47 protein-coding genes (1 of these 47 cut by a window edge) are annotated in these 56,986 nt (G+C 72.7%); 23 read left to right on the forward strand and 24 right to left on the reverse strand.

All coding sequences use genetic code 11. The annotated features are described in order from the left end of the window. Positions 1–15 precede the first annotated feature (15 nt). The 3 genes from ACZ6B1_RS10285 to ACZ6B1_RS10295 all read right to left on the reverse strand — a co-directional run bounded on the left by ACZ6B1_RS10285 (position 16) and on the right by ACZ6B1_RS10295 (position 3,148). The gene (locus tag ACZ6B1_RS10285) at positions 16–1,662 is read right to left on the reverse strand and encodes a phospho-sugar mutase (RefSeq protein WP_468776698.1); all 1,647 of its coding nucleotides are present in this window, start codon (positions 1,660–1,662) and stop codon (positions 16–18) included. Between the two features lie 97 nt (positions 1,663–1,759). After that, positions 1,760–2,584: a purine-nucleoside phosphorylase gene (locus ACZ6B1_RS10290; RefSeq protein ID WP_199211729.1), complete on the reverse strand. Its 825-nt coding sequence runs from the start codon at positions 2,582–2,584 to the stop codon at positions 1,760–1,762. 126 nt (positions 2,585–2,710) lie between these two features. Beyond that, positions 2,711–3,148, reverse strand: a complete 438-nt coding sequence (locus ACZ6B1_RS10295; protein ID WP_468776700.1) for a gamma-glutamylcyclotransferase family protein — start codon at positions 3,146–3,148, stop codon at positions 2,711–2,713. A gap of 95 nt (positions 3,149–3,243) precedes the next feature. Between ACZ6B1_RS10295 and ACZ6B1_RS10300 the strand changes: the two genes are divergently transcribed. Both ACZ6B1_RS10300 and ACZ6B1_RS10305 read left to right on the forward strand, forming a co-directional pair. After that, the gene (locus ACZ6B1_RS10300) at positions 3,244–4,692 is read left to right on the forward strand and encodes an NAD(P)H-quinone dehydrogenase (RefSeq protein ID WP_468776702.1); all 1,449 of its coding nucleotides are present in this window, start codon (positions 3,244–3,246) and stop codon (positions 4,690–4,692) included. A gap of 168 nt (positions 4,693–4,860) precedes the next feature. Continuing rightward, complete coding sequence (locus ACZ6B1_RS10305) at positions 4,861–5,808, forward strand: DeoR/GlpR family DNA-binding transcription regulator (protein WP_468776703.1); 948 nt, start codon at positions 4,861–4,863, stop codon at positions 5,806–5,808. Between the two features lie 251 nt (positions 5,809–6,059). Here the strand turns inward: ACZ6B1_RS10305 and ACZ6B1_RS10310 are convergent, their stop codons facing one another. Next, complete coding sequence (locus tag ACZ6B1_RS10310; protein WP_468776705.1) at positions 6,060–7,832, reverse strand: acetyl/propionyl/methylcrotonyl-CoA carboxylase subunit alpha; 1,773 nt, start codon at positions 7,830–7,832, stop codon at positions 6,060–6,062. Positions 7,833–8,213: 381 nt separating this feature from the next. Here ACZ6B1_RS10310 and ACZ6B1_RS10315 point away from each other — a divergent pair, with 381 nt between their 5' ends. Beyond that, the gene (locus ACZ6B1_RS10315) at positions 8,214–8,786 is read left to right on the forward strand and encodes a hypothetical protein (protein ID WP_468776706.1); all 573 of its coding nucleotides are present in this window, start codon (positions 8,214–8,216) and stop codon (positions 8,784–8,786) included. On the opposite strand, the gene ACZ6B1_RS10320 is transcribed toward ACZ6B1_RS10315, so the two are convergent. From ACZ6B1_RS10320 to ACZ6B1_RS10335, 4 genes are all read right to left on the reverse strand, one after another. Continuing rightward, entirely contained in the window at positions 8,758–9,375 is a 618-nt protein-coding gene (locus ACZ6B1_RS10320; protein ID WP_468776708.1) for a Maf family protein, read from the reverse strand. The two genes, ACZ6B1_RS10315 and ACZ6B1_RS10320, sit on opposite strands and share 29 nt — an antisense overlap. A gap of 40 nt (positions 9,376–9,415) precedes the next feature. Next, on the reverse strand, positions 9,416–9,544 hold the full coding sequence (gene mmpB / locus ACZ6B1_RS10325) for a morphogenic membrane protein MmpB (RefSeq protein WP_268894155.1): 129 nt from the start codon (positions 9,542–9,544) through the stop codon (positions 9,416–9,418). Positions 9,545–9,616: 72 nt separating this feature from the next. Then, a complete protein-coding gene (locus ACZ6B1_RS10330) occupies positions 9,617–9,826 on the reverse strand; it encodes an acyl-CoA carboxylase epsilon subunit (RefSeq protein WP_468776710.1) in 210 nt (69 codons plus the stop codon). A 67-nt stretch (positions 9,827–9,893) separates the two neighbouring features. Beyond that, positions 9,894–11,489: an acyl-CoA carboxylase subunit beta gene (locus ACZ6B1_RS10335; protein ID WP_468776712.1), complete on the reverse strand. Its 1,596-nt coding sequence runs from the start codon at positions 11,487–11,489 to the stop codon at positions 9,894–9,896. 111 nt (positions 11,490–11,600) lie between these two features. Between ACZ6B1_RS10335 and ACZ6B1_RS10340 the strand changes: the two genes are divergently transcribed. Together ACZ6B1_RS10340 and ACZ6B1_RS10345 are read left to right on the forward strand one after the other, a co-directional pair. Further along, the gene (locus ACZ6B1_RS10340) at positions 11,601–12,461 is read left to right on the forward strand and encodes a biotin--[acetyl-CoA-carboxylase] ligase (RefSeq protein WP_468776713.1); all 861 of its coding nucleotides are present in this window, start codon (positions 11,601–11,603) and stop codon (positions 12,459–12,461) included. A 440-nt stretch (positions 12,462–12,901) separates the two neighbouring features. Then, positions 12,902–14,020, forward strand: coding sequence for an adenylate/guanylate cyclase domain-containing protein (locus ACZ6B1_RS10345; protein ID WP_468776715.1), 1,119 nt, complete (start codon positions 12,902–12,904; stop codon positions 14,018–14,020). Here the strand turns inward: ACZ6B1_RS10345 and ACZ6B1_RS10350 are convergent. Further along, positions 14,011–14,634, reverse strand: a complete 624-nt coding sequence (locus tag ACZ6B1_RS10350) for a hypothetical protein (protein ID WP_468776717.1) — start codon at positions 14,632–14,634, stop codon at positions 14,011–14,013. The two genes, ACZ6B1_RS10345 and ACZ6B1_RS10350, sit on opposite strands and share 10 nt — an antisense overlap. Positions 14,635–14,820: 186 nt before the next feature. Between ACZ6B1_RS10350 and ACZ6B1_RS10355 the strand changes: the two genes are divergently transcribed. The 4 genes from ACZ6B1_RS10355 (at position 14,821) to ACZ6B1_RS10370 (ending at position 21,413) form a co-directional block, all read left to right on the forward strand. Continuing rightward, on the forward strand, positions 14,821–15,615 hold the full coding sequence (locus ACZ6B1_RS10355; RefSeq protein WP_468776718.1) for an enoyl-CoA hydratase/isomerase family protein: 795 nt from the start codon (positions 14,821–14,823) through the stop codon (positions 15,613–15,615). 254 nt (positions 15,616–15,869) lie between these two features. Continuing rightward, positions 15,870–17,012 (forward strand): GGDEF domain-containing protein, encoded by a 1,143-nt coding sequence (locus tag ACZ6B1_RS10360; protein ID WP_468776720.1) that lies wholly within the window; start codon positions 15,870–15,872, stop codon positions 17,010–17,012. Between the two features lie 96 nt (positions 17,013–17,108). After that, positions 17,109–18,647 carry a histidine ammonia-lyase gene (gene hutH / locus ACZ6B1_RS10365; protein WP_468777475.1) on the forward strand — a complete coding sequence of 513 codons (1,539 nt, stop codon included), beginning with the start codon at positions 17,109–17,111 and terminating at the stop codon, positions 18,645–18,647. Between the two features lie 126 nt (positions 18,648–18,773). Further along, complete coding sequence (locus ACZ6B1_RS10370) at positions 18,774–21,413, forward strand: serine/threonine-protein kinase (RefSeq protein ID WP_468776722.1); 2,640 nt, start codon at positions 18,774–18,776, stop codon at positions 21,411–21,413. Positions 21,414–21,550: 137 nt separating this feature from the next. Here the strand turns inward: ACZ6B1_RS10370 and ACZ6B1_RS10375 are convergent, their stop codons facing one another. Further along, a complete protein-coding gene (locus ACZ6B1_RS10375) occupies positions 21,551–22,321 on the reverse strand; it encodes a hypothetical protein (RefSeq protein ID WP_468776723.1) in 771 nt (256 codons plus the stop codon). 42 nt (positions 22,322–22,363) lie between these two features. Then, positions 22,364–22,681: an LAETG motif-containing sortase-dependent surface protein gene (locus tag ACZ6B1_RS10380; protein WP_468776725.1), complete on the reverse strand. Its 318-nt coding sequence runs from the start codon at positions 22,679–22,681 to the stop codon at positions 22,364–22,366. 109 nt (positions 22,682–22,790) lie between these two features. On the opposite strand from ACZ6B1_RS10380, the gene ACZ6B1_RS10385 reads away from it, so the two are divergent. The 6 genes from ACZ6B1_RS10385 (at position 22,791) to ACZ6B1_RS10410 (ending at position 31,138) form a co-directional block, all read left to right on the forward strand. Continuing rightward, the gene (locus ACZ6B1_RS10385) at positions 22,791–23,138 is read left to right on the forward strand and encodes a hypothetical protein (RefSeq protein WP_468776726.1); all 348 of its coding nucleotides are present in this window, start codon (positions 22,791–22,793) and stop codon (positions 23,136–23,138) included. Between the two features lie 219 nt (positions 23,139–23,357). Continuing rightward, positions 23,358–24,605: a L,D-transpeptidase gene (locus tag ACZ6B1_RS10390; protein ID WP_468776728.1), complete on the forward strand. Its 1,248-nt coding sequence runs from the start codon at positions 23,358–23,360 to the stop codon at positions 24,603–24,605. Between the two features lie 154 nt (positions 24,606–24,759). Next, positions 24,760–26,214 carry an ABC transporter permease gene (locus ACZ6B1_RS10395; protein ID WP_468776729.1) on the forward strand — a complete coding sequence of 485 codons (1,455 nt, stop codon included), beginning with the start codon at positions 24,760–24,762 and terminating at the stop codon, positions 26,212–26,214. A gap of 71 nt (positions 26,215–26,285) precedes the next feature. Next, complete coding sequence (locus ACZ6B1_RS10400) at positions 26,286–26,969, forward strand: ABC transporter ATP-binding protein (RefSeq protein ID WP_468776731.1); 684 nt, start codon at positions 26,286–26,288, stop codon at positions 26,967–26,969. A 244-nt stretch (positions 26,970–27,213) separates the two neighbouring features. Next, positions 27,214–30,516 carry a S8 family peptidase gene (locus ACZ6B1_RS10405; protein ID WP_468776732.1) on the forward strand — a complete coding sequence of 1,101 codons (3,303 nt, stop codon included), beginning with the start codon at positions 27,214–27,216 and terminating at the stop codon, positions 30,514–30,516. 130 nt (positions 30,517–30,646) lie between these two features. Beyond that, positions 30,647–31,138, forward strand: a complete 492-nt coding sequence (locus tag ACZ6B1_RS10410; RefSeq protein WP_468776734.1) for a hypothetical protein — start codon at positions 30,647–30,649, stop codon at positions 31,136–31,138. A gap of 29 nt (positions 31,139–31,167) precedes the next feature. Here ACZ6B1_RS10410 and ACZ6B1_RS10415 read toward each other — a convergent pair whose 3' ends face one another. Further along, the gene (locus tag ACZ6B1_RS10415; protein WP_468776736.1) at positions 31,168–32,064 is read right to left on the reverse strand and encodes a helix-turn-helix domain-containing protein; all 897 of its coding nucleotides are present in this window, start codon (positions 32,062–32,064) and stop codon (positions 31,168–31,170) included. A gap of 180 nt (positions 32,065–32,244) precedes the next feature. Between ACZ6B1_RS10415 and ACZ6B1_RS10420 the strand changes: the two genes are divergently transcribed. Next, the gene (locus ACZ6B1_RS10420; RefSeq protein ID WP_468776737.1) at positions 32,245–33,285 is read left to right on the forward strand and encodes an NAD(P)-dependent alcohol dehydrogenase; all 1,041 of its coding nucleotides are present in this window, start codon (positions 32,245–32,247) and stop codon (positions 33,283–33,285) included. Between the two features lie 119 nt (positions 33,286–33,404). Here the strand turns inward: ACZ6B1_RS10420 and ACZ6B1_RS10425 are convergent, their stop codons facing one another. From ACZ6B1_RS10425 to ACZ6B1_RS10440, 4 genes are all read right to left on the reverse strand, one after another. After that, complete coding sequence (locus ACZ6B1_RS10425) at positions 33,405–34,142, reverse strand: Type 1 glutamine amidotransferase-like domain-containing protein (RefSeq protein ID WP_468776739.1); 738 nt, start codon at positions 34,140–34,142, stop codon at positions 33,405–33,407. Between the two features lie 107 nt (positions 34,143–34,249). Further along, positions 34,250–35,359: a hypothetical protein gene (locus ACZ6B1_RS10430; protein ID WP_468776740.1), complete on the reverse strand. Its 1,110-nt coding sequence runs from the start codon at positions 35,357–35,359 to the stop codon at positions 34,250–34,252. A gap of 114 nt (positions 35,360–35,473) precedes the next feature. After that, a complete protein-coding gene (locus ACZ6B1_RS10435; protein ID WP_468776742.1) occupies positions 35,474–37,111 on the reverse strand; it encodes a M48 family metalloprotease in 1,638 nt (545 codons plus the stop codon). A 250-nt stretch (positions 37,112–37,361) separates the two neighbouring features. Next, positions 37,362–38,480 (reverse strand): hypothetical protein, encoded by a 1,119-nt coding sequence (locus tag ACZ6B1_RS10440; protein ID WP_468776743.1) that lies wholly within the window; start codon positions 38,478–38,480, stop codon positions 37,362–37,364. A 165-nt stretch (positions 38,481–38,645) separates the two neighbouring features. Here ACZ6B1_RS10440 and ACZ6B1_RS10445 point away from each other — a divergent pair, with 165 nt between their 5' ends. Next, the gene (locus ACZ6B1_RS10445) at positions 38,646–39,800 is read left to right on the forward strand and encodes a cystathionine gamma-synthase (protein WP_468776745.1); all 1,155 of its coding nucleotides are present in this window, start codon (positions 38,646–38,648) and stop codon (positions 39,798–39,800) included. A gap of 19 nt (positions 39,801–39,819) precedes the next feature. On the opposite strand, the gene ACZ6B1_RS10450 is transcribed toward ACZ6B1_RS10445, so the two are convergent. From ACZ6B1_RS10450 to ACZ6B1_RS10460, 3 genes are all read right to left on the reverse strand, one after another. Continuing rightward, entirely contained in the window at positions 39,820–40,068 is a 249-nt protein-coding gene (locus ACZ6B1_RS10450; protein ID WP_468776746.1) for a hypothetical protein, read from the reverse strand. Positions 40,069–40,093: 25 nt separating this feature from the next. Further along, positions 40,094–40,597, reverse strand: a complete 504-nt coding sequence (locus tag ACZ6B1_RS10455; protein WP_468776748.1) for a sigma factor-like helix-turn-helix DNA-binding protein — start codon at positions 40,595–40,597, stop codon at positions 40,094–40,096. A gap of 132 nt (positions 40,598–40,729) precedes the next feature. Further along, complete coding sequence (locus ACZ6B1_RS10460; RefSeq protein ID WP_468777479.1) at positions 40,730–41,236, reverse strand: MarR family winged helix-turn-helix transcriptional regulator; 507 nt, start codon at positions 41,234–41,236, stop codon at positions 40,730–40,732. Positions 41,237–41,398: 162 nt separating this feature from the next. Here ACZ6B1_RS10460 and ilvA point away from each other — a divergent pair, with 162 nt between their 5' ends. The 3 genes from ilvA to ACZ6B1_RS10475 all read left to right on the forward strand — a co-directional run bounded on the left by ilvA (position 41,399) and on the right by ACZ6B1_RS10475 (position 44,740). Continuing rightward, on the forward strand, positions 41,399–42,628 hold the full coding sequence (gene ilvA / locus ACZ6B1_RS10465) for a threonine ammonia-lyase (RefSeq protein WP_468776750.1): 1,230 nt from the start codon (positions 41,399–41,401) through the stop codon (positions 42,626–42,628). Between the two features lie 232 nt (positions 42,629–42,860). Beyond that, positions 42,861–43,892 carry an ATP-binding cassette domain-containing protein gene (locus tag ACZ6B1_RS10470; RefSeq protein ID WP_468776751.1) on the forward strand — a complete coding sequence of 344 codons (1,032 nt, stop codon included), beginning with the start codon at positions 42,861–42,863 and terminating at the stop codon, positions 43,890–43,892. Further along, a complete protein-coding gene (locus tag ACZ6B1_RS10475; protein ID WP_468776753.1) occupies positions 43,889–44,740 on the forward strand; it encodes an ABC transporter permease in 852 nt (283 codons plus the stop codon). Before ACZ6B1_RS10470 ends, ACZ6B1_RS10475 begins: the two co-directional genes overlap by 4 nt. Positions 44,741–44,821: 81 nt before the next feature. Here the strand turns inward: ACZ6B1_RS10475 and greA are convergent, their stop codons facing one another. Further along, positions 44,822–45,322, reverse strand: coding sequence for a transcription elongation factor GreA (greA, locus tag ACZ6B1_RS10480; protein ID WP_358936392.1), 501 nt, complete (start codon positions 45,320–45,322; stop codon positions 44,822–44,824). A gap of 161 nt (positions 45,323–45,483) precedes the next feature. Next, positions 45,484–45,882: a DUF4307 domain-containing protein gene (locus ACZ6B1_RS10485; protein WP_468776755.1), complete on the reverse strand. Its 399-nt coding sequence runs from the start codon at positions 45,880–45,882 to the stop codon at positions 45,484–45,486. A 101-nt stretch (positions 45,883–45,983) separates the two neighbouring features. Between ACZ6B1_RS10485 and mca the strand changes: the two genes are divergently transcribed. Next, entirely contained in the window at positions 45,984–46,865 is an 882-nt protein-coding gene (mca, locus tag ACZ6B1_RS10490; protein WP_390051098.1) for a mycothiol conjugate amidase Mca, read from the forward strand. Next, positions 46,858–47,091: a hypothetical protein gene (locus tag ACZ6B1_RS10495; RefSeq protein ID WP_468776757.1), complete on the forward strand. Its 234-nt coding sequence runs from the start codon at positions 46,858–46,860 to the stop codon at positions 47,089–47,091. The genes mca and ACZ6B1_RS10495 overlap by 8 nt, the downstream gene beginning before the upstream one ends. A 10-nt stretch (positions 47,092–47,101) precedes the next feature. Here ACZ6B1_RS10495 and ACZ6B1_RS10500 read toward each other — a convergent pair whose 3' ends face one another. Next, on the reverse strand, positions 47,102–50,305 hold the full coding sequence (locus ACZ6B1_RS10500) for a tetratricopeptide repeat protein (protein ID WP_468776758.1): 3,204 nt from the start codon (positions 50,303–50,305) through the stop codon (positions 47,102–47,104). A gap of 279 nt (positions 50,306–50,584) precedes the next feature. Between ACZ6B1_RS10500 and ACZ6B1_RS10505 the strand changes: the two genes are divergently transcribed. Then, positions 50,585–51,670: a branched-chain amino acid aminotransferase gene (locus ACZ6B1_RS10505; protein WP_468776760.1), complete on the forward strand. Its 1,086-nt coding sequence runs from the start codon at positions 50,585–50,587 to the stop codon at positions 51,668–51,670. A 96-nt stretch (positions 51,671–51,766) separates the two neighbouring features. On the opposite strand, the gene ACZ6B1_RS10510 is transcribed toward ACZ6B1_RS10505, so the two are convergent. Together ACZ6B1_RS10510 and ACZ6B1_RS10515 are read right to left on the reverse strand one after the other, a co-directional pair. Then, positions 51,767–54,034 carry a Sir2 family NAD-dependent protein deacetylase gene (locus ACZ6B1_RS10510; protein ID WP_468776761.1) on the reverse strand — a complete coding sequence of 756 codons (2,268 nt, stop codon included), beginning with the start codon at positions 54,032–54,034 and terminating at the stop codon, positions 51,767–51,769. Between the two features lie 55 nt (positions 54,035–54,089). Continuing rightward, a protein-coding gene (locus tag ACZ6B1_RS10515; RefSeq protein ID WP_468776763.1) for a non-ribosomal peptide synthetase crosses the window boundary here: on the reverse strand, positions 54,090–56,986 show its 3' portion. Its footprint extends 1,051 nt past the window's final position; the window shows 2,897 of its 3,948 coding nt (coding positions 1,052–3,948); its start codon lies beyond the right edge, outside the window; its stop codon occupies positions 54,090–54,092.

A 56,986-nucleotide genomic window follows, 5' to 3' on the forward strand; every position in this document is an offset into this window, starting at 1 on the left:
GGGAAGAAGGGCCGCTCAGAGCCCCGCGGCCGCCGAGAGGTCCCGCTTGAGGGCCGTCAGGAGCTCGGTGGCCCTGGTGCGGGCCGCCGGGAGGGCGGCGTGGTCGGGGGCCGGGACGACGACCTCCAGGTAGCACTTCAGCTTGGGCTCGGTGCCGCTGGGGCGGACGACGACCCGGGCGCCGTCGAGCGTGTAGCGCAGGCCGTCGGTGGGCGGGAGCCGGTCCGTGCCCAGGGTCAGGTCCTCGGCGCGGCTGATGGCCAGGCCCGCCAGCTCGGTCGGAGGCTGCTCGCGCAGCCGGCGCATCGCGTCCGAGATGACCGAGAGGTCCTCGACGCGGACCGAGAGCTGGTCGGTCGCGTGCAGCCCGTGTTCCACGGCCAGGTCGTCGAGCAGGTCGAGCAGGGTGCGGCCCCGCTCCTTGAGCACCGAGGCCAGCTCGGTGATCAGCAGCGCGGCGGTGATGCCGTCCTTGTCCCGCACACCCTCCGGGTCGACGCAGTAGCCGAGCGCCTCCTCGTAGCCGTAGCGCAGGCCGTCCACGCGGGCGATCCACTTGAAGCCGGTCAGGGTCTCCTCGTACGGGAGCTTCGCGCTCTCGGCGATACGGCCGAGGAGGGAGGACGAGACGATCGACTCCGCGAAGGTGCCGGTGGCCCCGCGCCCGACCAGATGGGCGGCGAGCAGCGAGCCCACCTCGTCGCCGCGCAGCATCCGCCAGTCGGCGCCGTCCCGGACGGCCACGGCGCAGCGGTCGGCGTCCGGGTCGTTGGCGATGACCAGGTCCGGGTCGGTGGCGCGGGCCCGCGCGAACGCCAGGTCCATGGCACCCGGCTCCTCCGGGTTGGGGAACGCCACCGTCGGGAAGTCCGGGTCGGGGTCGGCCTGCTCGGCGACCAGAACCGGCTCCGGGAACCCGGCGCGGGCGAACGCGGCCAGCAGGACGTCCCGGCCGACGCCGTGCATCGCCGTGTAGACCGTGCGGGCGGTGCGCGGGGAGCCGGCCGCCAGGACGGCGTCCGTACGGGCCAGATAGGCCTCCAGGACCGAGTCGTCCAGGGTCTCCCAGCCGGACTCCGGACGGGGGACGTCGTTCAGCGACGCGATCGCGTCGATCTCGGCGGCGATCTCCGCGTCGGCGGGCGGGACGATCTGGGAGCCGTCGCCGAGGTAGACCTTGTAGCCGTTGTCCCGGGGCGGGTTGTGGCTGGCGGTGACCTCCACGCCCGCGACCGCGCCCAGGTGCCGGATGGCGAACGCCAGGACCGGGGTGGGCAGGGGACGCGGCAGCACGGCGGCCCGCAGGCCGGCGCCGGTCACCACGGCGGCGGTGTCCCGGGCGAAGTCGGCGGACATGTGGCGGGCGTCGTAGCCGATGACGACCAGCCCGGCGCCGTCGTCCCCGTGGGCGGCCCCGTTCTTCCTCAGGTACGCGGCGAGGCCGGCCGCGGCACGGATGACGACCGCGCGGTTCATGCGCATCGGGCCGGCGCCCAGCTCGCCGCGCAGGCCCGCGGTGCCGAACTGGAGGGTGCCGGAGAACCGGGCGGCCAGTTCGGACACGTCACCGGCGTCGATCAGCCCGGCCAGTTCCTCGCGGGTGCGCGGGTCGGGGTCCTCGGCGAGCCATGCCTTGGCCTTGGCGATGAGTTCGTCGTGCACCTTGGGATCAACCTCTCCTCAGTTCCTGCCGGAGGCTTCGCCCCCGGACCCCCGTTCCGCACCGCCCCGCCGGCCCGGCCGGCGGGCGGGCGGTCTCTCAGATCCTGCCCAGTACCTGCGTCAGCAGCTGGCCCATGCGCGCCGCCGAGTCGCGGCCCGCCTGCAGGACCTCCTCGTGGTTCAGCGGCTCGCCGGTCATGCCCGCGGCCAGGTTGGTGACCAGGGAGATGCCCAGCACCTCGGCGCCGGCCTCACGGGCGGCGATCGCCTCGAGCACCGTGGACATGCCGACCAGGTCCGCGCCGATGACGCGGGCCATGCGGATCTCCGCCGGGGTCTCGTAGTGCGGGCCGGGGAACTGCGCGTAGACGCCCTCCTCCAGGCTGGAGTCGATCTCCTTGCACAGGGCGCGCAGGCGCGGGGAGTAGAGGTCCGTGAGGTCGACGAAGTTGGCGCCGACGATCGGCGAGGTCGCCGTCAGGTTGATGTGATCGCTGATCAGCACCGGCTGGCCGGGGCGCATGCCCTCGCGCAGGCCGCCGCAGCCGTTGGTGAGGACCACGGTCTTGCAACCGGCGGCGACGGCCGTGCGGACGCCGTGCGCGACGGCGGCGACCCCGCGGCCCTCGTAGTAGTGCGTGCGGCCCAGGAAGACCAGGGCGCGCTTGTCACCGAAGGAGTACGAGCGGATCTTGCCGCCGTGCCCCTCGACGGCCGGCGGCGGGAAGCCGGGCAGCTCGGTGACCTGGAACTCGGCGTCGGGGGCGCCCAGGGCGTCGACGGCCGGAGCCCAGCCGGAGCCCATCACGAGGGCGACGTCGTGGGTCTCGGCGCCGGTCAGTTCGCGCAGGCGCGCGGCGGCGGCGTCGGCGGCGGCGTAGGGATCGCCCTGGATGTCGTCCGGAAGAAGAGATGCGTTCACGCCGACGAGGGTAGCCGGTTCTCGCCTACGCGCGTAGATGACGAAGCCAACGGGATGGCGATCGTTGTCTTGTCGTTTCCAACGAGACGCGGTCCCGTCCGGGGGACGCCGGGTGCCCGGCTGCCGCTAGCACGGCCGCTTGCGCAGCTCCATCACGTAGTCGTGGGGCGCGCCCGCCGACTCCGCCGCGTCCGCGACCTCGCCCAGGTAGCGGGCCGAGGGCAGCCCGCCCTCGTAGCCGTTGAGGGCGTACACCCAGGCCGGTTCCTCGCCTTCCAGGGTGTGCACGCGTACCCGGACGCGGCGGTAGATCCCCAGGCCCACGCCCTCCCACCGGTCGAGGGACTCCTCGTCCATCGGTGCGATGTCGTACAGGCCGACGAAGACCTGGGCCCCCGGCTCCTCGACGATCATCGCCAGCGCCCCCTCCCAGCCGAGCTGCTCACCGCCGAAGGTGAGCCGCCAGCCGTTCAGCCAGCCCACGGCGCGCTGCGGGGAGTGCGGGGCGCGGCGGGACATCAGCCGGGCGTCGAGGTTGCCGGCGTACGCGGCATAGAGCGACATGCACGAAGAGTACGGCAGGCGAAATTCCCGCCCCACGCGTACCGGAGGCCCCGGCGGCCGCCCCGGGGCGGTCGCACCTTGAAGCGTGCGGGACAATGGGGTACGTGACTCGGATCGTGATCATCGGTGGCGGACCCGGCGGATATGAAGCGGCCCTGGTGGCCGCCCAGCTCGGCGCGGAGGTGACCGTCGTGGACTGCGACGGTCTGGGCGGAGCGTCGGTGCTGACCGACTGCGTGCCGTCGAAGACCCTTATCGCTACGGCCGAGGTGATGACCACCTTCGACTCCTCCTACGAGGAGCTGGGCATCATCGTCGCCGACGACACCCCGCCGCTGGAGCAGGCGGCCCGGGTGGTCGGCGTGGACCTCGGCAAGGTCAACCGCCGGGTGAAGCGCCTCGCGCTCGCCCAGTCCCACGACATCACCGCGTCCGTCACCCGGGCCGGCGCCCGGGTCATGCGCGGCCGCGGCCGGCTCGACGGCATGCAGGCCCTGGACGGTTCCCGCAAGGTCGTCGTCACCGCCGCCGACGGCACCGAGGAGACCCTCACCGCCGACGCCGTCCTCATCGCCACCGGCGGCCACCCGCGCGAGCTGCCCGACGCCCGGCCCGACGGCGAGCGCATCCTCAACTGGACGCAGGTCTACGACCTCTCCGAGCTGCCGGAAGAACTGATCGTGGTCGGCTCCGGCGTCACCGGCGCCGAGTTCGCCGGCGCCTACCAGGCGCTGGGGTCCAAGGTCACCCTGGTCTCCTCCCGTGACCGGGTGCTGCCGGGCGAGGACCCGGACGCCGCCGCGGTCCTGGAGGACGTCTTCCGCCGCCGCGGCATGAACGTCATGGCCCGCTCCCGCGCGCAGTCCGCCAAGCGCGTCGGCGACCGGGTCGAGGTGACGCTGGCCGACGGCCGGGTCATCACCGGCTCGCACTGCCTCATGGCCGTCGGTGCCATCCCCAACAGCGCGGGCCTGGGTCTGGAGGAGGCCGGCGTCAGGCTGCGCGACTCCGGGCACATCTGGACCGACAAGGTGTCGCGGACCACCGCCCCGGGCGTGTACGCGGCCGGTGACGTCACGGGCGTCTTCGCCCTCGCGTCGGTCGCGGCGATGCAGGGACGCATCGCCATGTACCACTTCCTCGGCGACGCGGTGGCCCCGCTGAACCTGAAGACGGTCTCCTCCAACGTCTTCACCGACCCCGAGATCGCCACCGTCGGCTACAGCCAGGCGGACGTGGACGCGGGCAAGATCGACGCCCGGGTGGTGAAGCTCCCCCTGCTGCGCAACCCGCGCGCCAAGATGCAGGGCATCCGGGACGGCTTCGTCAAGATCTTCTGCCGGCCGGGCACCGGGATCGTCGTCGGCGGTGTCGTCGTCGCGCCGCGCGCCTCGGAACTGATCCACCCCATCTCGATCGCCGTCGACAACAATCTGACGGTCGAGCAGATCGCGAACGCCTTCACGGTGTACCCCTCGCTTTCGGGGTCGATCGCGGAGGTGGCACGGCAGTTGCACACGCGCAAGGCGGGCATCGAGGCCTGACCCTGCGGAGGCCGACTTCCCGCTGGTCACGGGGAGTTGTCGAGCATGCGTGCGGCATAGGCGGGCGGACTAGGCCTTATATCACCTCCCGCCCTACCGTGCGAACAACTTCTGTTATTCGGCGCAAACTGCTGAAACCAGACGGTCGTTGGGGTTACTGTCAGTTTCGTGTTCGCTGCAGAACGTCGCCAATTGATTCTCGAAATGGTGCGAGCGAACGGAGCGGTGTCGCTCCGTGAACTCGCCCGCGTCGTCCAGACCTCCGAAGTGACCGTACGGCGGGACGTGCGTGCACTGGAGGCAGAAGGACTCCTCGACCGCCGGCACGGCGGTGCGGTACTGCCGGGCGGGTTCACGCGGGAGTCCGGCTTTCCGCAGAAGTCCCATCTCGCGACCGCGGAGAAGACGGCCATCGCCGATCTCGCCGCCGGCCTCGTCGAAGAGGGTGAGGCCATCGTGGTCGGGGCGGGCACCACCACGCAGGAGCTGGCGCGCCGGCTCGCGCGGGTGCCCGGGCTGACCGTCGTCACCAACTCCCTGCTGGTGGCACAGGCGCTGGCCCATGCCAACCGGGTGGAGGTCGTGATGACCGGCGGCACCCTGCGCGGCTCCAACTACGCCCTGGTCGGGTCCGGCGCGGAACAGTCCCTCCAGGGGCTCAGGGTCTCCAGGGCCTTCCTGTCCGGGAGCGGGCTCACCGCGGAGCGCGGGCTGTCCACGTCCAACATGCTCTCGGCGTCCGTCGACCGGGCACTGGTGCAGGCCGCCGCCGAGGTCGTGGTCCTCGCCGACCACACCAAGCTGGGCACCGACACGATGTTCCAGACGGTGCCGACCGACGTCATCACCCGCCTGGTCACCGACGAGCCGCCCGGGCACGACGACCGCGCCGGCACGGAGCTGCAGGCCCTCGCCGACCAGGGCGTGCAGATCGCCGTGGCGGGGGCGGGGGGAAACCCGGTGGGTGAACCCATGCCCGCGGCCCGGCAGCAGAGGTCCTCCTCGCTGCCGGGGCCCCGTCGGGGGCAGGTAGCCGGGGGCGCGCTGCGGGGCATGCTCGGGGACCAGCCGGCCGGGGCCGAGCGGGGTCGCGTCGCCGACCTGCGCAGGCGCTGAGGGCCTTCGCGCGGGCGCTGAGCGGCCGTCACAGGGGCACTAAGGGGTCTCCATGGATGCCTGAGGGGACGGCACGGGGGTGATGAGGGCCTCCATGGGCGCCGGGGCCGCCGGTTGGCCGTAGGGCCTGGGGCCGCCGCGCCGGCAGGACGGCCGCCCGGACCCGTGTGCGCGGAGCGGCCCGTGGAAACCGGACGCCCGGCGGCCCCTGTCGGGCGCCACCGGGCGTCGGTGTTCGGGAATGCCTGCCGTCAGTCCTTGATCTCGCAGATCGCGGCGCCGGACGTGACCGACGCGCCGACCTCGAAGTTCAGGCCCTTGATGGTGCCGGACCGGTGGGCGTTGAGCGGCTGCTCCATCTTCATGGCCTCCAGGACGACGACCAGGTCGCCCTCCTTGACCTCCTGGCCCTCCTCCACGGCGACCTTCACGATGGTGCCCTGCATCGGGGAGGCGAGGGTGTCACCGGAGGCCGCCGGGCCGGACTTCTTGGCCGCGCGGCGCTTCGGCTTGGCACCGGCGGCGAGGCCGGTGCGGGCCAGCGACATGCCCAGCGAGGACGGCAGGGAGACCTCGAGGCGCTTGCCGCCGACCTCGACGACGACCGTCTCGCGGCCCGTCTCCTCCTCCGCCTCCAGGTTGGCGGGGGCGGCGAAGGGCTTGATCTCGTTGACGAACTCGGTCTCGATCCAGCGGGTGTGGACCGTGAACGCGTCGTCGGAGCCGGTCAGTTCGGGGGCGAACGCCGGGTCCCTGACCACCACGCGGTGGAACGGGATGGCGGTCGCCATGCCCTCGACCTGGAACTCGTCCAGCGCCCGGGCGGCCCGCTCCAGGGCCTCCTTGCGCGTGCGGCCGGTGACGATCAGCTTGGCGAGCAGGGAGTCCCAGGCCGGGCCGATCACACTGCCGGCCTCCACACCCGCGTCCAGCCGGACACCGGGACCGGCCGGCGCCTCGAAGCGGGTGACCGTGCCGGGGGCGGGCAGGAAGTTGCGGCCCGGGTCCTCGCCGTTGATCCGGAACTCGAACGAGTGTCCGCGCAGCGCGGGGTCGTCGTAACCCAGCTCCTCGCCGTCGGCGATGCGGAACATCTCGCGGACCAGGTCGATGCCGGCGACCTCCTCGGTCACCGGGTGCTCCACCTGGAGGCGGGTGTTGACCTCGAGGAAGGAGATCGTGCCGTCCTGGCCGACCAGGAACTCACAGGTGCCGGCGCCCTCGTAGCCGGCCTCCTTCAGGATGGCCTTCGAGGCGCGGTACAGCTCGGCGACCTGCTCCTCGGAGAGGAACGGCGCCGGGGCCTCCTCGACCAGCTTCTGGTGCCGGCGCTGCAGCGAGCAGTCACGGGTGGAGACGACGACCACGTTGCCGTGCTTGTCGGCCAGGCACTGGGTCTCCACGTGGCGCGGACGGTCCAGGTAGCGCTCCACGAAGCACTCGCCGCGACCGAAGGCGGCGACCGCCTCGCGCACCGCGGAGTCGTACAGCTCCGGGACCTCCTCGAGAGTCCTGGCCACCTTCAGACCGCGGCCACCGCCGCCGAAGGCGGCCTTGATGGCGATCGGCAGGCCGTGCTGCTCGGCGAAGGCGACGACCTCGTCCGCGCCGGAGACGGGGTCGGGCGTACCGGCGACCAGCGGGGCACCGGCGCGCTGGGCGATGTGCCGGGCGGCGACCTTGTCACCCAGGTCGCGGATCGCCTGCGGCGGCGGTCCGATCCAGATCAGGCCCGCGTCCAGCACGGCCTGCGCGAACTCGGCGTTCTCCGAGAGGAAGCCGTAGCCCGGATGGATGGCGTCGGCCCCCGACTCCCGGGCGGCGTTGAGCACCTTCTCGATGTCCAGATAGCTGGTGGCCGGAGTGTCACCGCCCAGAGCGAACGCCTCATCCGCGGCGCGGACATGCAGAGCGTCCCGGTCCGGGTCGGCGTAGACGGCCACGCTCGCGATCCCGGAGTCCCGGCAGGCCCGGGCCACGCGGACAGCGATTTCGCCACGGTTGGCGATGAGCACCTTGCGCACGATTGAGGCTCCCTCCTTGAAACAAGCCGAGTTTAGGGACTGCCGACACGGCTCATCGACCCGTTCCCAATGGTGAGCTTGCCCACACAGAGCGTGATCCGAGGCCCGCTCGACCCGCGAAAGCCCATGTCGCACCTGGGGTACGGCAGGCCTCCTCCGGGCAACCCTAGCCCCGACATGTGGTCAAGGTCTCTGTGAGAGGGTGCCGCGCCCCACTCTGTTTCTTTGTCGAGTCCCTACGAATGGCCCAATGATTCTTTGCCGGTGGCCGAACCCTTGTCCCAGGGTTTACCCGTTAGTAGCGTTCGCGGTGACGCGAACGTACCCGGAGTAACCGGGTTTTGGCTGGAGAGTGGGTGGGGGCCGGTGGTGCGCAGACCGGTGGCATGGGTCGTGGCGATCGTCCTCTTGGGCGAGGCGTTCGTCATCGGGGCGCTGAACTGGTTCCTCGGGATGGTCGTCGAACGCCAGAAGATGTCGCTGGCCGGACTCGACCCGGACGTCATGTCGGCGTCCTCGAAGATCGGCGGCCTGGTCTTCGGCCTCTACTTCGCCCTGTGCGCCCTAGTGGCCCTGCTGGTGGCGATACGCGACCGGGCGCCCGCCGGCTTCGGACGGGTGCTGCTGATCAGCGTGGCGGTCGTGCACGGCCTGCTGGGGGCGTTCACGCTGAGCCTGATGGGCTGGCCGTCCTTCGTGTTCATGGTGGTGATGCTCGGCCTGGTCGTCCTGCTCCTGGTGAGCTACGACCGGGACGGAGGCCCGGAGCAGGGCGTGTCCGGAGGCGCCCCCGGGGCCGGCGGTGACCCGAGGGCCGAGGACGAGCCGGCCGCCGGGCACCCGGAGGCCGCGGGCGCGGCGCACGCCGGTACGGGCGAGCGGCGGGACGGGGACGCGGAGCCGCGGGACTCCGTCCCCGCCCAGGTCAGTCAGCCGGTGCCCACAACTCCGTGATGCCGACGCCCAGTTCGGCCAGCAGCCGGCGAACGAGGGGCAGGCTGATGCCGATCACGTTGCCGTGGTCGCCGTCGATGCCCTCGATGAACGGCGCCGAACGGCCGTCCAGGGTGAACGCCCCGGCGACGTAGAGAGGTTCGCCGGAGGCGACGTACGCGGCGATCTCCTCGTCCGAGGGCTCGCCGAAGCGCACGACGGTGGAGGCGGTCGCGGAGACGTGGCGGTTCGCCGTCGTGTCCCAGACACAGTGCCCGGTCTGCAGGGTTCCGGCCCGCCCGCGCATGGCCTTCCAGCGGGCGGTGGCCTCCTCGGCGTCGGCGGGCTTGCCGAGCGCCTGCCCGTCCAGTTCCAGCACCGAGTCGCAGCCGATCACCAGGGCGCCCAGCACCTCCGGCTTCGCCGCCACCACCGAGGCCTTCGCCTCGGCCAGGGCGAGCGCCAGCTCCGCCGGGGTGGGCGCGGTGACGGCGTCCTCGTCGACCCCGCTCACGATCACCTCGGGTGCGAGGCCCGCCTGGCGCAGCAGGCCGAGCCGGGCGGGGGACTGGGAGGCGAGCACGAGTCGCCTGCGTGGCTTGGCAGTCATGCGGCCAGGTTAGGCCCTCTCGCGCGGATCGGGCGCCGCGCTACCGAAGGCCGATCACGATCATCCCCAGCACCATCGCCAGAGCCAGGACGAGTCCGAGCCGCCGCAGCATCTCCTGCGTGTCGCGCAGTTCTTCGGGCGGCTCGTTCTCGGGGTCTGACCACAGCATTCTTCCAGCGTGCGGGTGGCTTCGGGCCGGGCGCCTGAGTACCCGTACTCAAGTTGGCGCCCGGCCCGGTGCTCAGCTCGGCCAGTAGGTGCGGGTCCAGGACGCCGGGCCCGGCTGGGGGAGGCGCGCCGACGCGATGCGGGCCGGGTCCGACCAGGAGTCCCTCGTCCCGGGCGCGCCGGGAGGCGCCGCGGCGGCCACCGCGGCGCGGGCCCGGACCACCGCCAGGGCGGCGGCGAGCTCCTCGGGGGTCGGGTTGCCTCGTACGACCTTGATGTTCATGACCGCTCCAGGGGTCCGCGGGGCGGGGGCCCGTCCGCCGTGGTCCGCCGGACGGGCCCCACAGGTCCTACAGGGGGATGTTGCCGTGCTTCTTCGGAGGCAGGGATTCCCGCTTCGTGCGCAGTTGACGCAGGCCGCGGACGATGTGGGAGCGGGTGTCGGAAGGCATGATCACCGCGTCGATGTAGCCCCGCTCGGCCGCCACGTAGGGGTTGAGGAGGGCGTCCTCGTACTCCTGGATGAGGCGGGCGCGGACCGCTTCGGTGTCGTCTCCCGCCTCGGCGATGGTGCGGCGGTGCAGGATGTTGACGGCCCCCTGGGCGCCCATGACGGCGATCTGGGCGGTCGGCCAGGCCAGGTTGAGGTCGGCGCCCAGGTGCTTGGAGCCCATGACGTCGTAGGCGCCGCCGAAGGCCTTGCGGGTGATGACGGTGATCAGCGGGACCGTCGCCTCGGCGTAGGCGAAGATCAGCTTGGCGCCGCGCCGGATGATGCCGGTGTGCTCCTGGTCGACGCCCGGCAGGAAGCCCGGCACGTCGACGAAGGTGAGCACGGGGACGTTGAAGGCGTCGCAGGTCCGCACGAAGCGGGCGGCCTTCTCCGAGGCGTCGATGTCCAGGCAGCCGGCGAACTGCATCGGCTGGTTGGCGACGATGCCCACCGGGTGGCCCTCGACCCGCCCGAAGCCGGTGACGATGTTCGGCGCGAACAGCGCCTGCGTCTCGAAGAACTCGGCGTCGTCCAGGACGTGTTCGATCACCGTGCGGATGTCGTACGGCTGGTTCGCGCTGTCCGGGACCAGGGTGTCCAGCTCCAGGTCCTCGGCGCCCACGGTGAGGTCCGCCTCCTCCGCGAAGACCGGGGCCTCGCTGAGGTTGTTGGACGGCAGGTACGACAGCAGCTGCTTGACGTACTCGATGGCGTCCTTCTCGTCCCCGGCCATGTGGTGGGCCACACCGGAGGCGGAGTTGTGGGTGCGGGCGCCGCCCAGCTCCTCGAAGCCGACGTCCTCACCGGTGACGGTCTTGATCACGTCCGGGCCGGTGATGAACATGTGCGAGGTCTGGTCGACCATGACCGTGAAGTCGGTGATCGCCGGCGAGTACACCGCGCCACCCGCGCACGGGCCGACGACCAGGCTGATCTGCGGGATCACCCCGGACGCGTGGGTGTTGCGGCGGAAGATCTCACCGTAGGCGCCGAGGGAGGCCACGCCTTCCTGGATGCGCGCGCCACCGGAGTCGTTGATGCCGATGACCGGGCAGCCGGTCTTCAGCGCGAAGTCCATCACCTTGACGATCTTCTGGCCGTAGACCTCGCCGAGCGCACCGCCGAAGACGGTGAAGTCCTGGGAGAACACCGCGACCGGGCGGCCGTCGACCGTGCCGTAGCCGGTCACGACGCCGTCGCCGTACGGGCGGTTCTTCTCCAGCCCGAAGTTGGTGGAACGGTGGCGCGCGAACTCGTCGAGTTCCACGAAGGAACCCTCGTCGAGGAGGAGTTCGATGCGCTCACGCGCCGTCAGCTTGCCCTTGGCGTGCTGCTTCTCGACGGCGCGCTCCGAGCCGGCATGCGTCGCCTCGTGGATGCGGCGCTGCAGATCCGCGAGTTTGCCCGCGGTCGTGTGGATGTCGATCTCTTGGCGCTCTTCCGGCTCGGACATCGGGATCGCGGCTCCCTGCCTGCTCAAAAGGGGGGACGGTTACTCATCCGTAGCGTAGTGGTGCCGCTGCGCATCAGCAGTGCGGCGTTTCCCACACCTAGGGTGACTTGCATGACGCCGCACAATGCATCAGACGACAACCGCTGGTCCGATCTGGACCGTCCGCCCCTGAACGCCGCGGCGCTGCGGCACGGCCTGGTCCGGGAGGGCGGGCTGTGGTCGGAGGTGGCGCTGGTCCAGCGGACCGGATCCACCAACTCCGACCTGGTGGACAGGGCCGCGGCCGGCCGGGCGGACGAGGGCGCGGTGCTGGTCGCCGAGGAGCAGACGGCCGGGCGGGGCCGGCTGGACCGGCAGTGGACCGCGCCGCCGCGGTCCGGCCTGTTCTTCTCGGTGCTGCTCAAGCCGGCCGAGGTGCCGGTGGCCCGCTGGGGATGGCTGCCGCTGCTCACCGGTGTCGCGGTGGCGACGGGGCTGTCCCGCGCGGCCGGCGTGGACACGGCACTCAAGTGGCCCAACGACCTGCTGGTGACCGTCGGCGGCGAGGAGCGCAAGACCGGCGGCATCCTCGCGGAACGGGCCGGGGACGACGGGGTCGTCATCGGCGTGGGCATCAACGTCAGTCTCCGGGAGCGGGAACTGCCGGTGCCGCAGGCGGGGTCGCTGGCACTGGCGGGGGCGGTCAGCACGGACCGGGATCCGCTGCTGCGGGGCGTGCTGCGGTCGCTGGAGGACTGGTACGGGCGGTGGCGCTCGGCGGGGGGTGACCCCGCCGTCAGCGGACTGCAGGAGACCTACGCGGCGGGGTGCGCGACGCTGGGGCGCACGGTCCGGGCGGAACTCCCCGGAGACCGCTCCGTGGTGGGAGAGGCGATCGCGATCGACGGCGACGGCCGCCTGGTCATCGCCACGGAGTCGGGCGTACGGGAGCCGGTGGGCGCGGGCGACATCGTCCATCTGCGACCCGCCTAGGCGGTAGGGCGCGGTGCCGGCAGCGCCCTGAAGGGGCGCGGGGAACCGCGCGAACGGCCCTCACGGGCCCGCGGCCGGGGACGACGGGATGCCGGCCCGGTGCCGAGGCTGGCCGGGGGGGCCCGCGCTCGCGGGGAGCCGCTGTGCCCACCCGTGCCGCCCTCGGCGGCCCGCATGTCCCCGGTCGGGCAGGAGCGCGGGGAACCACGCGAACGGGCCCCACGGGCCTGCGGCCGGGGGTGACGGGTGGTGTCCTGGGTGTGGTCCGGTGGCGGAGGGCTCGGGGGCGGCGGCCCCTGAGACGGACGGCGGCGAGAGGCGCCGGCCGGCCGGTGCCGGGAGGGGGACCCGGCCCAACCCGACGGAGTGAGCTGGCGCACACCTGCCGTAGAGTTGAGGCCGGTCGTACCTGACCGTGGCAGATCGGAAGGGCAGCAGGCGTGACCGTCGACGACACGGGCTCCGGCGCGGACGCGCGGGTGGATCCCCACGCCGCCGACCCCGGCGATGATCCGCTCGCCCTGCGCCTCGAGCAGCTCATTCTCGGCGCCGAGCGGCGCTACACCCCGTTCCAGGCGGCCCGCAGCGCCGGTGTCTCCATGGAGCTGGCGTCACGCTTCTGGCGGGCCATGGGCTTCGCCGACATCGGGCAGGCCAAGGCGCTCACCGAGGCCGACGTGCTGGCCCTGCGGCGGCTCGCCGGTCTGGTCGAGGCGGGGCTGCTGAGCGAGGCCATGGCGGTGCAGGTGGCCCGGTCCACGGGGCAGACCACCGCCCGGTTGGCCGAATGGCAGATCGATTCCTTTCTGGAGGGCCTGACCGAGCCGCCCGAGCCGGGCATGACCCGCACCGAGGTCACCTACCCGATCGTCGAGCTGCTGCTGCCCGAGCTCGAGGAGTTCCTGGTCTACGTGTGGCGGCGGCAGCTCGCCGCCTCGGCCGGCCGGGTCGTGCAGACCGGCGACGACGAGGAGATGGTCGACCGGCGGCTCGCCGTCGCCTTCGCCGACCTGGTCGGGTTCACCCGGCTGACCCGGCGGATGGAGGAGGAGGAGCTCGGCGAGCTGGTCGAGGCCTTCGAGACCACGGCCGCCGACCTGGTGGCGGCGCGCGGCGGGCGGCTCATCAAGACCCTCGGCGACGAGGTGCTCTACGTCGCCGACGACGCCGGTACGGCCGCGGACATCGCACTGCGGCTGGTCGAGACGATGGCCAACGACGAGACGATGCCGGAGCTGCGCGTCGGCATGGCGTTCGGCACGGTCACCACGCGCATGGGCGATGTCTTCGGCACGACCGTCAACCTCGCCTCCCGGCTGACCTCCATAGCCCCCCGCGACGCCGTGCTGGTGGACAGCGCCTTCGCCGAGGAGCTGATCCGCACCAAGGAGGCACCCGCCTCGGAGGCGGAGGCCGCCGAGGCCGCGGCCGCCGCGGAGAAGGAGGGCGAGGAACCGCCTTCGTACCGCTTCGCGCTCCAGCCGATGTGGCAGCGCCCGGTGCGTGGGCTCGGTGTGGTCGAGCCATGGCTGCTCGGCCACCGCGACGGTCAGTCCTGACCGCCGCCCAGCACGTCCACGCAGAGGCCGATCACCGGTAGGCACAGCCCGTCGTCCCAGGTGGGCGGGGCCGTCGGGCCGCGGGTCGGGGTGGGCGCGGGCGCGGGTGCGGTCCGGGTCGGCGTGGGGGCCGCGGGTGAGGAGTGCGGTGGGCTCGTGGCCGGGTCGGTGCGCTCTGGGGCGGTGGCCGGTGCGCCGGTGCCGCCCGGGAGCGGGACGCGGGTTGCCGAGGGGCCGGTTGCCGCCCCGTCCGTCTCCGCCGGGGCCGTCGGGGCCGCGCTGACCCCGCCCATGGCCGAGGTGGCGGAGGGCCGGGTCGTGCGGGCGGTGCCGATGGTGGCGGCCGTGTCGGTGGAGCGGGCGGTGGTGCCGCCGCTCGGGCCGGGACGGGGCTCGGCCTGCGCCGTGTCCGGAGCGCCGACACCGGACTCCGGTGCGGCGCGGACCAGGCTGAGGACCCCGGCGGCCAGCGCCATACCCCCCGCGGCGAGCAGCACCTTGCGGGGGCGGGGCTTGCGGTGCCGGCCACGGCGGCCGGAAAGCGCGACGGTCTCCGCGGCGTCGGTCCGCTGATTCGTTTCCCCGGTACCGGACTGGGCGCTTCTCGGTCTCATGAGGTCCCCTCCCCACCGTGGCGCGGAGCGCACGTTATGCGCTCTCGTGGGCGGTGTGGGGCGAGACAGCCGGGATGTCACTCGAACGGGTGTAGGGCGTCGATGGAGGCGGCTCTTTCCCGGGGCGGGGTACGGCTGCGATGATCGGGCCGACAGTGAGTTAACCCGCGTTAACCGGAGGGTGTCATGGGCGAGGAGCGGTACGGGGAGTTCGTGCTGGTGCGGCGGCACGGGCACGTGGCGGAGCTGGTGCTGGACCGGCCCAAGGCCATGAACGCCGTCTCGACGGAGATGGCCCGCTCCCTCGCGGGCGCGTGCACGGCGCTCGCCGCCGACCGGGAGGCGCGGGTGGTGGTGCTGACCTCCTCGCACGAGCGCGCGTTCTGCGTCGGGGCCGATCTGAAGGAGCGGAACTCCTTCGGCGACGCCGACCTGGTGAAGCAGCGGCCGGTGGCGCGCGGGGCGTACACCGGCGTGCTGGAGCTGCCGATGCCGACGATCGCGGCGGTGCACGGCTTCGCGCTGGGCGGCGGGTTCGAGCTGGCGCTGTCCTGCGACCTGATCGTGGCCGACCCGACGGCGGTCGTGGGGCTGCCGGAGGTGTCGGTGGGCGTGATCCCGGGCGGCGGCGGTACGCAGTTGCTGCCGCGGCGGGTCGGGGCGGCCCGGGCGGCCGAGCTGATCTTCACTGCACGGCGGCTGGACGCGGCGGAGGCCGCCGGTCTCGGCCTGGTGGACCAGTTGGTGGAGGAGGGCCGGGACCGCGAGGAGGCGCTGGCGCTGGCGGCGCGGATCGCCGGAAACTCGCCCGTGGGGCTGCGGGCCGCCAAACGGGCGCTGCGACTGGGGCACGGGCTGGATCTGCGGGCCGGTCTCGAGGTCGAGGACGCGGCATGGCGGTCGGTGGCGTTCTCCGGGGACCGGGCGGAGGGCGTGGCGGCCTTCAACGAGAAGCGCGAGCCGCAGTGGCCGGGGGAGTGAGGGCGCGGGGCACCGCCCGGAAGCCCCCGCCGGGAGCGCCCCGGGAGTGATTCCGGCCAGGGGCAGCCTGGAAGTGGTTCGGCCAGGTGCGGCCGGAAGGGATTCCGGCCACGTGCAGCCCGGAAGGGGTTGCGCCCCGGGCCCTGCCGGGGCCTGGATTTCCGCCCCGGTCAGGCCGGGCCGGACCGCCACGTCGAGTCGGCGACGGTCTCTTGATGTTCCTGTTCATCCCATTTTCTTCCTAATCTGGGGCAATGGGTGAGGACAAGCGGCTGGCCGCAGTGGTGGCGCTGGCTCAGGGGATGGCCGCGGCGCGCGCGCCGATGGAGTCGTGGCGCGCCGCAGCGCTCGGCGCGTGCTGGGCGCTGGACGGCAACTTCGCCGCGCTGTCGGTGTGGGAGCGGGACCTGGGCCGGCTGCGGGTGCTGGTGAACGTGGGGGAGCGCCGCCCGGACGAGGAGGAGTTCCCGGAGGCCGAGACCTATCCGGTGCACCAGTTCCCGGAGATCACCGAGTTCCTGCACGAGCGCTGGGTGGGCGGGGGCGGCCCGAACGCCTGGGTGGAGACCGCCGAGGGCACGGCCGCCGGCGACCGCGGCTACTTCCATCAGCGGGTGGCCGCGCTGCGCCGCCGCGGCCGGGGCTGCTGTGTGGTCGCCCCCGTCGTGCTGCACGGCCGGGCGTGGGGTGAGCTGTACGTGGCCCGGGCGGTCAGCGTGCCCGTGTTCGGGCCCCCGGACGCCGACTTCGCCACCGTGCTGGCCGCGGTCGTCGCCGCCGGGCTGGCCCAGACCGAACGGCTGGAGGAGGCCCGCCGGCTGGCGTTCACCGATGCCCTCACCGGTCTCGCCAACCGGCGTGCCGTGGACGTGCGGCTGGAGGAGGCCGTCGAGCGGCACCGCACGCGGGGCGTGGTCGTCAGCCTCGTCGTCTGCGACCTCAACGGGCTCAAGCGGGTCAACGACACCCTCGGGCACGCCGTCGGCGACCGGCTGCTGGAACGGTTCGGCTCGGTGCTCTCGCTGTGCGGGGCGATGGTGCCGGGCGCGCTCGCCGCGCGGCTCGGCGGCGACGAGTTCTGTCTGCTGGTGGCGGGCCCGCCCGCGGACGACGTGGTCAAGGCGGCGGACGAGCTGTGCCGGCGGGCCGGGGAGCTGGAACTGGGCGAGGGGGTGGCCTGCGGCGTCGCCTCGACCGAGGATCCGATCGGGCCGGTGCACGACGCCCGGCGGCTCTTCCGGCTGGCCGACGCCGCGCAGTACCGGGCCAAGGCGCTGGGCGCGGACCGGCCGGTGGTGGCGGGCCGGGAGGGTCCGGACGACCCCGTCGTACGCCTCGCCGACGAGCCCTCGCCGGAACGGGCCGAACGGCGCCGCTTCCGGGGCCGGCTGCCCTGAGGGTGAGTGAGGTGAAGCACACGGGGCGGTAAGGGGTGCTCCCGCGCCCCACTAGTGACACCAACGCATTCAATGCGTACGCTCCTGAATATGGATATGCACACTGTGGTGGTGGGGACGTCCGGTGTCACGACGTCCGACGTTCTCGCCGTGGCGCGTGGCGGTGCCCGCATCGAGCTGTCGGCCGAGGCCGTGGCGGCCCTCGCGGCGGCCCGGGAGATCGTGGACGCCCTGGCGGCCAAGCCCGACCCGGTCTACGGCGTCTCCACGGGTTTCGGAGCCCTGGCGACCCGGCACATCAGCCAGGAACTGCGCGCCCAGCTACAGCGCAACATCGTCCGCTCGCACGCCGCCGGCATGGGCCCGCGGGTCGAGCGCGAGGTCGTACGCGCCCTGATGTTCCTGCGGCTGAAGACCGTCTGCTCCGGACACACCGGGGTCCGGCCCGAGGTCGCGCAGACCATGGCCGACGTGCTCAACGCCGGGATCACCCCGGTCGTGCACGAGTACGGCTCCCTGGGCTGCTCCGGCGACCTCGCCCCGCTCTCCCACTGCGCCCTGACCCTGATGGGCGAGGGGGACGCGGAAGGCCCCGACGGCGTGGTCCGGCCCGCCGGTGAACTGCTCGCCGAGCACGGGATCGCACCCGTCGAGCTGCGCGAGAAGGAGGGGCTCGCCCTCCTCAACGGCACCGACGGCATGCTCGGCATGCTGGTCATGGCCCTCGCCGACCTCGACACCCTGTACAAGTCCGCCGACGTCACCGCCGCCCTCAGCATGGAGGCGCTGCTCGGCACGGACAAGGTGCTCGCCCCCGAGCTGCACGCCATCCGCCCGCACCCGGGCCAGGGCGCCTCCGCCGCCAACATGCTGGCCGTGCTCAAGGGCTCCCAGCTCACCGGCCACCACCAGGACGACGCCCCGCGCGTCCAGGACGCCTACTCGGTGCGCTGCGCCCCGCAGGTCGCCGGCGCCGGCCGCGACACCCTCGCCCACGCCCGGCTCGTCGCCGAGCGCGAGCTGGCCTCCGCCGTGGACAACCCGGTGGTGCTGCCCGACGGGCGGGTCGAGTCCAACGGCAACTTCCACGGCGCGCCCGTCGCCTACGTCCTGGACTTCCTCGCCATCGCGGCGGCCGACCTCGGCTCCATCGCCGAGCGCCGCACCGACCGGCTGCTGGACAAGAACCGCAGCCACGGCCTGCCGCCGTTCCTCGCCGACGACGCCGGCGTCGACTCCGGCCTGATGATCGCCCAGTACACGCAGGCCGCACTGGTCAGCGAGATGAAGCGGCTGGCCGTGCCGGCCTCCGCGGACTCGATCCCGTCCTCCGCGATGCAGGAGGACCACGTCTCGATGGGCTGGTCGGCCGCGCGCAAGCTGCGCACCGCCGTCGGCAACCTCGCCCGGATCATCGCCGTCGAGCTGTACGCGGCCACCCGCGCCATCGAGCTGCGCGAGGGACTGAGCCCGGCGCCCGCCTCCCGCGCGGTGATCGACGCCGTGCGCGCCGCGGGCGTGCAGGGTCCGGGCCCGGACCGCTTCCTGGCCCCCGACCTGGCCGCCGCCGACGCCTTCGTCCGCGGCGGGCGTCTGGTCGCCGCCGCCGAGTCCGTGACGGGGCCGCTGGCCTGAACTCCGCCCGGTGGGGGTGCCGTCGGCCGGCACCCCCACCGGGCGGGCGCACTCCGGGCGCCGCTCGTCTCCCCCGTCCGGCAGCCGCGGGGCTAGCCTGTTCCTCCGGCGAAGGGGGAGACGGCTGTGCTGCACGTGCCGCTGCATCGGGATTTCCGTTACATCCACGAGCCGTTACCCGTCGGAGACACGTCGATCCCGGTTCTCGGCCACGAGGAACTCGTCGGCCTGCTGCGTGAGCGGCTGGCGTACTCCCACGGCGGCACCTTCCTGATCACCGGATTCCGCGGGGTCGGCAAGACCACCCTCGTCCTGCGCGCCCTCACCGAGGCGCTCTCCCCTCCCACCGAGGGCGGACCCGGCGGACGGCGTCCCGGCCACGACGCCCTGCTGACCGTGCACCTGAGCGTCGCCCGCCGGATGGAGCCGGACCAGTTGCTCTTCGCCCTGGTCCGCCGGATCTTCGAGACCCTGGACGACCAGGGACTCTTCCAGCGGCTTCCGCCCGAGATCCAGGAATCGCTGCTGCTCGCCTACACCCGGACCTCCCTGTCCTTCACCCAGACCCAGTCGGAGGGCAGCGAGCGCGGCGGCACGCTGGGCGTGGGCTTCCAGCGCGGTCCGCTCGCCGCCGCCGCGCCCACGCTGAGCATGACGGGCAAGCGGACGAGGTCCCGCACCACCGAGGCCGCGTTCCTCGCGTACTCGGAGACCGACGTCGAGCACGACCTGGTGCGCATCATCCAGTTGCTCAGCGGCCGGGACGGCCGTCCCGGCCGGCGCGGTCTGCTGCGCCGCCCCAGGCCCCGGCTGCGCATCCATCCGGTCGTCGTCCTCGACGAGGTCGACAAGCTGACCGACGACGGCGACGACGCGATCGCCGACCTGGAGAAACTGCTCGGCTCGCTCAAGAACGTGCTCACCGCGCGCGGCGCCCACTTCATTCTGGTGGCGGGCCCCGACCTGAACGACCGGGCCCTCACGGACGCGGACCGGGGCAACGGCCTGTACGAGAGCGTCTTCGCCTGGCGGATGTACGTGCCGTGCCTGTGGGCGGCGCCGGAGCGCCTGGTCACCGAGCTGACCGGACGGGCGCGGGCGGAACTGGGCCTGACGCCGATGCCGGCGCCGGTCCCGGCCCCCGCCGGGGAGCCGCACGACACCCTGGACCTGACCGGAAGCGAGGGCGAGGCCCTCCGGCTGGGCATGCTGGTCTCCTACCTGCGGTTCAAGTCCAGGGGAGTCCCGCGCCGCCTGCTCCAGGAGCTGAACTCCCTTGTGATGTGGGACGGCACGGGACGTCCCTCGGTGCACCTGGGCCCCGACGACTGGCAGCGGGTGCTGTTCTACAGCCGCCTGGACGCGATCGTCTCGGAGGCCGTCTCCTCGACCGCGACGAGCCTGATGGCCCCGGTCCCGATCGACGACGACCGCTGGCGGCTGGGCGGCTACCACGTGACCGACTGGGCGCTGCGCAGCCGCGGCCGGGTGTTCACGGCGGAGGACGTGACCGGCCGCGGGCAACTCGACCCGCTGCTGCGGCTGGACACCCCCACGGTCGAACGTCTGCTGCGCCATCTCGCCCGGCGCCGCGTTCTCGAGGTGGTGAGCGAGCCGGGCCGTCCGGACGCCACCGTGTACGGGAACCCGGGGGACGTCGGTGTCGCCCGTTACCGGCTCACCGACGCCTATTCCGGTCAGGTGGCGGGCCTGGCCCGGCACAACGAGAACGAGCGCGCGGAGCTGCGGCTGCCGGCGCCCTCGCTGCCCGGCATCGACACCGGCGGCAGCGGCAGCGACAGAACCGGCGACGGCAGGATCGACGCCGACACCACGACGGTGCTGCGCGGGGACCGCGGGTCCGCGGCCGAGCCGGTGGCGGCGGCCCGGTCCTCGCTCACGATGTCGGGCAGGCTGCCCCCGATCGCCCGCCTGGCCGACCGCTACGAGGTGCACAACATGATCGGCTCCGGTGGCATGGGCGCGGTCTACCGCGGCCGTGACCTGCGCACCGGGGAGGGCGTGGCGATCAAGCTGATGCACGGGCACCTGGCGGAGGACGACCTCTGGCTGGCACGCTTCCGCCGCGAGGGCGAGATCGGCCTGCGGGTGCGGCATCTCAACATCGTGCGGACCATCGCGGCGGTCGAGTCGCCGGAACCGGCGCTGGTGATGGAACTGATCGAGGGTCCCTCACTCGCCGAACTCCTGGAGGAGCACGGCACCCTCACCGTCGCGGAGGTCATCCGCATGGGCAGGAGCCTGGGCGAGGCGCTCGCGTACCTGCACTCCCTCCACATGTCCCGGGTGGACCTCAAGCCGTCGAACATCATCTCCCACCCCGTCCGGGGCAGCGTGATCATCGATCTCGGCATCGCGCGGGCGGCGGAGAACACCCGCCTGACCCGGGCCGGGGACGTGGTCGGCACACCCGCCTACATGGCCCCCGAGCAGGTGCGGTCGGCCCGCGAGGCGGACATCAGGTCCGACCTGTACTCGCTGGGTACGGTCATGTACCAGGCAATCGCGGGACGTCCGCTGCACGAGGGCGCCAACGTGGTGGAGATCGCCTTCGCCATCCTGCGCAACCCGGTCTCCGTCGACGATCTCCCGGTCTCCGCCGAGCTGCGCGGGGTGCTGGAGACCTGTCTCGCCCGCGACCCCGCGGACCGCTATCAGGAGCCCGCCGCCTTCCTGAGCGCCCTGGAGGCCACGCCGGAGGCCCAGGATCCGTCCGCGCCGCCCCGGCGGCCCCCGAGTTCCTAGGTCGTGTCCGCAAAGCGACGCCCGCCCTGCGGGCGAACGACGCGACTTCGCTGACACGACCTGGCTGCGGCGGGGCCTCCCGGAGCGCCGCTCCGGGAGGCCGGGTCCGCCAGCCGCCTCCGTCCGGAGACGGGCCGTCACTTCAGCTTGGCCGCCTGGGCCTTGACGACCGGTGCCGAGACCGCGTACGGCTTCTTGGACATCATCGCGCCGATGTTGATCGTGGAGTACGTCGCGAGGGTGTTGCCGTGCCGCACGACCTCGCCGTGCAGCGGCATGTCGCCCTCGTCGGAGCTGTCGTTGGTCGCCGTGAAGGCCACCGACTCGTCACCGGTGCCCGAGGACTTCTCCTCGGCGACCTTGGTGAACTTCCCCTTCTCGCCGTCCTGCTCACCGGCGAAGCCGCCCGCGCACGCCTTCACCGCGTCCGAGACCGACTTCAGGGCCTTCTCGGCGCCGTCACCGTCGTACGAGGCCAGGGTGACCACGGTGACGTCCAGGTCCATGGACTTGTCGAGCGCGTCCTCGAACTTGCCGTCGGCCAGGTCGTCCAGGGACGTGGCGTCGTCCGTGGGGTCCTTCTTGTCCTCCGTGGCCATGCGGCTGGCCTGGGCCGCCGGCTCGCCGGGCGCGATGGCGGTCAGGGCCCGCAGCAGCGGGTCGCACCGGGTGTCCTCCGCCTTGACCTTGCTCTTGTCGGGGAGGCCGCCCTTGACGGATCCGACCTTGAATCCCGGCACCTCGCCCTTGGCGATGACCAGGTCCTTCAGTTCGGCGGCGCTCAGCGCCTTCGCCGAGCCGCCCTTGCCGTCCCCGGAACCGCCGTCGGAACAGCCGGTGATGAGGGCGAGCGACAGTGCGCCCACAGCCGCGGTGGCGCACAGCCGCACGCCCGATGATCTCTTCATGAGCGGACTATGAGTGCACTGCCAAAGAATCGTCAAGCGAGATTAAAGTCCGAGGCGTTCCCTGCGTACCGAATACACCACGAACCCGGCGCCCACGGCGAGGAACATGCTGCCGCCGACGACATACGGCGTGGTGTCGAAGCTGCCGGTGTCGGCCAGCTCCGTGGTGTCCGCGGCGTCGGCCGTCGTGGCCTCGCTCACGGCCTTCGCCTGCTGGGTGACCGGTGTCGTCGAGGCCACCTCGGTCGCCGCTCTCGCCGTGTCGTCCTGCGACGCGTTGGCGGACGGGACGAACCACAGGGCGCACAGCAGCGTCCCCGCGGCGGTGGCGGTCAGCAGCGGACGGCGAGCGGATGACACGGAATATCGATCCCCTTGTGACGCTGGCGAATTGGCCGTGTGGGGCGATGTTAGTGAAAGTCGCGGGTCACAGGAAAGTCACGGGGGGTTTCAGTCGTACGCTCCCGCCATGAACACGGAAGAGACATCCAGGTTTGTACGTCTTCGGGTGGAACTGGTCCTCGAGGTGGACGACGAGGACGAGCTGACCAAGGCCGCGCTGCGCCGGCTCGCCGCCGATCCAGAGCTGCCGCAGGACGAACGGTCGCATGCCGAGGGCGCTGTGACGGAAGACACCGCCGAGGCCCTTGCGTATCTGGTGGACCCGTTCGACCTGGTCAGCGAGGTGCCCGGGGTGGAACTCCAGCAGGCGTCCTGGTCCAGCGAACGGGTCGACTACGACCCCGACTCCCCGGACTGGAACGTGGACGAGGATGATGGGGAGGACGACGACGAAGAAGAGGGCGGCATCGGCTGAGCGTCCCGGGGCACTTGTGCACCCCGGACGGCAACCGCCGTCCGGGGCTTTGTCGTCTGAGGGGGCGCACGGACGACTTCAGTACCACCCGGTCACCGGCGGGCGTGGGGAGACCCACACCCGCAGGCCATGTGGAGCGGAACGAATCGACCGTAGCGTGGAAGGTTCCCATGGGGACTCGGGGTTCTCGCGATTTCGGCAACGATGGAGAAGCGTGTGATGACGGACAGTAAGCGGCGCAAGGGCCTGACGGTCGCGTCCGCACTGCTCGGCGGTGTGCTGGCACTCACCGGATGTTCCGGGGGTGACGATGCCAAGGCCTCCGGCAGCGGTGACACCTCGCAGGCCAAGGCCGACGAGGCAGCCGCCAAGAAGTCCTCCGAGGCCCAGATCACGATCACGCCGAAGGACGGCTCGAACAACGCCTCCATCAACAACTCGGCCGCCGTCAAGGTCGCCAAGGGCACCCTCACCGACGTCTCCATGACCACCGAGGACGGCAAGGCCGTGTCCGGCGCGCTGTCCGCCGACAGGACGAGCTGGAAGCCCAGCGCCCAGCTCGAGCGGTCGACCACCTACAAGCTCGCCGCCGAGGCCAAGGACTCCGCGGGCCGCGTGGCCCACGAGAACGCCTCCTTCACCACGGTCTCGCCGACCAACAGCTTCATAGGCAACTTCACGCCGGAGGACGGTTCGACCGTCGGCGTGGGCATGCCGGTGTCGATCAACTTCGACAAGGCGATCACCAACAAGGCCGCCGTGCAGAAGGGGATATCGGTCACCTCCAGCAGCGGCCAGGAGGTCGTGGGGCACTGGTTCAACGCCAACCGCATCGACTTCCGCCCGGAGGCGTACTGGAAGGAGAACTCCACCGTCACGCTGAAGCTCGCGCTCGACGGTGTCGAGGGCGCCTCCGGCGTCTACGGCGTGCAGCAGAAGACGGTCACCTTCCACATCGGCCGCAACCAGGTCTCCTACGTCGACGCGCAGACCAAGAAGATGAAGGTCACGCAGGACGGCAGGACCGTCAAGACCATACCGATCTCCGCCGGTTCGCCGGAGAACAAGACCTACGAGGGCATCATGGTGATGTCCGAGAAGTTCAAGCAGACGCGCATGAACGGCGCGACCGTGGGCTTCACCGACGACGACGGCAAGGGCGAGTACGACATCAAGGACGTGCCGCACGCCATCCGGCTGACCAGCTCCGGCACCTTCCTGCACGGCAACTACTGGGGCGCGAAGTCCATCTTCGGCAGCGTCAACACCAGTCACGGCTGCGTGGGCCTGTCCGACACCAAGGGCGCCAAGGACCCCAGCACCCCCGCCGCGTGGGTCTACGACCACTCCCTCATCGGTGACGTCGTGGTGGTCCGGCACACCGGTGACAAGACCGTCTCCCCGGACAACGGCCTCAACGGCTGGAACCTGGACTGGGCGCAGTGGAAGGCCGGTTCGGCCGTCTGATCCCGCGCTCCCCGCACACCCGCGCCGGTGCCGCCCCTGTCCCAGGGGCGGCACCGGCGTTTGCCGGGCTCCTCCCGGGGTGGGGCACAGCCTTCTCATGGTTCTTTTATGTCGGCCTTATCGAGCCATCACGGTCCGTCCCTAGCTTGCGGGCATGTTCTTCACCTACCTGAGGCGCGAACTGCGCCGCCGTAGAAAGGCGGCCCTCGTCGTCGCCTCCGGTCTCGCGCTCGGCATCGCGCTCGTCATCGTCGTCAACTCGGTGTCCAGCGGCATGGGGAAGGCCCAGGACAAGGTCCTGCAGTCGCTGTACGGACTGGGCACGGACATGACCGTCACCAAGGCCGCGTCGGCGTCCACCGGCGACGCGCAGCGTCCGCGCTTCCGGTTCGACGCGCAGAACGACGGCGACTCCTCGTCCCAGAGCAGCGACCGGGTCATGGTGCAGGGCTTCACCACCCTCGCCTCCTCGACGGTCACCGAGGTCGCGGGCCAGCAGGGGGTCTCCTCGGCCGTCGGCGGGCTCAGCCTCAACGTGGTGAAGGTCGACGGACAGTTCACCCGGGGCCAGTTCCAGCAGAACGGCGGCACCCAGCAGGGCCGTCCCGGCGGCGCCGGCGGCGGGCAGCCGCAGGGCGAGGTCCGCGGCGGCGGCGCCGACTTCGACATCAACCAGTACACCGTCTTCGGCACCGACGTCACCAGGACCGCGCTCGGCCCGCTGACCTCCTCGAAGATCACCAGCGGCCGCACCTTCCGGACCACCGAGACCGACGCCAAGGTGGCCGTGGCCGACTCGGCCTACGCCAAGACGAAGAGGTACAAGGTCGGCTCGACCGTCACGGTCAAGGGCACCAGGTTCAAGGTGATCGGCATCGCCACCGCGAACAGTGGTGACGCGGCGGCCGACCTGTACGTCCCGCTGAAGCGGGCGCAGACCCTCGCCGGCGAGAAGAACAAGGTCACCACGATCTACGTCAAGGCGGCCGACTCCCAGCGGATCGACTCGGTCAAGGGCGCCATCCGGAAGAACGTCCCGGGTACGACCGTCACCACCTCCGCCGACCTGGCCAAGACCGTCTCGGGTTCGCTGTCCACCGCCTCCTCTCTCGCCACCAAGGTCGGCAAGTGGCTGTCGATCGCGGTGCTCGTGGCCGCGTTCCTGGTGGCCGGTCTGCTCACCTCCTCCGCGGTCTCCCGCCGGGTGCGAGAGTTCGGCACGCTGAAGGCCCTGGGCTGGAAGTCCGGCCGGGTGACCCGGCAGGTGGTCGGCGAGGCCTTCGTCAACGGCCTGGTCGGCGGCGCCCTCGGCATCGCGCTCGGCCTGGCGGGCGCCTACGCCGTGACGGCGGTCAGCCCCGTCCTGCAGGCGCAGCTCGGCGGCGGCACGGGCGGCGGCCTCGGCGGCGGGCCCGGCGGTGGTTTCGGCGGCCCCGGGCGGCAGGCGGCCACCAGGACCCTGGAAGTGGCCCTCACGGCCCCGGTCAGCGTCACCACGATCCTCCTGGCGGTGGGCCTCGCGGTGGCGGGCGGCCTGATCGCGGGCGCGTTCGGCGGCTGGCGGGCCTCGCGGCTGCGTCCGGCCGACGCGCTGCGGCGCGTGGAGTAGCGGCCGGCCCCGCACGAAGGCGCGGCGCCCGGCGACGCGCACCAACCGAACGCCCCCTCAGGAGTCCTCCCATGTACGAACTCAGGAACGTCACCAAGCGCTACACGAGAGGCAAGGAGACCGTCCACGCCCTCGCCGGCATAGACCTGACCATCCCCGACGGCGACCGCCTGGTCATCCAGGGACCCACCGGCGGGGGCAAGTCCACCCTCCTGCAGATGCTCGGCGGCCTGGACCGCCCCACCTCCGGAGAGGTGGTCCTGGACGGCACCGACCTGGCCGGGCTCTCCGAGGCCCGGCTGACCCGGGTCCGCAGCGAGAACATCGGCTTCGTCTTCCAGTCCTTCAACCTGATCCCCACCCTCACCGCCCAGGAGAACGTCGAGACCGCCCTGGTCCCGCTCGGGGTGAAGGTGAGGGAGCGGCGCGAACGGGCGGCCGAGGCCCTGCACTCCGTCGGCCTCGGCGAGCGTCTGGCCCACCTGCCCTCGGAGATGTCCGGCGGACAGCAGCAGCGCGTCGCCATCGCCCGCGCCCTCGTCAAGCGGCCCAAGGTGCTGCTCGCCGACGAGCCGACCGGCAACCTCGACGAGGGCATGCGCGACGAGATCATGGACGTGCTCGAACGCCTGTGGAAGGAGCACGGGCTGACCTTCGTCATGGTCACCCACGACTCCTCGATAGCGCGGAAGGCCCCGCGGCTGGCCACCATCCGCAAGGGGAAGATCACCGTCAAGGAGAACGCGGGCTCCTGACCGCCTATAACACCGCGCGCGCTCGCGGGACTGCGCGGTTGTGTAACGGTGTCCCGCCCGGCGCGTAACAGTTCCCGGCGGGGCTCTCCGCCCCCTTCCCCGCTCTTGAGTCGTCTGATCACCCCCCGTCATACTGCGTGCCCCGGGGGGAGATTGGCGTGCAGGTGTACGAATCCTCCCCCGGCCGGGTGAACGGGGAATTCGCCCGGTACCTCATCTCCAGGGGGAGATCTTGCGCAGACAAGTGAAAAGAGCAGCTGCGGCCACCGTGGCCACCGCCGCAGCCGTCGCCCTCGCAGCGGGTATGACCAGCCCCGCGTCGGCGAAGCCCGGCCGGCAGACCCCGGCCGCCGCCTCCTCGTTCACCGCTCGGCACCATGTCACCCTGATCACCGGTGACCGCGTGGCCCTCGACGGCAAGGGCCGGGTCGTCGGCCTGCGGCGGGCCGAGGGGCGCGAGCACATACCGTTCCAGGTCCGCCGGGCCCACGGACACACCCTGCTCGTCCCCGCCGACGCGGCCCGCCTGGTCGCCTCCAACACGCTGGACCAGCGGCTGTTCGACATCACCGAGCTGAACCGCGCGGCCACCCGCAAGGCGCAGCGGAACGGCCTGAAGGTCATCGTCGGCTACCGCGGCACCGCCACCGGCGCCCGGACCGACGTCCGCGACGCCGGGCACCTGCGCCGCAGCCTCAGGACGCTGAACGCGGACGCCGTGCAGGCCCCGGCCCACAAGAGCGGCGGGCTGTGGGACGCGGTCACCGACGGCGACCGGGCCGCCTCCGGCATCGCGCACGTCTGGCTCGACGGCGTCCGCAAGGCCGCCCTGGACAAGTCCGTACCGCAGATCGGCGCCCCGACCGCGTGGGCGGCCGGCTACACCGGCAAGGGCGTGAAGGTCGCCGTCCTGGACACCGGGGTGGACGCCACCCACCCGGACCTCAAGGACCAGGTGATCGGCGCCCGGAACTTCACCGCCGCCGCCGACGCCACCGACCACTTCGGGCACGGCACGCACGTCGCGTCCATCGTGGCGGGCACCGGCGCCAAGTCGGGCGGCAAGTACAAGGGCGTCGCGCCGGACGCCAGGATCCTCAACGGCAAGGTCCTCGACGACTCCGGCTCCGGTGACGACTCCGGCATCCTCGCCGGCATGGAGTGGGCGGCCGCGCAGGGCGCCTCCGTCATCAACCTCAGCCTGGGCGGCTACGACACGCCCGAGGTGGACCCGCTGGAGGCGGAGGTCGACAAGCTCTCCGCCGAGAAGGGCATCCTGTTCGCGATCGCCGCGGGCAACGAGGGCCCCCAGTCGATCGGTTCACCGGGCAGCGCGGACGCCGCGCTGACCGTGGGCGCCGTCGACAAGAAGGACAGGCTGGCGGACTTCTCCTCCACCGGCCCGCGGATCGGCGACGGCGCCATCAAGCCGGACGTCACCGCTCCGGGCGTCGACATCACCGCCGCGGCGGCCAAGGGCAGCGTCATCGACAAGGAGGTCGGCGAGAAGCCCGAGGGCTACCTGACCATCTCCGGCACCTCGATGGCCACCCCGCACGTCGCCGGCGCCGCCGCGATCCTGAAGCAGGAACACCCCGACTGGGGCTACGCCGAGCTGAAGGGCGCGCTCACCGGCTCCGCCAAGGGCGGCAAGTACACCCCGTTCCAGCAGGGTTCGGGCCGGATCGCGGTCGACCGGGCGATCAGGCAGTCCGTCGTCGCCGAGCCCGTCTCGGTCGGCTTCGGCACCCAGGCCTGGCCGCACACCGACGACAAGCCGGTCACCAAGCGGCTGACGTACCGCAACCTCGGCGACGAGGCCGTCACGCTCGACCTGACCAGCACCGCCACCGACCCCAAGGGCCACGCCGCCCCGGCCGGCTTCTTCAAGCTCGCCGCGGGCGAGGTGACCGTCCCGGCGCACGGCACGGCCTCGGTCGGCCTCACCGCCGACACCAGGCTGGGCGGCACCACCGACGGCGCCTACTCCGCGTACGTGACCGCGACCGGCGGCGGCCAGAGCGTCCGTACGGCCGCCGCGGTGCAGCGCGAGGTGGAGTCCTACGACCTGACCCTCAGGTTCATCGGCCGCGACGGCAGGCCGGCCCCGTACTACGGCGCCGACCTGACCGGAGTGGCGGGCCTGGCGAACGGCCGGTTCCTGAACCCGTACGACAAGTCCGGCACGGTGAAGGTGCGCGCGCCCAAGGGGACGTACATCCTCAACAGCGGTGTCTTCGTCGACCCCGAGGACGCGGCCAAGGGCGTCGACTGGATCGCCCAGCCGAAGCTGACCGTCGACAGGAAGCGGACGATCACCATCGACGCGCGCAAGGCCAGGCCGGTGGACATCACGGTGCCGGCGTCCCGCGCCAGGTCCGAGTTCGCCGTGCCGGAATTCGACGTCACCGTCGGCGACGGCCAGTACGGCTACGGCTGGCTGCTCGACTCGTACAAGAACTTCCGCACCGCCGCCCTGGGCCCGCGGCCGGCCTCCGGAACCCTGTTCCAGCAGTGGGACGGCCACTGGTCGAAGGGTGCGACGCAGGAGTACGCCACCACCTCCGGCGGCCCGGTCGGGCAGCTCGCCACCGGTTACACCAAGCACTACAAGGCGAGCGAACTGGCCACGGTCAAGGTCCGGATGGGTGCCGCCGCGAGCGGCAAGAAGGGCTCCGTCGGCGCGGTGGGATGGCTGCCCGGCAGCACCAGCGGCTCCTCCATCAGCCTCCCGCAGAAGCTGCCCGGCACCCGCACCCTGCACCTGTCCGCCAGGGGCGGCGTGCGGTGGCAGTTCGAGTTCGAGCAGGACGGCGGGGTCGACGAGGACGGCTTCCCGGTCGCCGACGCCGCCTACACCTCGGACCAGCGCTCGTTCACGGCGGGCAGGACGTACACCAGGACCGTCAACACCGCCGTCTTCGCCCCGAGCGTCGGCGCCGGCCTCGGTGTCTTCCGGGACGGCAACGAGATCTACGGCTCGCTGCCGCTGTTCGCCGACGGCGCCGGGAACGCCGGGTACTCGGCGTTCTCCTCGGTGCGCACGACCCTGTACCGGGACGGCGTCAAGGTCGGCTCCAACGACGACCCGCTGTTCGGCAACGAGACCTTCAAGGTCCCGGCCGGTGACGCCGCCTACCGGCTGACCACCTCGGTCCGGCGCCCGGCCACGGTCGCCAGGGCCTCCTCGCGGATCGACGCGAGCTGGACCTTCCGCTCGAAGAAGCCCGCCAGCGGCTTCGCCGAACTCCCGGTCTCCGCACTCCACTTCGGCGCGAAGACCGGCCTGGACAGCCGCGTCGAGGCCGGGAAGAAGGTCACCTTCCCGGTCACCGTCGAGGGCGCGGCCGCGGGCCGCGACCTGAAGTCCCTGAAGGTGTACGTCTCCTACGACGGGAAGACCTTCAAGAGGACCGAGGTCCGCGGCGGCAAGGTCACCGTGAAGAACCCGGCGCGGAACAAGTCCGTCTCGTTCCGCGCCAGGATCACCGACAAGAAGGGCAACACGTCGCTGATCACCGTCTACGACGCCTACTACGGCAAGTGAGCGGCGGACAGCGGTCCTTGGTGTTCTGAGCAGGAGGGGGCGTGCCGGGAGCGGCTTCCGGCACGCCCTCGCCGTGTCGCCGGCGCACCCGGCGACGTAGGGTCCCCTCGTGACCGCCGCAATGACCGCAATGATCACAGCCGTCGTCGGTGTCCTCGGCACGCTCCTCGCGCCGGTGCTCGCGCAGCGCCACTCCGACCGGCAGCGCCTCCAGGAGGCCGGACAGGCCGAGCGGCGACGGCTGTTCGAGCAGCGGCGCGACGCCTACACCGCCATGAACCGGGCCTCGCGTCAGTTCCACACCCTGCTCAAGGACGCCCTGCACCGGGTGCGCGACGGCGTCTACGCCGAGCAGGACCGGGAGCAGCTCGAGGACGCCCGGCGGGACTACCGCGACCGGTACGCCGAGGCGCAGATGGTGGTGCCCGAGCGGATCCTGGACGCCTCCCGGGCCGTCAACGAGGTTCTGGCCCGTATCGACGCCGTGGTCAAGCGGCTCGACCGGGGTCTGGCCCGCGAGGGCGAGAGCGCCGAAGGGGCCCTGCGCGACCTGAAGGAGGCCGAGCCCCTGCTCACCGCGATGCGCCGGCTCATGCGGGCCGACCTCGGTGTCGAGGACTGAGGGCCTGCCGCGAAAGTCCCACCCGCGGATCAGGCCGACGGCACCGCGCGGGCCGCGTCCGTGCCCCAGCTCGCCAGCAGCCGCAGGGACTGCGCCGACGGGGAGTCCGGCTCGGCGTGGTAGGTGATCAGCGCCTGGTCGGCGTCGTCCGCCAGCCGGAACGTCTCGTAGCTGAGGGACAGCTCACCCACCAGCGGATGCCGCAGACGCTTGACGCCGTGGCTCTTCTCCTTGACGTCGTGCGTCGCCCACAGGCGGCGGAACTCCGCGCTCTTCACCGACAGCTCGCCGACCAGGGCGGACAGCCGGGGGTCGTCCGGATAGCAGCCCGCGTCCATGCGCAGGGCGCAGACGATGTCGATCGCCTTCTGCTCCCATTCGATGAACAGGTCCCGGTAGTCCGGGCGCAGGAACACCATCCGCGCCCAGTTGCGCTCGGCGGGCGCGAGCTCCGACCAGTCGCCGAAGACCGCGGCCGCCATCCGGTTCCAGGCCAGCACCTCCGTGCGCCGGCCGACCACGTACGCCGGGACGCCCTCCATCGAGTCCAGGAGCCGGCGCAGGGCCGCCCGCACCTGCTGCTGCCGTGCCGCCGGCTTCTTCTTGTGCGCCGTCGGCTTGGCCAGGTGGGTCAGGTGGGCGTGCTCGGCGTCCGTCAGGCGCAGGGCCCGGGCGATGGAGTCCAGCACTTCCGCCGAGACGTTCCGGCCGTTGCCCTGCTCCAGCCGCGTGTAGTACGCCACCGACACCCCGGCGAGCTGGGCCAGCTCCTCGCGGCGCAGCCCCGGTACCCGGCGGCGCCGGCCGAAGTCGGGCAGTCCGACCTCCTCCGGCTTCAGCCGGGCCCGCCGGCTGCGCAGGAACTCGCTCAGCTCGGCCCACCGGTCCAGGGGTGCTCCCGCGGCCGCTTCCGGCTGTACATCCATGAAGGCAAGTATCCGTGGTGCCGCGTGGTCGTACGCAGACGAGCCTGACCCCGCCAGTGGTAGGCACGGTGGTCGTACGAAGAACCGGGACCTGGGTGACCCGCGGGACTTGGGGCACGCTGGAAGACGTACCTGGCCGGAAGGCGACCGGGCACCGAGAGTCCGCTAGGAGATCCCCCCATGACCACTGTTGCCGCCTATGCCGCGCCCGCCGCGAAGGCTCCGCTGGAGCGGACCACCATCGAGCGGCGTCCGGTCGGCGAGTCCGACGTCCTGATCGACATCAAGTTCGCCGGCATCTGCCACTCCGACATCCACCAGGCCCGTGAGGGCTGGGGCGAGGCGATCTTCCCGATGGTCCCCGGTCACGAGATCGCGGGCGTCGTGTCCGAGGTCGGCCCCGGCGTCACGAAGTTCGCCGTGGGCGACCGGGTGGGCGTCGGCTGCATGGTCGACTCCTGCCGCGAGTGCGACAACTGCAAGGCCGGGCAGCAGCAGTACTGCGACCGCGGCCCGACCTGGACCTACAACGCCGTCGGCGGAGACGGCGAGCCGACCTACGGCGGCTACTCCGAGAAGATCGTGGTCGACGAGAACTACGTCGTCCGCGTCCCCGACGGCCTGTCCCTGGACGTGGCCGCACCGCTGCTGTGCGCCGGCATCACCACGTACTCGCCGCTCAAGCGCTGGAACGCGGGCCCCGGCAAGCGGGTCGCCGTCGTCGGCCTCGGCGGCCTCGGCCACATGGGCGTCAAGATCGCGCACGCGATGGGCGCCGAGGTCACCGTGCTGTCCCAGTCCCTGCGCAAGAAGGACGACGGCCTGCGGCTGGGCGCCGACCACTACTACGCGACCGGCGACCCGGCGACCTTCGAGAACCTGAAGGGCACCTTCGACATCATCCTCAACACCGTCTCGGCCCCGATGGACTTCGGCGCCTACCTCTCGCTGCTGCGCACCGGCGGCTCGATGGTGAACGTCGGTCTGCCCGAGGAGCCGGTGCACGTGGCCCTGACCTCGCTCTTCGGCAATCTGCGTAACCTGACCACCTCCAACATCGGGGGCATCCCCGAGACCCAGGAGATGCTGGACTTCTGCGCGGAGCACGGCCTGGGCGCGGAGATCGAACTGATCGGCGCGGCCGAGATCAACGAGGCCTACGAGCGGGTGGTGGCCAGCGACGTCCGCTACCGCTTCGTCATCGACACGGCCACCATCTGACGGGTTCGGCGACCGGTCCGGCTCAGGGATTCGGCTGAGGGATCCAGCCCACCGGCCGGCGCGCCGAGCGCGCCGGCCGGTGGCAGCCGGTGCCGCGGGCCCGTTCGGCCCCGACCGCCTCACACGACGTCGAACCTCTCCCCGTCGGCGTACGACCGCACGGTCACCGCACCGTCCGCACCGGGCCGTACGACATGTGCCCGCCCGAGCCCCGCGACCCGGGCGGCCGGTCCGGCCACCTCCACCGCGGTGTTCTCGTCGACGGCGACGCCGTAGGGCGCGTCCCCGCGCCCCACCGCCGCGAGCAGCCGCGCCAGCGTCCCCCACTGCGCGGCGTGCACGTCCACCGCGAACGGCACCAGCCCCAGACCCGGCCGCACGGCGACCTCCTCCAGGTCCTCCGCGGTGTCCTCGGGGCAGACGGGAACCCCGTCCACCAGCCATCCGCCGACCACCGCCCGCCGTGCGGCGACGGCGGCCCCCGCGGAGAAGCCCGCGTACGGCAGTCCGCGCTCGGCGAGCAGACGCGGCAGCCGGTCCGCGCAGCCGGCGAACGCCTCCTGATAGGCGGGCGTCAGCCCACCGCACACCAGCAGGCCGTCGGCGCCGTCCAGCGCCTCCTCCGGCTCGAACCGCCCACCGAGCGGCACCAGCGCCGGCACGGGCGTGCACCCGGCCCCGCTCCTGCCCAGAGCCTGCGCGAACCGCTCGAACTGCTCCCGCCCGTCACCCTCGTCCACGACGACACAGCCGATCCGCGGCACACCGTCGGCGCGCTCGGCGGCCGCGCGCAGAAACGGCGCGTACACCTCCGCGCGGTCCCATCCGCCACCGATCAGAAACGTACGACCGCCCATCCGGCCCCTCCCGTTCACATGTCCTCACACGTCTTCTCGTCCTTGTGCGAGGGGCGAATGTACGGGGTCGGGGCCGGTGCCGTCGCCCGGAAAACGGCTGCCGGGGATCAGTCGGTGGCCGTCACCCTGTGGGCCACCGTGTCGCGCACCTGGCAGAAGTGGCGGGCCATGCCGTCGCCCCGGTAGCGCCAGGGCAGCGCGTTGACATGGCCGTCGACCAGCCTGAACTGCTCCAGCGCAGCCTCGTCGCGGTCCTGCAGATGGAGGTAGAAGGCCAGCAGGTGGCGCAGCTCGGGCAGGCGCGGGTGTGCCGGGTCGGCGGCCGCGGCGTCCGCGAGGGCAGCCTCCACCCGGGCCAGCATCTGCGGGGTGTTGTCGGCCGCGGTGTCATCCGAGTCGTCGTGCTCGAAGTGCGCGATGAGCGGGAGCGCCGTCAGCAGGCTGCCCGCCGGCGCCTCGGCCGCCGCCCGCTCGGCGAAGTCGAACGCGAGCCGCTCGGAGCCGCGCCACTTGGCGCACCAGTACTGGAGCGCCGAGAAGTGCGCCTCGTAGTGGTGCGGCGCCCGGGTGGTTATCTGCGCCCAGAGCTTCTCCATCTCGGCGTTCGGGTAGCCGAGTCCCAGCGCCACCCAGATCTCCGCGATGTACGGCGTCGGGTCGTCGGGGTTCAGCGCGGCCGCCCGCGCGATCTCCTCGCGGGCGCCGCGCAGGGTCCGGTGGAAGCCTTCGGCCTGCTCCCGCGTCGTGCGCTCGCCCGACTGGGCGCCGCGCAGCTTCCAGGCGAGGATCACCGTGCTGCGCGCCCGGACCACGGCCGCGTCGGGGTCCTCGGGGCGCGCCGTCTCCCACGCCAGCAGCCACTCGTCCTCCTCGGCCGCACGGTCGGCGAGCAGGTACGCGGCCGCCGACCGGCGTTCCCAGTCCCGGCCGATGGCGCTCAGCAGCTCGGCGGCGGGCCGCCAGTCGCCGGCCCGTACCGCGGTGAGCGCCGCCGCCCAGTCCGTGGGCAGCGGGGCGGCGTGCTCGGTGTTCTGCCGCTCGACGGGCAGCAGTCCGAGCCGCTCCGCGGCCTTCGCTGCCGCGGCCGCCTCCGCGGCGTCGGCGTCGTCGTCGGGGCTGGGGGAGAAGAACTCCTTCAGGAAGACCCAGGCCAGCCAGAGCGCGAAGAGCACCGCGGGGGCGGCCAGGATGCCGAGGATCCAGAGCAGGACGGTCATGGGGAGCGAGGTCCGTTCGTCGGGGGACGGCTTGGGGGTGCCGGGAGAGCCGGTGCCGGGGGAGTCGGCGTCGGGTCGGCGTGGTGGGGCGGGGCGGGGCGGCGGCCCCGCGGCTCACACGGACGGCGTCGCCGCCGGGGGCAGCAGGGCCCGCAGCGGGGCGGTGTCGGGGTGGTCGGCGAGCGCCGCGTTCACGGCCGCGTCGAGCGCGGCCTCGGGGCCGTCGTCCGGGGTGCTGTGCGGGACCGGGCCGGTCAGCCGCGCGGCGGCGGCCTGCGACCAGGAGAACTCCCAGCTCAGCAGCGAACGGGCACTGAACTCGGCCAGCACCATCGTCCGCAGCGACGAGCGCAGCCGCGGCCGTACGAACTCGCGGAAGGCCCGGCCCTTCGCCGCGGCCGCCTGATCGGACAGCGGCATCCGCTCGGCCAGCCGCCACAGCCGGCCGTCGTCGACGACGTCCAGCAGCGCGGACAGCGTGGCCGGCTGCCCGGTGTACTCGGCCAGCGCCCGGTGCAGCGGGGTGTGTGTGGCGGACATGCCCTGGGCCATGGCGGCGTCCAGCAGCTCCTGCCACGCGGCGGCGCGCGGGTAGCCGAGGATCTCGTCCGACAGGACGGCGTCCTCCAGCGTGGTCAGGGTCTTCTCCGCGTCGGTGAGCAGGGCGAGCGCCGGCCCCCCGGCCTCCGCCGCGCGCCCGTCGGCGGGCAGCGCCTCGAGCCGGTGCACCCGTTCGGCGATCGGCGGGTGGGAGTCGTACGGCGAGGCCGGCGTGGTGGGCAGCTCCGTCCGCAGCCCGGCCAGCTCCTCCTCGCGGGCCGCGAGGAGCCGGGCGAAGCCCCCGAAGAACTCGCCGCGCGGCGGCAGCAGCCGCACGGGCAGACCCAGGGTGGCGTACGAGTCGAGGTAGAAGTCGTGCGAGGCGGACAGGGCCGGGATCTCGCGCAGAGCCGAGGCGATCGCGTCGCGCCCGGCGATCCGGGCGGCGGCCCGGTCGGCCGCGTACTCCTGGGCGCGGGCCGTGGACAGGGAGGCGCGCAGATAGAGGTTGCCGTACAGCGTGTAGATCGACGCCATCATCCGGTACGTCACCCCGGCCCCGGCGGTGTCGACCTCCTTGGCCTTCTTGCCCTTCGCGACCCGCTTGGCGGCGGCCTTCTCCTGGCGGCCGCGCTCGGCGGCCACCTTGCCGTCCGCCTTCTCGTGGAAGTGCCCGATGACCCGGGCGATCTGCACCCGGCCGCGCACCACGAGCGCGGACAGCCGGGTGTCACCGCCCGTGTAGTGGCCGTACTCGTGGGCGAGCACGCCGCGCAGTTGCGCCTGCGTCAGGCCGGTCAGCAGCGGGACGCCCAGGTAGAGCCGGCGCGGACCGGCCAGCAGGCCGAGCAGGCGCGCGTCCTCGCTGACGGCCGCGTTGACGTCGGCCGTCAGCACGATCCGGTCGGGGGCGCGGGTGCCGGTCGCCGCGGCGAGCTCCCGCACCAGCGCCCACAGCCGGGGCTCGTCCGCCTCGGTGACCTCGATGCCGGGCGGCCCGTCGCCCCTGGGTGTGCGCAGCATGAACATGCCGCGCACGACGGGGACGGCGAGCAGCACCGAGACCGCGACGATCTTGATGCCGGCGGCGCCGTGCACCCAGGTGACCACGGCCGCGTCGGCGCCGGCCAGCGCAGCGAGCAGCAGCAGGCTCAGCAGGTAGAAGCCGCACAGCAGAACGAGAGCGCGCAGCGCGCGCAGAGTTGCGCCCATCGGGCAGATCCCCCCACAGGACCCGGAGAAATGAACAGGCCGACGGGCACCGCCGGGCGGTGCTGCCGGTGAGTGTGGGGGGACTCGGAGCAGACTTCGAGCGGGCTCGGGACGGCCTACGGCCTCCGGGATACGCCCGGAGCGGCTCCGGGCAAAGCACGAGCAAAGCCGGAGCAAGCGGAGTATGCCCTACCGAAGATCGGCAGGGCAATCCCGGCCCTGACCTGTGCGGACCGGTCAGCGGGACCGGTCAGCCGGGCAGGCCCGCCGGGGTGCCGCCGGCAGCCTCGTAGCCGGCCACCGCCAGCGCGCGGTGCCCGGCGTAGGCGGCGGCCGGGTCGGCGGACAGGGTCCAGGGCAGCGCGCCGACATGGCCGTCGACCTGCGCGAGCTGGTCCATGGCCTCCGGCCAGCGCTCGGCGCGGACCAGGAAGAACAGCAGCAGATGGCGGACGTGCGCGAGCACCGGGTCGTCCGGGCGGGCGGTGTGCACCGCGTGCAGGGCGCCCTGCATCGCCCGGGTGACCACCTCGCTCTGGTAGAAGCTCCGGACCAGGTTGACCTCGGGGATGTGCTCGAAGACCGCGAAGAGCGGCAACGCGGCCAGCAGCGAGCCCTCCGGGGCACGGGCCGCGGCGCCCTCGGCGAAGGCGTACGCCTCCTCGCGCGAGCCGTGCCACTTCTCGCACCAGTAGTGCAGTGCGGCCAGGTGCGCGCCCATGTGGTGCGGGGCGCGCTCCAGGAGGGTCAGCCACAGCTTCTCGAACTCCGGCCGCGGCCACCCCAGGCCCCGGGCGACGGACAGCTCGACGATGTACGGGACCGGGTCGCCGGGGGCGAGCAGCGCCGCCTCGCCGCAGGCCTGCCGGGCCTCCTCCATGATGATCCGGAAGTCTTCCCTGCCCGGCGCGGACGTCCGCCACGCCTGCTGCGCCAGGAACTCGGCGTACACGGCCGCACCACCGGCGTCCTTGGGCCGCTCGGCCCGCCACACCCTCAGCCACTGCCCGCCGGGCGTCTCGTGCACCCCGCCCGGCCGCTCCGCCAGCTCCAGTGCCGCCGCGCCGGCGAAGGCCTGCACACGCTGCCAGCGCGTCTCGCCCTCCGCCTCGGTGCCGGCCAGCATCTGGGCGGCGGCCCGGTAGTCGTGCGTGCGCCGCACCACGTCCAGCACGTCCAGCAGATCCTTGTCCGGGCCTGGCATCCGCACGTCCAGCTCCTCCTCGGGCACGAAGCCGTAGGCCGCCGCGCGCGCGGGGTCCGGCCGGCCCGCCGGACCCGGCCCCGCCGCCCCGCGCCTGCGCCGCAGGACCGGGAGCAGCACGAAACACAGCAGGACCAGCGCCATGAGCAGCCAGAGAGTCGCCATGCCTCAAGCGAACCAGACGCCGCCGGCAATTGGCCAACCCCGCCCGCCCGGCCTGTGGAAAACCCGCGTCCGGCGCCGCCGGCGCCCCGGGACTTCACGCTCCCGAAACCGTCGGACGCCACGTCGGACGCCACCATCCGGCCGAGCGCACTACGCTCGGTGCACATGAGCGACAGGCACATCAGTCAGCACTTCGAGACCCTCGCGATCCACGCGGGCAACACCGCGGATCCCCTCACCGGCGCGGTCGTCCCGCCGATCTACCAGGTCTCGACCTACAAGCAGGACGGCGTGGGCGGCCTGCGCGGCGGCTACGAGTACAGCCGCAGCGCCAACCCGACCAGGACCGCCCTCGAGGAGAACCTCGCCGCGCTGGAGGGCGGCCGGCGCGGTCTCGCGTTCGCCTCCGGCCTGGCGGCCGAGGACACCCTGCTGCGTACGCTGCTCAGCCCCGGCGACCACGTGGTGATCCCCAACGACGCCTACGGCGGCACCTTCCGCCTCTTCGCCAAGGTCGTCACCCGCTGGGGCGTGGAGTGGTCCGTCGCGGACACCAGCGACCCGGCCGCCGTGCGGGCCGCGATGACGCCGAAGACCAAGGTGGTCTGGGTGGAGACCCCCTCCAACCCGCTGCTCGGCATCACCGACATCGCCGCCGTCGCCCAGGTCGCCCACGACGCGGGCGCGCGGCTCGTCGTCGACAACACCTTCGCCACGCCGTACCTCCAGCAGCCGCTGTCGCTCGGGGCCGACGTCGTGGTGCACTCGCTGACCAAGTACATGGGCGGCCACTCGGACGTGGTCGGTGGCGCCCTGATCGCCTCCGACCAGACGCTGGGCGAGGAGCTGGCCTACCACCAGAACGCGATGGGCGCCGTCGCCGGCCCCTTCGACTCCTGGCTGGTGCTGCGCGGCACCAAGACCCTCGCGGTGCGCATGGACCGGCACAGCGAGAACGCCACGAGGATCGCCGACATGCTCACCCGGCACGCGCGCGTGAGCAGCGTGCTCTACCCGGGTCTGCCGGAGCACCCCGGGCACGAGGTGGCCGCCAAGCAGATGAAGGCGTTCGGCGGCATGGTGTCCTTCCGGGTCCGGGGCGGCGAGGAGGCCGCCGTCGAGGTGTGCAACCGCGCCAAGGTCTTCACCCTCGGCGAGTCGCTCGGCGGCGTCGAGTCGCTCATCGAGCACCCGGGCCGGATGACCCACGCCTCCACGGCCGGTTCCGCCCTGGAGGTCCCGGCCGACCTGGTGCGCCTGTCCGTCGGCATCGAGAACGTCGACGACCTGCTCGAGGACCTGCAGCAGGCGCTCGGCTAGCCGTCGGCCGCCGTCCCCGTCACCAGCCGGTGAGCGGTGGAGTCGTCTGCGACGGCGGCTCCACCCAGGGCTGTGCCCGTACGGCCCACACGGTGAACGCCACCACCGCCGCGCACAGCAGCAGCCACAGCAGGCGGTGCGCGAGCAGCCGGCGCCGCAGCAGGCGGCTGCCGCGGCGGACGGCCTCGGCGTGCAGATCGGGCGGCACCGGCACCGCGACCTGCTCCAGGATCCGGCGCACGGCGGCCTCCCGCTGGGGGCGGTTCACCGGTCCCTCCGTCCCGGTGGCCGCCTCATGGCGACGCCGCCTTCGCGCCCACCGCGCGCGTCGCCGCCCTGCGCGCCGGATGCAGCACGGTGGCCGTCGCGCGGTCGCAGACGGCGTGCACCCGTTCGACGGGCAGGCCCAGCAGGGCCGCCGTCTGCTCCTCCGCGACCCCCTCGAACATCCGCAGCACCAGGATCAGCCGCTCCCGCGGCGCCAGTTCGGCCAGCGGGCTGCGCGGATGGGGACGGGCGCGGCCCACGGCGCCGTAGTGCCGCCAGGCCTCGTGCGCGAACCGGGTGGCCAGGTACTGGCGGGCGCACTCGTAGGGGTCCTCGCCGCGCAGCCGGGCCCAGCGGGCGTAGGTGTGGGCCAGCGCCGGTGCCAGCAGCCTCCGCGCGCGCGGGGCGTCGTCCGGGGCCTCTCCGGTGAGCAGGGTCGCGGCGTGCAGCAGCCGCCCCGCCGCGCCCGCGACGAAGGCCTCGAACTCCCGGGCCCGGCGGGCATCGCGGGAGGCCTGCCGATCACGCACCGCGCCTCCCCCCTGAGGGGGTCCTGTCCGGTACGGGACGGGCGGACCGCGCACCACGCAGGACCCGGTCTCATATGAGGCCAGTGGCGGCCCGGGGTCAAGACTCGGGACCGCACCCGTCCGGGGCGCGGGTCAGGAAGCGGCCGTTCCCTCGGCCGCCGGCACCGGCTGGACCGCCATCCGCGAGGAGAGCGCGGTATTGAAGCGCGTGAGGAGCGCGCAGAACTGCTCGCGCTCCTCCGGCGCCCAGTCGTGTGTCAGCTCGGCCATCAACTGACGCCTCGACGAACGTACTTCCTCCAGCCGGGCGGCACCGCGCGGGGACAGCTGGAGCACCACGGCCCGCCCGTCCTCCGGGTGCGAGGTGCGCTTGACGAGTCCCGTGTCGACCAGCGGGGCCACCTGCCGGGTGACCGTGGAGGAGTCGATCCCCATGCTCGCGGCGAGCGCCTTGACGCCCATCGGGCCCTCGCTGTCCAGGCGGTTGAGCAGCAGGTAGGCGGCACGGTCCATGGTGTTGCGCACCTGCCCGACGCCGCCGAGCCGGGTCTGTTCGGCACGCCGGGCGAACACCGCCACCTCGTGCTGGAGGGTGTCGAGAAGACCGGTGTCACCGACGGTCGTCATGTCCATCGACATTTCAGGTGTTGTGGGCATGGCCGGAGGCTCGCTTCATGAGGGCTGCTGGGTTGGGGGACAGGGTACGCGGCCCGGGCGCGGGCCGTACCGGCGCTGCGCAAACCCGGTCTCGGAGCTTGGTCACACCCGTCACGCACGACCGTGAACTGCGAGACTCGAGTCATGAGCTACCGCACGGCCGGCTCCTTGCGCTCCGTCACCCTCGACGACGTGCGCGGAGCCCAGAAGATGCTCTCGGGCGTGGCGCGGACGACCGCGATGGAGGGCAGCCGGCACCTGTCCCAGTTGGTCGGCGCGCCGGTGCACCTCAAGTGCGAGAACCTGCAGCGAACGGGCTCGTTCAAGCTGCGCGGCGCCTACGTCCGGATCGCCGGGCTGCTGCCGGAGGAGCGGGCCGCCGGAGTGGTGGCGGCGAGTGCCGGCAACCACGCGCAGGGTGTCGCCCTGGCCTCCTCGCTGCTGGGTGTGCACGCGACCGTGTTCATGCCGAAGGGCGCCCCGCTGCCGAAGATCAGCGCGACCCGGGAGTACGGCGCCGAGGTGAGGCTGCACGGTCAGGTGGTCGACGAGACCCTGGCCGCCGCCCAGGAGTACGCGGCCACGACGGGCGCGGTGTTCATCCACCCCTTCGACCATCCCGACGTCATCGCCGGCCAGGGCACGGTCGGCCTGGAGATCCTGGAGCAGTGCCCGCAGGTGCGCACGATCGTCGTCGGCATCGGCGGCGGCGGGCTCGCGGCCGGCATCGCGGTCGCGGTGAAGGCGCTGCGGCCGGAGGTCCGGATCGTCGGTGTGCAGGCGGAGGGCGCGGCGGCCTATCCGCCCTCGCTCGCCGCCGGCCGTCCGGTGTCGGTGCGGAACCCCGCGACGATGGCCGACGGCATCAAGGTGGGCCGGCCCGGTCTGGTGCCGTTCGAGATCATCGGCGACCTGGTGGACGAGGTCCGCACGGTCAGCGAGGACCAGTTGTCGGCGGCGCTGCTGCTGTGCCTGGAGCGCGCCAAGCTGGTCGTCGAGCCGGCCGGGGCCAGCCCGGTCGCTGCCCTGCTGTCCGAGCCCGGCGCCTTCCCCGGCCCGGTCGTCGCCGTGCTGTCCGGCGGCAACGTCGACCCGGTGCTGCTCCAGCGGGTGCTGCGGCACGGCATGGCCGCCCAGGGCCGCTACCTGGCGGTCCGGCTGCGGCTGACGGACCGCCCGGGCGCCCTCGCCACGCTGCTCGGGGTGCTGTCCGTGGTCGACGCCAACGTCCTCGACGTGAGCCATGTGCGGACCGATCCCCGGCTCGGGCTCACGGAGGCGGAGGTGGAGCTGCACCTCGAGACGAAGGGCCCGGCGCACTGCGTCGAGGTCGGCCAGGCCCTGCGTCGGGCGGGCTACACGGTCATCGACTGAGACGCCGTACCGAACCGCTGGAGGCGGTGTCACTCGTCCGGGGAAATCCATTGGCAGACGCGATACATCGCGTTATGGTGTGTCGTGCCGCTCGTCATGCGCCGGTGCCCCCATGCGGAGCCCCCGGGGGGTGGAAACTCCGGGGGTGAAAACCGCTGATGGAAAACCGAAGGCGGCGGCGAGCACGCGAACCTAGCCTTTCCGAAGCATCCCCAACGACGTGGAGACCCACATGCCAGGCGCCATCTACGCCGAAGGTCTGGTGAAGACCTTCGGCGATGTAAGGGCATTGGACGGCGTAGACCTCGATGTCCCCGAGGGCACGGTCCTCGGCCTGCTCGGGCCGAACGGCGCCGGCAAGACGACGGCGGTCCGCTGTCTGACGACGCTGCTGCGGCCCGACAGCGGACGGGCCGTCGTGGCGGGCGTGGACGTCCTCAAGGACCCCGACGCCGTACGCCGCTCCATCGGCCTGTCCGGGCAGTTCGCCGCGGTCGACGAGTACCTGACCGGCCGGGAGAACCTGCAGATGGTCGGTCAGCTCTACCAGATGAGGGCGAAGGCGGCCCGGCAGCGCGCGGTCGAGCTGCTGGAGCAGTTCCATCTCACGGACGCCGCCGACCGCCCCGCCAAGACCTACTCCGGAGGCATGCGCCGCCGGCTCGACCTCGCCGCCGCCCTCGTGGTCTCACCGCCCGTGATGTTCATGGACGAGCCGACCACCGGCCTCGACCCGCGCAACCGGCAGCAGCTCTGGGAGGTCATCAAGCAGCTCGTCTCCGGCGGTACGACCCTGCTGCTGACCACGCAGTACCTGGAGGAGGCCGACCACCTCGCCCACGACATAGCGGTCGTCGACCACGGCCGGGTCATCGCCAAGGGCACCTCCGACCAGCTCAAGGCCCACACCGGCGGCGAGCGCGTCGAGGTCGTCGTGCACGAGCGCGAGCACATCGCGACGGCCGCCGAGGTGCTGCGCGGCTTCGGCAAGGGCGACACCACGGTCGAGGAGCACACCCGCAAGCTGACGGTGCCCGTCACCGGCGGCGCCAAGCTGCTCGCCGAGGTCATCCGGGAGCTGGACGGCCGCGGGATCGAGATGGACGACATCGGACTGCGCCGCCCCACCCTCGACGACGTCTTCCTCTCACTGACCGGACACGTGGCCGAGGCCGAGGAGTCCGCCGGGAACGACCGGTCCGGCAAGGCCGGCAAGGCCGGCAAGGGCAGCAAGAGCGCCAAGGGCAAGGAGACCGTGAAATGAGTGCCGTGACCGAAGCCGCGCCCCTCGCGGCCCCCGGCAACGCCGTCGGCCGGTCCGTCCGTGACTCGCTGATCGTCGCCAAGCGCAATCTGATCCGCATGTGCCGGATCCCCGAGATGGTCATCTTCGGACTGATCCAGCCGATCATGTTCGTGGTGCTGTTCACCTATGTGTTCGGCGGCTCGATCCAGGTCGGCGGGTCCAGCTCCACGCAGGCCTACCGCGAGTTCCTGATGGCGGGCATCTTCGCGCAGACCGTCACGTTCGCCACGGCCGGCGCCGGCGCGGGCATCGCCGACGACATGCACAAGGGTCTCATCGACCGCTTCCGCTCCCTGCCCATGGCGCGCGGCGCGGTGCTGACCGGGCGGACCCTCGCGGACCTGGTCCAGACGGCACTCACCCTGCTCGTCCTCGCCGTGGTGGCGCTGCTGGTCGGCTGGCGCACGCACGAGAACCTCGGCAAGGTGCTCGCCGGATTCGGCCTGCTCCTGCTGCTCGGGTACGCGTTCTCCTGGATCGGCGCGCTCATCGGCCTCTCCGTGCGCACCCCCGAGGCGGCGACCTCGGGCGGCCTGATCTGGCTGTTTCCGCTGACGTTCATCTCGAACGCGTTCGTGGACGCGAACAAGATGCCCCCGTTCCTCCGGCACATCGCGGAGTGGAACCCGTTCAGCGCCACCGTGCAGGCGTGCCGTGAGCTGTTCGGCAACTTCCCTCCGGGCTACCGGACCCCGGATGCGTGGCCCATGCAGCACGCCGTGTGGGTCTCGCTGATCTGGTCGGTCCTGATCACCTTGGCCTTCCGTACGCTCGCGGTCCGCAAGTACCGCTCGGCCACCGCGTGACGGCGGCCACGGGGTGAGGGCATGAAGACGCCCCCGGTGTCCTGGGACGCCGGGGGCGCGACATGAAACCGGTCCGGTGGATCAGCCCGAGTACGGCTCGGCCTTCAGGATCCGCACCGAGGCCTTCTTGCCGTTCGGCAGCTCGTACTCCGCGTCCTCGCCGACCTTGTGGCCGATGACGCCGGAGCCGAGCGGTGACTGCGGCGAGTAGGTCTCGACATCCGCGCTCGCGTACTCGCGGGAGGCGAGCAGGAACGTCATCGTGTCGTCCTCGTCACCGTCGAAGGCGATCGTGACGACCATGCCCGGCGCGACGGCACCGTCCGCGGAGGCCGGAGCCTCGCCGACCTGGGCGTTCTCCAGAAGCTGGGTCAGCTGGCGCACACGGAGCTCCTGCTTGCCCTGCTCCTCCTTGGCCGCGTGGTACCCGCCGTTCTCGCGCAGGTCGCCCTCCTCGCGCGCGGCCGCGATCTTGGCGGCGATCTCCGTGCGCGCAGGACCAGTAAGGTACTCAAGCTCGTCCTTGAGCTTGTTGTACGCCTCCTGGGTCAGCCAGGTGACGTTCTCGCTGGTCTGGGTCACAGGGTGCTCCTCGTCGGTACTGGGAAATACAAAGCATCGCCCTACCCAGAAGAATGTTCCCTCTTGGATGGGCGAAACCACGAGCCTAACAATTCAACGGCGGAAGGGGGAGGACATAAGCCATCAGAATCACATCAACGCAGGTCACGGCCTGCGCATGGTCAGCCGGCGTGGCAGCCGAGCAGCTCGGCCGTCGTACCCCTGGCCGTCGTACGGAGCGTGACGACCTTGTCGATACGCGTGGCCGCGCCGGTGAACCGGAAGTCCGCCCGTCCCACCTCGGCGCCCTCGGCCGACTGGGAGCGCAGGGTGCAGTAGCCGGAGGCACCGGAGTCCTTGTGCACCTCGAGATGCACCCGGACCTCGTCGTCGGCGGCCTTGAAGGTGATCACCTGGGCGCTGATCTGGTTCTGCGCGATGTAGTGGTAGGCGAAGAGGCCGATCAGGGCGAGAAGGACCACGCCCAGCAGCGATCCGGCGACCTTGAGCCCGCGGTCGGCGCGCCGGTCCGAGGAGCGGCCGTAGCGGCCCTCGGGCAGCCGCGTGCTCGCCGTACTCATGATCGTCCTCTCCGCGGAATTAAACGCCCACCGATTCCGTCACTATAGAAGCCTGCGATTGCGCCGAAGACACGGGGCGCCGACTTACCGAGGATTGAGTCTTGACTGACCAGCTGCGACTGATGGCCGTTCACGCGCACCCCGACGACGAGTCGAGCAAGGGCGCGGCCACCATGGCGAAGTACGTGGCCGAGGGGGTGGACGTGCTGGTGGTGACCTGCACCGGCGGCGAGCGCGGGTCCATCCTCAACCCCAAGCTGCAGGGCGACACGTACATCGAGGAGAACATCCACGAGGTGCGCAAGAAGGAGATGGACGAGGCCCGGGAGATCCTCGGCGTCCGGCAGGAGTGGCTGGGCTTCGTCGACTCCGGCCTGCCCGAGGGCGACCCGCTGCCGCCGCTGCCCGAGGGCTGCTTCGCCCTGGAGGACGTCGACAAGGCGGCCGGCGAACTGGTGAAGCAGATCCGCTCCTTCCGCCCGCAGGTGATCACCACCTACGACGAGAACGGCGGCTACCCGCACCCCGACCACATCATGACCCACAAGATCTCGATGGTGGCGTTCGAGGGCGCGGCGGACGCCGAGAAGTACCCCGAGGCCGAGTACGGCCCCGTCCACCAGCCGCGGAAGCTCTACTACAACCAGGGCTTCAACCGCCCCCGCACCGAGGCCCTGCACCACGCGATGCTCGACCGCGGGCTGGAGTCGCCGTACGGGGACTGGCTCAAGCGCTGGAAGGAGTTCGAGCGCGTCGAGCGCACGCTGACCACGCATGTCCCGTGCGCGGACTTCTTCGAGGTCCGCGACAAGGCCCTGATCGCCCACGCCACGCAGATCGACCCCGACGGCGGCTGGTTCCGGGTGCCGATGGACCTGCAGAAGGAGGTCTGGCCGACGGAGGAGTACGAGCTGGCGAAGTCTCTCGTCGACACCTCCCTCCCCGAGGACGACCTCTTCGCGGGCATCCGGGACAATGCCTGACATGAGCGCAAGCCTGGCACTGACGCATCTCGTCCCCCTCGCCAAGGAGGTCGACGAGAACAAGGTCACCCCCGGCGTCCTCGGCTTCATCGTGTTCGCGGTGATGGCCCTGGCCGTGTGGGGCCTGATGAAGTCGATGAGCAAGCAGATGCAGAAGGTCGACTTCAAGGAGGCCCCCGAGGCCGGGGCCGAGGAGAAGACCGAATCCAAGGCGCCGCGGGGCTGACCCCAGGGGTTCAGCTCCGCGCCGGAACCGCCACCCCCATCACCTCGCGGGCGTGGCGGTCCGGTGTCATGCGCAGACGCCACGCCTGCCAGCCCGCCTCCAGGCTCACGCCCCGCTCCAGCAGGAGGGCGTAGGCCGGCACCCACTCGTCCAGCTTCTCGTCCCGCAGCGGATGCGAGGCGCGGGCGAGCTGGGCCAGCTCCTCCTGGGCGACCGCCGTGCCCACCTCCACCCCGCCCGGCGCCGCGTACGGCAGCAGGGTGCAGCGCAGGAACCGCGCCCAGTCCTCACCGCGGCGGTCGCCGTAGGACGTGAACAGGGTCAGCGCCTCGTCGCACAGCGCCAGCGCCTGCTGGATCCGGGCGTTGCCCGCGTCCACCACCGCCAGCTCCAGACAACTCCAGGCCTCGCCGTGGGCGACGCCGATGCGCTGGAAGTCGGCGCGGGCGTCGACGAGCAACTGCCGCGCGAAGCCCGAGTTGCGCAGCGAGCCGGTCTGCGCGGCCCGCTGGTCCCGGGTGACCCGCGCCGAGTGGTGCCGGGCGCAGGCCAGCCCGTAGACGTCCCGCATCCGGGAGAACATCTGCCGGGAGCGCTCGAGCTCCCGGACCGCCTGGTCCAGCTCGCCCGTCTCCTCCAGAGCCTGCCCGAGGTGGAACAGCGTCCAGGCCTCGCCGCGCGCGTCCTCGTTCTCCCGGTGCCGTGCCGCCGCGCGGCGCAGGCCCTCCACCGCGGGGCCGGCGTCCCCGTCGACCAGCCGGGCCCGGGCGAGCTGGGTCAGCGCCCAGGCCTCGCCGCGCGCGTCGTGCGTCTGGCCGTAGCGCTCCAGGGCGGCCCGCAGCTCCGTCTCCGCCCTCGGCACGTCGCCCATGCGCAGCGCGAGCTGGCCGAGCTGGAAGTGCGCCCACGCCTCCCCGTGCAGGGAGCCGCCCTGCCGGTGCAGGACCAGTGAGCGGGTGAGCAGGTCCAGCGCCTCCGGCAGCCGGGCCCGGTCACGCTGCACCGCCGCCAGCGCGTGCATCGTCCAGGCCCGGTCGGTCGCCAGCTCCTCGGCCGTCTGCAGGTCCAGGGCCTCCTGCAGCCGGGCCGCGGCCTCGGTGAGGTTGCCCTGGTGGTGCAGGGTGATCCCGAGGGAGCACAGCGCGCGGGCCGCGCCCGCGTCGTGGTGGGCCTCCCGGTAGAGGTCGACCACCGAGGCCAGCGTGGTGCGCGCCTTGTCCAGCTCGCCGAGCTGCCGCGCCGCGATACCGGTGCGCCACTGCACGGAGCGCATCAGCAGACCCTCGTCCACGGCCTGCGCCAGCTCGCTGATCTCGCCGAGGCGGTAGAGGTCACCGCGCAGCAGGCAGTAGTCGCACAGGGCGCCGAGCAGGTTCTGCACGGCGGCCTGGTCCACGCCCTCGGCGTGGCGCAGGGCGGCCGTGATGAAGCTGGACTCGTCGTCCAGCCAGCGCAGCGCCTCGTCCAGCGAGGTGAAGCCGTGCGCGCCGAAGTGGTTCGAGCGTGTCGACATGTTGCCGTCGACCAGGCGCAGCACCGAGTCCGCCAGCTCCGCGTAGTTCACGACCAGCCGCTCCTGCGCGGCCGTCCGCTCGGCCGGGTCCTCCTCGTCCAGCAGCCGCGCCTGGGCGAAGGCCCGCACCAGGTCGTGCAGCCGGTAGCGGTCGCCGCGCACATGGTCGATCAGACCGGCGTCCGCGAGGGCCGCCAGATGCCGGGTGGCCTCCGGCTCGTCGGTGGCCAGCAGGGCGGCGGCCGCCGCCGCGCCGAGCGAGGCCCGGCCGGCCAGCGCCAGCCTGCGCAGCAGCCGGCGGGTGGTGTCCGGCTGGTCGGCGTAGCGCAGCCACAGCGCCCGCTCCACCGGCTCGACCGGGCCGTACGCGCCGAGGTCCGAGGCGAGCTGCCGGGGCGAACGCGGGCCGAGCGAGGAGCCCGCGACGCGCAGCGCCAGCGGCAGCCCCCCGCACAACCGGCGTACCCGGTCGGCGGATTCCGCGTCGTACGGGCCCGAGTCGTCCTGTGCCGTCGCCCCCAGCAGTTCCTCGGCGCCGACCGCGTCCAGCTCCCGCACCGGCAGGTGGTGCACCCAGGCGCCGAGCTCCGCGGGCAGCTCCAGCGGGGCGCGGGCGGTGACCAGCACCAGGCTGTCGGAGTGCTCGGGCACCAGGGCGCGCACCTGCTCCGGGTCCGAGGCGTCGTCCAGCACGATCGTCACCGGAAGGCCGGTCAGATGCCGGTGGTACAGCTCGGACAGCCGCTTGACCTGCTGATCGGGGGAGGAGCGCTCGCGGAACAGCAACTGTTCGCGGGGCGCGCCGAGCCGGTTCAGCAGATGCAGCAGCGCGTCCCGGACGGGCAGCGGCGGCTCGTCCCGGCTACCGCCGCGCAGGTCCACGACGACCGCCCCGCGGAAGTGGTCCTTGAGGTCGTGCGCCGCGCGGACCGCGAGCGTCGTGCGGCCCGAGCCGGGCTCGCCGTGCAGCACGACCACCGTCGGCCGGGTCTCGGTGGCCGCCCGGGCCGCCTGCGCCCACTGCCTGATCCGCGCCAGCTCCGCCCGGCGGCCCGCGAACGGCCCGTTCGGCTCGGGCAGTTGCCCGAAGGACTGCTCCAGCACCGTGCGCCGGCGGGCCGCCGCGCTCTTGTCGGCGCCGCGCAGCGCCGGGCCGGTCTTCTTCTTCGGCCCGGTGGACGCGGTGAGCACCCGCTGCTGGTCGAGGAACGGGCGGATGCCGCGCACCTCCAGCGCGGTCAGCCACTGCAGCCGGAGCTGCTCCGGGCCCCCGGGCTGACCGGCCTCGCCCGCCCGGTGATGGGCGGCCGGCAGATGGGATCCTGCCACCTTCACCACGGTCGCGGCGGCACCCACCACGCCCACGGTGACGCCCGCGCCGACGGCCGTGCCGGCGCCGGTGCCCAGGGACAGGTCGGCGACGGCGGCGGCCACCGCGGCGACGGCGGCCACCAGCAAGGCCGTTCCGGCGCCCTCGCGTGCGTAGCGCTGGCCGAAGGTGAGCCGGCCGGCCTCGGCCTCGTCGAGCGCGCGGACGTAGGCCTCGTACTCCTCGGCGGCCTGCCGCGCCATGGTGTCCAGCGAGCCGCGCGCCCGCGACAGCAGCAACTGCCCGTCGGTCCGGCCGCCGGAGCGCCGCACCTCCTCGTCCACGGCCCGCGCCAGCAGCCGCTCGGCATCGGTCCGATGGCCGTCCCGCATGTCCCGTCCCCCTGTCGGCGACAACTCCGTTGCCTACGAGTGTCCTTCGGGGGCGGCGGGTTGGCGAGGGGGCGACGATCAGCGGATGGGTGCGGATTTCGTGACAACGCCCTTGTCGACGGCCCGTTTTCGCGGTCGTGGCGGAGTGCTTTCCTCACCCGTGCACGGTGCTTGCGCGATAATCACATGGGGGCCGCGACATGCGGGAAAGGCTCGGACGTCCCGCGGCGCACGGCCTGGGCGCGGTCCGTCACACACGACGGTGAAGGACTGGCACTCATGACGACGCCCACGATCGAGCTCAAGCCCTCCGCGAACCCGCGGTCCGACGCGGAGCGCGAGGCGATTCTGGCCGCCCCCGGGTACGGCCGGTACTTCACCGACCACATGGTGACGGTCAAGTGGACGCGGGGCCGCGGCTGGCACGACGCCGAGCTGGTCCCGTACGCGCCGCTGACCATCGACCCGGCGAACAAGACCCTGCACTACTCCCAGACCATCTTCGAGGGGTTCAAGGCGTACCGCCTGCCCGACCGCACCGTGGCCACCTTCCGCCCCCGGGCCAACGCGGAGCGCTTCCAGGCTTCGGCCCGCCGCATGGCCATGCCGGAGCTGCCCACCGAGCTGTTCCTCGCCGCGTGCGACGCGCTGGTCCAGCAGGACCGCGCCTGGGTGCCCGGCTCCGCCGAGGCCGCCCTGTATCTGCGGCCCTTCATGATCGCCACCGAGGTCGGTCTCGGCGTCCGGCCGGCCGACGAGTTCCTCTTCATCGTGATCGCCTCGCCGGTCGGCGCCTACTTCCCCGGCGGCGTCAAGCCGGTCTCGGTCTGGATCTCCGAGGACTACGTCCGCGCCGCGAAGGGCGGCACCGGCGCCGCGAAGACCGGCGGCAACTACGCCGCCTCACTGGTCGCCCAGGCCGAGGCCGCCGAGCACGGCTGCGACCAGGTCGTCTGGCTGGACGCGGCCGAGCACCGCTGGGTGGAGGAAATGGGCGCCATGAACATGTACTTCGTGTACGGCGACCGGGTCGTCACCCCCGAGCTCACCGGCTCCATGCTGCCGGGCATCACCCGCGACTCGCTGCTGACCATCGCCCGCGACCTCGGCCTCACCGCCGAGGAGGGCCGGATCTCCACCGAGGACTGGCGGCGGGACGCGGAGAACGGCACCCTGACCGAGGTCTTCGCCTGCGGCACCGCGGCGGTCATCACCCCGGTCGGCACGGTCAGGTCCCGGGGCGCCGGGTGGACCCACGGCACCGGCGAGCCGGGCGAGGTCACCATGCGCCTGCGCGAGGCACTGCTCGACCTCCAGACCGGCCGGGCCGAGGACTCCCACGGCTGGCTGCACCGGCACGGCTGAGCGCACACACGAAGGCCCGCCCCCGCCTGCGTCGGCGGGGGCGGGCCTTCGTGTCCGCGGCGGGCGCGGGACCTCAGCGCACCGCCGCCTCTCCCGTCACCGGCTCAGCTCGGTGGCCCGGTGCAGCGCCCGCTCGGCCCGGGCCAGATGGCCGTCCTGCTGCTCCAGCGCGCCGGCGGTCTCCACCGCCCGGCGGGCCGCGCTCAGCGACTGCTCGGCGCGCCCCAGGTCGGCCTGGCGCTCGGCGAGTTCGATGAGCGTCTTGGTGAGCCCGCGCAGCCCGTTCTGGGTCTGCGCCCGCCGCTCGTAGGCGTCCACCAGACTCTCCGCGAGCAGCACCGGGAACTCGCCGAACACCGTCACACCCGCCGGTACGGCGTCCAGCAGGTCGGCGGGCAGCGCGGGGTTCTTCTCGGCCAGCGCGGTCAGCGCCTCGGCCAGCGGTGCCGGGTAGCCGCCGGTCAGTGCCACCTCGACCGCCGCGGGCGAGACACCCGGCAGCAGCGACAGCAGTTCGGTCAGGCGCCGGCGGACCTGCGGACGGGTGTGCGCGGCGCGGGCCAGCACGGTCAGCACGCGCCGGTCCTGGCCCTCGGTGGTCTCCATCAGCGCCCCGAGCAGGAACCGGGGCGTGGCCACCTCGGCGACCAGTTCCTCGTCCAGCGCGTCGGGCAGCGACTCGCTCCAGTAGGCGGACCCGCCGGCGGCCGGCGGGTACATCTCGCGCAGCCACCGCGCGACCCGGACCCGCAACTCCGGGTCCTCCAGCGCCTGTACGTGCCCGAGGGCGGCGAGGGCCGCCTCCTCGTCGGCGGCTCCGCACAGTACGGCGGTGGCGGCCGCACTGGCCACCACGCCGGCCGGCAGTGCCAGCCCGTGCGCGTCCGCGGAGGCCCGCAGAAACGCCAGTTCCCGCTGGAGCAGCAGCCCCTCGTCCGGTCCGCCCGCACCGGTGGACGGTGCCAGTGCCGAGGCGAGCACCGCGGCCTGGAGGGCCCCGGGCAGCGGCGGTACGTCCTGGTCCGGGACGGCGGCGGGGGAGGGGTCGCCCAGGGCCGTCGCGTAGTCCCGCGCGGCCTCGCGCACGGCGTCGGCGTGGTCCGGCTCCGCCGCGTCGGGTGCCCCGAGCTCCTCGTACGTGTCCGCCGCCGGCCGGGGGCCGTCCGTGCGGGCGAGGAGCAGCAGGCGGACCGGCGCGCCGGACTCGCGTGCCGCCGCCTCGGCCTGGATCCGGGCCACCTGCTCGCCGCGGGTCTCGGCGCTCTCCACGACCACCAGCAGCGGCCGCTCCGTGGCGGGAAGACCCGCTCCCGGAGTCGGGAACGCGACCTCCCAGTCGCCCGACTCGCCCAGCCGGTCGGCGAGTTCGAGGGCGAGGCGGGACTTGCCGCTCCCGGCGGGACCGGACACCAGATGGGTACGGGTGCCGGTGCCCGCACACCACTGGGCGAGCCGCTCCAGCTCGGCGGCCCGCGAACGGAACCGCGCGGTCCGGGCGTCCGCGCGCAGCAGCACGCTGGGACGTGCCGCCGGCGCGGCGGTCTCCTCACCGGCGGCGGCCTCTTCACGGGTGGCGGCACCCGAGGCGGCGGCCCGCAGCTGCGCGGCGATGCGCGGCAGGGCCTCGCCCAGCGGGTCCCGGATGATGTCGGTGGCGATGGCGTCGTAGGGCGTGGGATCCCAGTTGACGATGACCAGGGTCGCCCCGGCGTTCACCGCGCTCGCGCACAGCGAGCCCGCGGGCTCGACGGTGAGCGTCGTCCCCACGGCGAGGATCAGGTCGCAGGAGGTGACGGCCTCCTCGGCCCGGACGAACGTCTCCGGGGACATGGTCTGCCCGAACATGGTGCTGGCGGTCTTCTGGACGCCGCCGCACTCCGGGCACGGCGGCGTGGCCTCGCCGGCCTCGATCCTGGCCAGCACGTCCGTGGTCGGCGAGCGGTGCCCGCACGCGACGCACAGGGTGGTGCGCATCGTGCCGTGCAGCTCGAAGACCCGGTCGGCGGGGGTGCCGGCGAGCTGGTGCAGACCGTCGGTGTTCTGCGTGACGACGGTCGTGTCGATGCCCGACTCGCCGAGCTCGGCCACCGCGCGGTGGCCGGCGTTGGGCTCGGCTCCCCACACGGGGTGCTCGTAGCGCGTCTTCCAGTAGCTGACCCGGAGTTCGGGGTCGGCCATGAAGGCCTGGTAGGTGTGCTTCGTCTGGAGTCCCGGGCTCAGGGTCCAGACGCCGGAGGGACCGCGGAAGTCCTGGATGCCGGAGTCGGTGGAGATGCCGGCCCCGCTGAACACCACGAGCCGGCGGACACCGTAGGCCCAGTCGGGGATGTCGCCGGGCAACTGGTCGGTCGAGGGTGTCGTCATGAGGGCCTCCAAGAAGTATCGGCGCGGTCGGCCACGGCCGCCGAACGGTGCGCCATCAGTGCACGGCGCTTTCGCCGGTGAACCGCGCCAGGGCGCCGACGCCCTCGCGCATGGCGACCACGAGCCGGCCGGCCAGGTCGCCCACCCGCGGTTCCGCGAGCAGACTGCGGTGGTCACCCGGGGTCGTCAGCACCACGAGCGGGCCCTCGACCTTGGCGCTCCAGCCCAGGTCCGGCGTGGTGTGCGGGGCGTCCTCGCCCCGGATCACCACCGCGCTGCCCCGGTACGGGTCGTGGGCGCCGTCGCGGTACTCCAGCAGCGCCTTGGCGTGCCGGCGGTAGAGATCCACCAGGCGCCGCAGGTCGTCCACGCTGCCCACGTCGGGGCGTGCGAGGTGGCCCTCGGCGAGCGACAGCGCGTGGGCCAGCCGCCGTTCGGCGGGGACCCGCTGGAGTTCGGCCAGGGTGATCGGGAGCTGGTTGGCGAACGCGCCGAGGATCGCGGCCGCGTCGTCGTCGACCCAGGCCGGGGGTACGGGGTCGGCGATGCTGGAGTCGATCAGCGCGAGCGTCTCCACCTGTCCCCCCTCCTCCCGCACCCGGCGCGCCATGGCGTAGGCCACGGCACCGCCCATGCACCAGCCGCCGAAGCGGTACGGCCCCTCGGGCTGCACGGCGCGCACCACGTCCAGGTAGTGCTCGGCGATGGCCTCGATGGTCGCGGGCCGCGGCCCGTCGGGAGCCACGTGGTCGAAGGCCTGTATCCCGTAGGCGGGTTGGTCCGCCGGGAGGGCGTCGGTCAGCGCACCGTAGCAGAACACCGTGCCGCCCAGCGGATGGATCAGGAACAGCGGCCGCTGGTCCGAACCCGGCGCCTCACGCAGGGGGACGAGGATCGAACTCTCGTCCTCGCGGCCCGCGTCGATGCCCTCCGCGAGCGAGGCCACCGTGGCGCCGGTGAGCAGGCTCGCCAGCGGAACCTCGTGGCCGGTGGCCTCCTTGATCCGCAGGACGATGCGGAGCGCGGCGATGGAGTGCCCGCCCAGGTCCCGGAAGGAGTCGGTGGCGCCCACCGTGTCCAGCCCGAGCTCCTCCGCCCACAGGCCGGCGACCATCCGCTCGGTCCCGGTGGAGGGTTCGACGATCCGCCCGGCGGCGGTGCCGCTGCGGTCCGGGTCCGGCAGCGCCGCCCGGTCGATCTTGCCGTTCGGGGTCAGCGGGTACGCGTCCAGCCACACGTACGCCGCGGGCACCATGTAGTCCGGTACGCGGGCCGCCACCAGCGCGCGCAGCTCCTGCGGGGCGGCCGCTCCGGAGCCCGGGGCCGCGACCAGGTAGGCGACGAGCTGGTGCTCGCCGCGCCGGTCCGGGCGCGGGGTGACGACGACCTGGCCGACCGCCGGGTGCGTGGCGAGTACCGACTCGATCTCGCCGAGTTCGATCCGGAACCCGCGGATCTTGACCTGGTGGTCGTTCCGGCCGATGAAGTCCAGCCGGCCGTCCGGCCGCCAGCGCACCGTGTCCCCCGTGCGGAACAGCCGCGCGCCCTCGGCTCCGAAGGGGGCGGCCACGAAGCGCACCGACGTCAGGGCGGGCTGCCCCCGGTAGCCGCGGGCCACGCCCTCGCCGCCGATGTACAGCTCGCCCGGGACCCCCACCGGCACCGGACGCAGGGTGTCGTCCAGCACGTAGACCTGGGTGTTGGCGAGCGGCGTACCGATGGTCACCGGCTCGTCGGCGCGCACGGCCTGGAGGCAGGACCAGATGGTGGTCTCCGTCGGCCCGTACGCGTTCCACACCGAGCCCAGCCGCTCGGCGAGCTGCCGCGCGAGGTCTCCGGGCAGCGCCTCGCCGCCGCTGATCGCCCGGACGCCGGGCTCGCTGCCGAGGCCGGCGTCCACGAGCATGCGCCAGGCCGAGGGGGTGGCCTGCACGATCGTGGCCCGCCGCACCTCGGCGACCAGCTCGGCGCCGTGCGCGGCGTCGTCCTCGAGGACGCGCAGCTCGGCGCCCACCAGCAGCGGGGCGAACACCTCGAGTCCGGCGATGTCGAAGGACAGGGAGGTGAGCGCCAGCCAGCGGTCCCCGGCCGTGAGACCGGTCTCGGAGATCATCGAGTGCAGCAGGTTCACCAGCGCGCGGTGCGGGATCTGGACACCCTTCGGCCGGCCCGTCGAGCCGGACGTGTAGATCACGTAGGCCAGGTCCTCCGCCCGCAGGCCCGGGTCGACGGCGTCGTCCGCGCCCTCGTCCAGGGTGTCCGGCGCGATCGTCAGCACGGTCGCCCGGGACTCGGGCGGCCGCGTGCCGGGATCGACGAGCACGACCGGCGCCTGCGCGTCGGCCAGCATGTAGGCCAGCCGGTCGGCCGGGTACTCCGGGTCCAGCGGCAGATAGGCACCGCCGGCCGAGAGCACGGCCAGCAGCGCGGTGATCAGGTCCGCCGAGCGCCGCATGCACACGCCGGTGATCACTCCGGGGCCGACGCCCTGCTCGCGCAGCCGCCGGGCCAGACGGTTCACCCGCCGGTACAGCTCCGCGTAGGTCAGCTCCCGGTCCCCGGCGCGCAGCGCGACCCGGCCGGGGTGGCGGGCCGCGGTCTCCGCGAGCAGCGCGGGCAGCGGCCGGTCCAGGGGGAGTTCGGCGGCGGTGTCGTTCCACTCCCGAAGCTGCCGGGTGGTCTCCGCCGCGGTCAGCAGCGGCGTGCCCGACACGGACGCGCCGGGGTCCTCCACCATGGCCCGCAGCGCCGCGGTGTAGTAACCGCCGATCGCCTCCATCTGCTCGGCGGTGAACTCCGCCGCGTTGTGGTTGATGCCCAGGCCGAGCTCGCCGGTGCCCGGGTCGGCGCCGAAGTTGGCGGTGAAGGACAGGTTGGTCTGCTCGAAGAAGTCCGTCTCGTCGACCGTCAGATGGGTCAGCGACATACCGCCGTAGCTCCGCATGGCGCGGT

The organism is Streptomyces sp. NPDC041129 (assembly GCF_055592265.1).

Bases quoted from the DNA above. Each gene is read 5' to 3' on its own strand.
- mmpB (WP_268894155.1), bottom strand. From the start codon at position 9,544: ATGCTGTGGTCAGACCCCGAGAACGAGCCGCCCGAAGAACTGCGCGAC.
- ACZ6B1_RS10415 (WP_468776736.1), bottom strand. From the start codon at position 32,064: ATGGATGTACAGCCGGAAGCGGCCGCGGGAGCACCCCTGGACCGGTGG.
- ACZ6B1_RS10435 (WP_468776742.1), bottom strand. From the start codon at position 37,111: ATGGGCGCAACTCTGCGCGCGCTGCGCGCTCTCGTTCTGCTGTGCGGC.
- ACZ6B1_RS10395 (WP_468776729.1), top strand. From the start codon at position 24,760: ATGTTCTTCACCTACCTGAGGCGCGAACTGCGCCGCCGTAGAAAGGCG.
- ACZ6B1_RS10510 (WP_468776761.1), bottom strand. From the start codon at position 54,034: ATGACGACACCCTCGACCGACCAGTTGCCCGGCGACATCCCCGACTGG.
- ACZ6B1_RS10425 (WP_468776739.1), bottom strand. From the start codon at position 34,142: ATGGGCGGTCGTACGTTTCTGATCGGTGGCGGATGGGACCGCGCGGAG.
- ACZ6B1_RS10385 (WP_468776726.1), top strand. From the start codon at position 22,791: ATGAACACGGAAGAGACATCCAGGTTTGTACGTCTTCGGGTGGAACTG.
- ACZ6B1_RS10470 (WP_468776751.1), top strand. From the start codon at position 42,861: ATGCCAGGCGCCATCTACGCCGAAGGTCTGGTGAAGACCTTCGGCGAT.
- ACZ6B1_RS10500 (WP_468776758.1), bottom strand. From the start codon at position 50,305: ATGCGGGACGGCCATCGGACCGATGCCGAGCGGCTGCTGGCGCGGGCC.
- ACZ6B1_RS10335 (WP_468776712.1), bottom strand. From the start codon at position 11,489: ATGTCCGAGCCGGAAGAGCGCCAAGAGATCGACATCCACACGACCGCG.
- ACZ6B1_RS10445 (WP_468776745.1), top strand. From the start codon at position 38,646: ATGAGCGACAGGCACATCAGTCAGCACTTCGAGACCCTCGCGATCCAC.
- ACZ6B1_RS10295 (WP_468776700.1), bottom strand. From the start codon at position 3,148: ATGTCGCTCTATGCCGCGTACGCCGGCAACCTCGACGCCCGGCTGATG.
- ACZ6B1_RS10400 (WP_468776731.1), top strand. From the start codon at position 26,286: ATGTACGAACTCAGGAACGTCACCAAGCGCTACACGAGAGGCAAGGAG.
- ACZ6B1_RS10375 (WP_468776723.1), bottom strand. From the start codon at position 22,321: ATGAAGAGATCATCGGGCGTGCGGCTGTGCGCCACCGCGGCTGTGGGC.
- ACZ6B1_RS10505 (WP_468776760.1), top strand. From the start codon at position 50,585: ATGACGACGCCCACGATCGAGCTCAAGCCCTCCGCGAACCCGCGGTCC.
- ACZ6B1_RS10430 (WP_468776740.1), bottom strand. From the start codon at position 35,359: ATGACCGTCCTGCTCTGGATCCTCGGCATCCTGGCCGCCCCCGCGGTG.
- ACZ6B1_RS10485 (WP_468776755.1), bottom strand. From the start codon at position 45,882: ATGAGTACGGCGAGCACGCGGCTGCCCGAGGGCCGCTACGGCCGCTCC.
- hutH (WP_468777475.1), top strand. From the start codon at position 17,109: ATGCACACTGTGGTGGTGGGGACGTCCGGTGTCACGACGTCCGACGTT.
- ACZ6B1_RS10390 (WP_468776728.1), top strand. From the start codon at position 23,358: ATGACGGACAGTAAGCGGCGCAAGGGCCTGACGGTCGCGTCCGCACTG.
- ACZ6B1_RS10300 (WP_468776702.1), top strand. From the start codon at position 3,244: ATGGGGTACGTGACTCGGATCGTGATCATCGGTGGCGGACCCGGCGGA.
- ACZ6B1_RS10475 (WP_468776753.1), top strand. From the start codon at position 43,889: ATGAGTGCCGTGACCGAAGCCGCGCCCCTCGCGGCCCCCGGCAACGCC.
- ACZ6B1_RS10355 (WP_468776718.1), top strand. From the start codon at position 14,821: ATGGGCGAGGAGCGGTACGGGGAGTTCGTGCTGGTGCGGCGGCACGGG.
- ACZ6B1_RS10350 (WP_468776717.1), bottom strand. From the start codon at position 14,634: ATGAGACCGAGAAGCGCCCAGTCCGGTACCGGGGAAACGAATCAGCGG.
- ACZ6B1_RS10420 (WP_468776737.1), top strand. From the start codon at position 32,245: ATGACCACTGTTGCCGCCTATGCCGCGCCCGCCGCGAAGGCTCCGCTG.
- ACZ6B1_RS10440 (WP_468776743.1), bottom strand. From the start codon at position 38,480: ATGGCGACTCTCTGGCTGCTCATGGCGCTGGTCCTGCTGTGTTTCGTG.
- ACZ6B1_RS10320 (WP_468776708.1), bottom strand. From the start codon at position 9,375: ATGACTGCCAAGCCACGCAGGCGACTCGTGCTCGCCTCCCAGTCCCCC.
- ilvA (WP_468776750.1), top strand. From the start codon at position 41,399: ATGAGCTACCGCACGGCCGGCTCCTTGCGCTCCGTCACCCTCGACGAC.
- ACZ6B1_RS10360 (WP_468776720.1), top strand. From the start codon at position 15,870: ATGGGTGAGGACAAGCGGCTGGCCGCAGTGGTGGCGCTGGCTCAGGGG.
- ACZ6B1_RS10340 (WP_468776713.1), top strand. From the start codon at position 11,601: ATGACGCCGCACAATGCATCAGACGACAACCGCTGGTCCGATCTGGAC.
- ACZ6B1_RS10330 (WP_468776710.1), bottom strand. From the start codon at position 9,826: ATGAACATCAAGGTCGTACGAGGCAACCCGACCCCCGAGGAGCTCGCC.
- ACZ6B1_RS10495 (WP_468776757.1), top strand. From the start codon at position 46,858: ATGCCTGACATGAGCGCAAGCCTGGCACTGACGCATCTCGTCCCCCTC.
- ACZ6B1_RS10460 (WP_468777479.1), bottom strand. From the start codon at position 41,236: ATGTCGATGGACATGACGACCGTCGGTGACACCGGTCTTCTCGACACC.
- ACZ6B1_RS10410 (WP_468776734.1), top strand. From the start codon at position 30,647: ATGATCACAGCCGTCGTCGGTGTCCTCGGCACGCTCCTCGCGCCGGTG.